This window comes from Sphingobium sp. 22B (assembly GCF_001580035.1).
Classification (GTDB): Bacteria; Pseudomonadota; Alphaproteobacteria; order Sphingomonadales; family Sphingomonadaceae; genus Sphingobium; species Sphingobium fuliginis.
In genome coordinates, this window is the sequence record NZ_LTAB01000006.1 from 55,084 (window position 1) to 112,754 (window position 57,671).

Sequence of the window (57,671 nt, forward strand, 5' to 3'; positions counted from 1 at the left end):
TCGATCCGCTTCCCCGCCGGCAAGAAGGCGGGCGGCACATTGCAGCTCACCGTCATGAGCGGCCATGCGCCGATGATCCAGCATGTGCTGCCCGACATTGTCGAACGGGTGAACCGCTTCTTCGGCTATGCCGCCGTCGCCCGGGTGGCGATGAAACAGGGGATGGTCCAGGCAAGGGAACCGGAACGCCGCCCCCCGCCGGTCAACCTCAAACCCATTCCGGTCGAGCTGGGCGATTCCCTGCGCGACATTGGCGATCCGGAACTGCGCGCGGTGCTGGAATCCCTGGCGCAAGGGCTGGCCAACAGCAGCGGTTTGCCCAAGATCAGCTAGTATCGCAGTTGAGCAGTTCAAACATGACAACCTCAGCCGTGACAGGGGCGGCGCATCACTGGACCACCGCATGACGAAAATCCGTTTGGCTTTCCTCGCCCTGCTCGCCATTTCCGCGAGCGCATCCCTGTCCGCATGGGCCGCCCCCGCCGCCGACTGGCTGGGCCGGATCGCCCTCTCTCCCATGGGCGGCCATGTGCTGGGCAATCCCGCCGCGCCGACGAAGCTGGTCGAATATGTCAGCTACACCTGCTCGCACTGCGCCCATTTCGTGGGAGAGGCCAGCGAGCCGCTTCGCGCCCGTTATGTGAAGGGCGGCACGCTGAGCGTCGAAGTGCGCAACGCGGTGCGCGACCGATATGACCTGACCGCCGCGCTGCTTGCCCGCTGCGGCGGGCCACGGCGCTTCTTCGGCAATCATGAGGCGCTGTTCGCCAATCAGGATGCCTGGATGGAAAAGCTCCAGGCCTATGAAAAGGACGCCGCCAAGCCCGCCGACCAGAAGGCCGCCCTGCGCGACATAGGGCAAAAGACCGGCCTCTACGCCCTGATGGCGAAGCGCGGCTACAAGCCCGCCCAGCTCGACGCCTGCATCAACGATCCCGCATCGATGAAGCAGGTCCTCGCCATGACGGACGAAGCCTGGAACAAGCTGCGGATCGGCGGCACGCCTGCCTTCACGCTGAACGGCACGCTGGTTCATGGATCGGACTGGACGCGGTTGCAGGCTGCATTGCCCTGATCTAAACCCTTCGACGACAACGCCCGACGATACGGAGCCCAGAACAACGTGAAAGCCCTTTCCGGACTTGCCCTGATCGCCCTCAGCCTGACCGTCGCCGCCTGCGGCAAGAAGGAAGGAGGCAGCGCCACCTCCGCCGAACCGGTCGCCGCCGTCGCCGCGCCGGCCGGCACCAAATGGTCGGAGACGATCGCCACGACGCCCGACGGCCATTTCGTCATGGGCAATCCCAATGCGAAGGTGAAGCTGGTCGAATATGGCTCCTACACCTGTTCGCACTGCCGCGACTTCGCCGCCGAATCGGCCGAGGAGATCAGGCAGATCGTCGACTCCGGCAAGATGAGCTTCGAATTCCGCAACTATGTGCGCGATCCGATCGACATTTCGACGGCGCTGCTGGCCCGTTGCGGCGGCAAGGACATCTTCTATCCGCTGTCCGACCAGTTCTTCGCCAACCAGAACGCCATGTTCGAAAAGGCGCAGGCGCTGGGCGACGATAGGTACAAGGCGCTGATGAGCGCGCCCCCGGCCCAGCGCTTCGGCCAGCTCGCCGCTGCCGTCGGCCTGGTCGACTTCGCCAAGCAGCGCGGCATATCGGAAGATCAGGCGAAGCAATGCCTGGCCGACACCGCCGCCGCCGAAAAGCTGGCCAAGGGCGTAGAGGACGCCAATCAGCAATATAAGATCGAGGGCACGCCGACCTTCATCCTGAACGGCGTGACGGTGGAGAACACCGCCGCCTGGCCCGCGCTGCGCACGAAGCTCAAGGAAGCGGGGATCTGATTGGACAAGGGGGGGCTGACATCGTCGGTCCGGCTTCCTGCTGATGGCGGGGCGGCTCCGCGCTGCCCCGATCTTGCACGATGCAGATAAAGCGCCTCAAGCTCTCCGGCTTCAAGAGCTTCGTCGACCCGACGGAGCTGCGCATCGAACCCGGCCTGACCGGCATTGTCGGGCCCAATGGCTGCGGCAAGTCGAACCTGCTGGAGGCGATCCGCTGGGTCATGGGCGAATCCAGCGCCAAGTCGATGCGCGGCGGCGGCATGGAGGATGTGATCTTCGCGGGCACCTCCACCCGCCCGCAGCGCGATTTCGCGGAAGTCTCGCTGCTCACCATCCAGGAACAGGGCGAGCTGTTCAATGCGGTGGAAGTCGGTACGGACGGGGAACTGGAAGTCACCCGCCGGATCGAGCGCGGGGCGGGCAGCGCCTATCGCGCCAATGGCCGCGACGTCCGGGCGAAGGACGTGTCGCTGATCTTCGCGGACGCCGCCACCGGCCCGCATAGCCCCGCTCTGGTCAGCCAGGGGCGCATCGCCGCCGTGATCGCCGCCCGCCCGCAGGAACGCCGCGCCATGCTGGAGGAAGCGGCGGGCATTTCCGGCCTGCACGTCCGGCGCAAGGACGCCGAACAGAAGCTGCGCGCCGCCGAAGCGAATCTGATGCGGCTGGACGAAATCCTGTCCGACATGGACGCCCGCGCCAACAGCCTGCGGCGTCAGGCCAAGGCGGCGGAGCGCTATATCCGCCTGTCGGAGCAGATCCGCATTGCCGAGGCGCGGGTGATCTTCGCCCGCTGGCGCGAGGCCGCCGCCAGCGCGGACGCCGCCCGTGCCGAAGCCAAGCAGGCCGAAAGCGCCGTCGCCGCCGCGCAGGAGGCGCAGCAGGCCGCAGCCGTCCATGCCAATGCCGCCGTCGAAACGCTTGCGCAAAGACGCGCCGCCGCCCAGGCCGCCCGCGACGCCGCGAGCGAAGCAGGCCACAAGCTCGCCGCGCTGCGCACCGAGCGCGACGGCGTGGTCCGCCGCCTCCACGACCTCGCCCAGCAGGCCGCACGGCTGGAAGAGGACAGGGAGCGGGAAGGCACGCTCGCCAACGACGCGGCCGAGGCCATTGCCCGCCTCGCTGGCGAGATCGCCGCGCTCAAGGCGCGCATCGCGCAAACCGAAGCGATGCGTCCGGATTTCGCCGGGCGCATCGCCCGCGCGGAGGATACCGCCCGCGACGCCGAACTCGATCTTGCCAAGGCGATGGCGAAGCAGGCGGGCGAGCAGGCGGAACTGCGCGTGGCAGAGGCTGCGCTGGCCGCTGCGCGCACCCGCCTCGACCGCGCCTCCCGCGAGGCGCAGCGGCTGGAAGCCGAAGCCGCCGCGCTGCCCGACCCAGCGCCGCTGGAAGGGAAAAGGGCCGAAGCGATCGCCGCCCAGCAGCAGGCCGGCACGGACCGCGACGCCGCCGAAGCCGCGATCCGCGCCGCCGAGACCAGCCGTGCCGAAGCGGCCGAGGCCCGTGCCGCCGCTGAAGCCGCCCTGTCCTCCGCCCGCGCCACCCTTGCCGCGCTCGACAGCGAAGCCGCTGCGCTCCAGCGCGCCGTCGACAGCGGCACAGGCAACCGCAGCCGCGCGCTCGACCGGCTGAAGGCGGCGCCCGGCTATGAACGCGCGCTCGCGGCGGCGCTGGGGGACGATCTGGAAGCGCCCATCGCGACCGAAGGCAAGCGGCGCTGGGCCGGCGCCGCCGCCCTCGCCGGCGACCCGCCCTTGCCCGAAGGCTGCGCCGCCCTCTCCGCCCATGTCACCGCCCCGCCCGAACTCGCCCGCCGTCTGGCGCAGGTCGCGGTCGCGGACGGCGACGAAGGCCAGGTCCTTGCGGTCGGCCAGCGTCTCGTCACCAGGGATGGACAGCTTCGCCGCTGGGACGGCTATGTCGCCATCGAGGGTGGCGCCGCCGCCGCCGAACGGCTGATCCGGCTCAACCGCCTCGAAGCCATTGCCGCCGCCCGGCCTGCCGCCGAAGCCGAGGTCGAGACGGCCCGCGCCGCGCAGGACGCCGCCTCGATGCGCGAGCGGGAGGCGGCCCAGACGCTGGCCGCCGGCCGCACCCAGCTTGCGGATGCGGACCAGCGGCTGCGCACCGCCCTGCGGGCCGCCGATGAAGCCGCCACCGCGCTCGAACGGCTGATCGGGCGCCGCGAGGCGATAGAGGAGCGGTTGAGCGAAGCCCGCAGCGACCTCACCGCAGCGCAGGCCGAGCATGACAAGGCGCAGGCCGGCCGCGCCGCCATGCCCGATGGGGAGGAAACCCGCGCCCAGGTCGCCACGCTGCAACAGGCGAGCGAGAAGGCAAGGCTCGCCGTCAGCCAGCTACAGGCCGATCAGGCGCTGGCCGATCGCGCGCTCGCCAGCGACCGCGAACGCATGGCCGCCGCCGATGCGGAGGCCAGGGGGTGGCGCACCCGTGCCGGCGAAGCGGCCAAGCGCATCGCCGCCATGGTCGAGCGGGGCGAGGGCATAGCGAAGGAACGGGCCGAGATCGCGGACCAGCCGGACGGTCTGGCCGCCGCCATCGCCATGTTGAGCGAGCAGGGCGACACATTGACGCAGGCCGCGGACGCCGCCCGCCGCGAGGAAAGCGAAGCCGAAGCCGCGCTCCGCGCCGCCGAACAGCGCGCGGCGCAGGCGGGCGAAGCGCTCGCCAACGCCCGCGAAGCCCGCGCCACCGCCGCCGCGCGTGCCGAGGCGGCGGATGAGAAGCGGGTCGAAACCAACCGCCTCTCCGGTGAACGCTTCGAGTGCCCGCCGCCGGTCCTGCCGGAGAAACTGGGTTTCGCCAGCGCCGACATCCGCATCGCCCAGAGCGAACAGGCCGAGCATGACCGGCTCGTCACCGAACGCGAGCGCATCGGCCCGGTCAACCTCGTCGCCGCGCAGGAACTGGAGGAGCTGGAGGCCACGCAGGCCAACAGCCGCGCCGAAAGCGAGGAACTGACTCAGGCGATCAACCGCCTGCGCGGCTCCATCGGCAGTTTGAACAGGGAGGGGCGGCAGCGCCTGCTCGCCGCGTTCGAGGCGGTGGACGGCCATTTCCGCCGCCTGTTCACCACCCTGTTCAACGGCGGCCAGGCGCATCTGGAACTGATCGACAGCGACGATCCGCTGGAAGCGGGGCTGGAGATCATGGCCCAGCCGCCGGGCAAGAAGCTCGCCGCCCTGACGCTTCTTTCCGGCGGCGAGCAGGCGCTGACCGCCGTCGCCCTGATCTTCGGGCTGTTCCTGACGAACCCCGCGCCGATCTGCGTCCTGGATGAAGTCGACGCGCCGCTGGACGACGCCAATGTCGAGCGTTTCTGCGACCTGCTCGACGCCATGGTGGGGCAGACCGACACGCGATACCTGATCGTCAGCCATAATGCGGTGACGATGGCGCGCATGCACCGGCTGTTCGGCGTAACGATGGTGGAACGGGGCGTCAGTCGGCTGGTTTCGGTCAATCTGGGCGGCGCGGAGGCGCTTCTGGCGGCGGAATAGCTGATCCTATTTTGGTAACCGTCATTCCCGCGGAATCGGAAATGACGGAAAAGAGAGCTACCCCCCCTCCATCCATCCACGCATCCGGCGGAAAAGTCCGCGCTCCGTGATCGGCTCCAGCATCTCGCCCGGTCCTTCCGGATCGAGCACCTCATGATCCGCCAGCCAGGCCTGCACGTCGTTCAGGTCAGGCGTCACATAGGGCCGCAAGGTCCGTCCCGGCCTGTCGCGCAGCTGTTCGATGGCCGCGATAAGCCCACGCTCGGTAATCACCGCCGCCACGCGCTCGACCGGCAGGTCAAGATGCTCCGCGACCAGATCGTCGCGAATGCCCCGGATCGCATCCTCGCGCCCCGCATTGGCGGGCAGCGCGGAATCGATCGTCACGTCGCATTCGGTGTCCAGCCGCATCGAGCGGTTGTTCATGTTGGACGACCCGACGCGCAGTACCCGATCGTCGACGATCAGTATCTTGGCATGGACATAGATCGGCTCCCCCCGCGCGGTGAAGGGATGATAGAGCCGGAACCGGTCATGGACGTCCCGAGCCTTCAGCGCCTCGAACAGCCGGGCGCGGGCCGTGTCCATCGCCTGCTGCTCCAGCCAGCCATCGGCCTGTTCCGGGTTGACGATGACGATTTCCGGCCCGTTATCCTCCGCCAGCCGCGCCGCAATCGCCTCGGCAATGCGGCGGGAGGCGAAATATTGACTCTCCGCGTAGATATACCGCCGCGCCGACGCGATCTGGTTCACATAGAGCCGCTCGATCTCGATCAGCGGCTCCTGATCCTCCATCTCCGGCGCAGAGCGGGATATGGCGATGTCGACATCCTCGAACTGCACCGGCAACGCATCGGGCCAGCAATCCTGCTCGCCCTCGACCGGCGCCAGTTCCCCGCCGCCCGCACCCGTCCACCGCGCCCGCGCATGCTGGCCCAGCGCCGCGGCCACGGGTCCCTGCAAGGCGGTCGTCGCGTCATGCCAGGGGCCATAGGGCGAGCCGTCCGGGTGCCGCCGCCATGGCTCCTCATCACGGTGATGCCGCGTGTCCCAGCGGTCGGCCGTCATGTCGATCCCGCCGCAAAAGGCGAAGCAATCGTCGATCACCACGATCTTCTGATGGTGGGAGGCGGCGGTCGGATGATGGCTGTCCAGCTTTACGGTGATGCGCGAATTGGCCATCCAGCGGACCGTGGTGAACAGGTTGGACGGACGCACCATGGACTTCATCGCCCCGACATCCCAGCGCAGCAGGAATATCTCCAGTTCCGGGGTCCGCTCCACCAGCCAGCTTATGAAATCCCCGATCACCGTGGGCGCGCCGTCGCTCGCCTCATCCTCCCGGATCAGCGTGATCGCGGCATCGAAGTCCCAGCCGATCAGCATGATCCGCTGCTTCGCCTTCATCATCGCGGCGCGGGCATGGCGGAAATAGGCATCCGCATCGATGATCACGCTGGCCTTCAGCGCCCGCGCGATCCGCCAGCAATCCTCTCCCTCGCGCGGACCGTTCATGCGCTCCCCACCACCAGACAGCCCAGGAACATCAACAGCCCCGCAAAGCGATTGGAGCGGAATTTGGCCAAGGGATCGATGCCGTCCTCCTTCAACGTCGCGACCTGCCATCCCAGATGCGCCGCCATCGGCAGCAACGCCGCCAACGCCAGACCCTGCGGCCGGACCTGCCAGATCGCGCCGCCCCACAGCGCCAGCGCGAGCGCATAGCACAGCGCCACGCCCGCCCGCACATGCCTGCCCATGGACAGGGCGCTCGACCCGATGCCGATCAGCGCGTCGTCCTCCCGATCCTGCAAGGCATAGATGGTGTCATAGCCCACCACCCAGACGATGCAGCCACCATAGAGCAACAATCCCGGCAGGGCGAGGGTTCCCGCCACCTCGCTCCACCCGACCAGCGCGGCCCAGGAAAAGACCAGCCCCAGCCAGATTTGCGGCCAGCCTGTGATCCGCTTCATGAAGGGATAGGCCGCCACCAGCGCCAGCGAGCCCAAGGCGACGATCTGCGCATAGGGATGCAGTTGGAGCAGCACCGCCAGCCCGACCAGGCAGAGGGACAGCAGCCATATCCACGCCGTCCCCAGCGACACCGCTCCACTCGCCAGCGGGCGCGACGCGGTACGCGCCACCTGCCGGTCGAGGTCGCGGTCGACGATGTCGTTGAACACGCATCCCGCCCCCCGCATGGCGATGCTGCCCAGCAACAGCCAGAGGATCAGCGGCCAGTGCGCCCACACGCCCCCCGCCAGCGCCACCGCCCAGGCCCCCGGCCAGAACAGCAGCCACCAGCCGATCGGCCTGTCGAACCGCGCCAGCAAGGCAAGCGCGCGGGGAATGTCCGGCAATCGCGCCACCAATCCGCGCGCTTCGCTGTCGGGAACGATGCTACTTGCCACTCTCACTCCGTTCGCCCTGTTTGACCGAGTCACTTGCCTCGTTCAAATGTCGAAGGGCTCACTTGCTCTTTAGAGAAGAAAAGGGCTTCGACAAGCTCAGCCCGAACGGAGTTCGAACCGAATGACCGCAACCCCCGCCTGGCCGCCGCAAAGCGCCCCGCGCCTCCATGTCGAAACCCTGCTTGGCGAGGGCGTTTCCGTGCCCGTTGACGGCAACCCGGCCCATTACCTCATCAGCGTCATGCGGGTGAAGCCGGACGACATCGTCCTGCTGTTCGACGGCCGCTCGGGCGAATGGGCGGCCCGGGCCCGCGACATCCGCCGGCGCGACCTGGTGCTGGAGGTCGTCAGCCAGACCAGGCCGCCGGAGGACGTCCCCGATTTCTGGCTCTGCTGCGCGCCGATCAGGAAGGGCCGCATCGACCTGATCGCGGAAAAGGCCTGCGAACTGGGGGTGGCGCGGCTGCAACCCGTGCTTACCCGCCGCGCCGTGGTGGACCGGCTCAATCTGGATCGCGTGCACGCCCATCTGGTGGAGGCGGCCGAACAATGCGGCCGCACCGCGCTTCCCGACCTTGGGGAGATGGTGAAGCTCGACGCGCTGCTTCGGGATTGGCGCGACGATCGCTGGCTTTTCTTCGCGGACGAGACCGGCGGCGAACCGCTGGCCGATACGCTCAAGGCCCATCCCGGCCCCGCGGCCTTCCTGATCGGCCCCGAGGGCGGCTTCGACCCCGCCGAACGCGAAGCGATCCGCGCGCACCGCCAATCCGTGGCCGTCTCGCTCGGCCCCCGCATCCTGCGCGCCGAAACCGCCGCCATCGCCGCGACGACTGCATGGATGACGATCAACGGGGACTGGCGATAAGGGTATCCCAACATCGTTTTCTTCCGCAACCGGATTGAAGCCGTCATCAACGCAGCTTATTTGAGCGCCGAACGTTGCGGCTTTGACGCGACCGGGGGAAAGATTAAGGCGGGGCATGAGCACCAGAACCGACTCAGGGGGGACCGATCCCATCATCGAGAGCCGCGACCAGTTGATCGCGGCCTTCGCCAAGGGCGCCAAGCCCAAGGATCGCTGGCGCATCGGCACGGAGCATGAGAAATTCGTCTATGCCAAGGCGGATTTCCATGCGCCCAGCTATGATGAGCGCGGCGGCATCCACACGCTGCTGATCGGCCTTACCCGCTATGGCTGGAACCCGGTGTTCGAGGGGGAGAATATCATCGCCCTCTCCGGCACCGACGGCACCATCAGCCTGGAACCGGCGGGGCAGCTCGAACTGTCGGGCGCGCCGCTGGAAAATCTGCACCAGACCTGCGCGGAGACCAGCCGGCACCTGGAACAGGTCAAATATGTCGGCGACATGCTGGGCCTGGGTTTCCTGGGCCTGGGCATGTGGCCGGACAAGACGCGCGAAGAACTGCCCATCATGCCCAAGGGCCGCTACGACATCATGCTGCGCCACATGCCGCGCGTCGGCACGATGGGCCTGGACATGATGCTGCGCACCTGCACCATCCAGACCAACCTCGACTATGGCAGCGAGGCGGACATGGTGAAGAAGTTCCGCGTCTCGCTGGCCCTGCAACCTCTGGCGACCGCCTTGTTCGCCAATTCGCCCTTCACCGAAGGCAAGCCCAACGGCTTCCTCTCCTATCGCAGCCATATCTGGTCGGACACCGACCCCGGCCGCACCGGCATGCTGCCCTTCGTGTTCGAGGACGGCTTCGGCTATGAACGCTATGCCGACTATGCGCTCGATGTGCCGATGTATTTCGTCTATCGCGACGGTCGCTATATCGACGCGGCGGGCCAGAGCTTCCGCGACTTCCTGAACGGCGAACTGCCCGCCCTGCCCGGCGAGAAGCCGACCGAGAAGGATTGGGAGGATCATCTCTCCACCGCCTTCCCGGAGGTGCGGATGAAGAGCTTCCTCGAAATGCGCGGCGCGGACGGCGGGCCGTGGAACCGCATCTGCGCGCTGCCGGCGCTGTGGGTCGGGCTGCTCTATGACGAAGGCGCGCTGGACGCCGCCTGGGATCTGGTCAAGGACTGGAGCATGGAGGAACGGCAGGTTCTGCGCGATTCCGTGCCGAAACTGGCGCTGGACGCGCCCATCGGCGGCAAGCGCAAGCTGCGCGACATCGCTGGCGAAGCGCTCGACATCGCCCGCAGCGGCCTTTCCGCCCGCGCCCGGCTCAATGCGTCGGGCGACAATGAAAGCGGCTTCCTCGCCCCGCTGGACGAGATTGTGGCGTCGGGCCGGACCCATGCCGAACGCCTCCTCGCCCGCTATCATGAGGAATGGAAGGGCGACCTCAGCCAAATCTACGCTGAAGAAAGCTTCTAGGTGGGATCGACGGGATGCTGGAGGGCGACGGCATCCCCCATTCGTCATGCTGAATTCGTTCAGCATGACGGGCCTTCGAATGCAGGAAACGAACAGCTATTCGGCAGGCTGAACCGCGCTCAAAGGCTTCCGCCCCGCTGCCCACGCAAAAAAGCGCGGCACTACACCATTGCGCGCCATCCACTCGCTATAGGCCCGATATTCCGGATCGGCGCTCAAATGCGCTTCCTCGGTCTTCGCACGCCAATAATAGACTGCGTTGGTCACGCCCAGCAGCGCGCAGTTCCGCACCGCATCGGTCAAACTCCCTGACAGGCTCAAAAAAGGCAGGGCTGAAAACCACCAGAACAGATTCTTCGACAGATAGGCCGGATGCCGCGTCCAGCGATAGGGGCCATGCGTCAGAATGCCCCGATGCGTCAGGTTGGAAAAGCGCAGCCCGAATGCCACCGTCGCCCAGGCGTAGATGGCCGTCAGCAATACCAGCCATCCGCCCAGCAGCCATTGCAGGACGCCATGCCCCCGCGTCCAGACATCCCATTCCGCCCCGCCCGCATGATAATCGAGCGGGCCGCCATTGCCCATCAGCACGAAGGGCGGATAGCAGATCAGCGCCGCCACCCACCCGGCCAGCAGCGGATTGGCCGTGCGGATATGCGAATCCAGCGGCTTGCAGGTCAGCATATAGCCGACCGTCGCCATGCAGACGTCGATCATGAACATGACCGCGATCAGGAAGCTTGCCAGAGCCACCGGATGGCTGACCGCATCCTCGATCCGCCATTCGACCACGCTGGCGAAATTGCCGGGCACGATCGACAGCATGAAAGCAAGGAAGAAGCCCTTCACCGCCCAGGCCCGGGCATGATGGGCGACCTCGGCCTTGTCCGCAGCGCCGGCGGCCCCGCCGATCACCCATTGACCGAAGGCATAGCCTGCGTCCCTGGGCTCGACCAATCGCCGGTCCAGCCAGATCACATAGGGCACCGATGCCGCCAGCAGCCAGGGCGCCGCGCCCATCAGCACATTCATGGAAAGGCGATAATCCCCGCTCCAGTACCAGCGGGCGATGCAATAGAAGACCGCTATGGCAAGCCAGGTCGCCCACAGGCCGGCGATCTTGACGATGCTGACATCCAGCACCGCCCGCCACGGCCGCGCAGGTGCGGTCCAGTCGATCCCCGTCGATGCGCGGCGATGCACCTTGTCGACCAGCAGCGACCACGACACCATCGGCAGGCCGCAGGCGACGACCGCGGCAAAACCCGCATTCGGCCCGTTCATCCCATAATGGCGCGCGACCAGCGTCCAAAGCCCCAGCCCGACCAGCCCGGCCACGCCAACACCGTGGCTGACGGCGGACTTCGGACAGGGATCGGCTTTGTCGCTCATGCCGCGGACCTAGCGGAAATTGGTAAACAACCCCCGAAGGTCGGAAGGGGGGAATGTCCGCATCTGGCCACATCCTGAACGCCCGCTTTAAAACCCGTCGGTTCAGATGCCGCCCAGCACATTGATGGTGAACGCCAATATGCCCAGGTTGAACAGGAACGCCGCGAGGCAATGGAACAGCGCCGCCTGCCGCATGCCCCGGCTGGTCACCGACACGTCGGATGTCTGGAACGTCATCCCCAAGGTGAAGGCGAAATAGAGGAAATCCCAATAGCCCGGCTCCTGCATGTCGGGAAAATCAAGCCCGCCGCTGTCGCCGCCCTTGCCATCGCCCAGATAGAAGATATGCGCATAGTGCATCGCATAGACGAGATTGGAAAACAGCCAGGCCAGCGCCAATGTCGCCAGCAGCAGCGCGACCGCCGCCTTGCTCGGCCCGCCATGCTGGCTGACTGCCACGCCGACGGCGACCAGGATCACCACCGACACGATCCCGGTCAGCAGCAGCATCAACTGCCGGTTCGCGTCGTTTTCCGCCGCCTTGCGCCGCATCGCGTCCGCATCGGAATCCAGCAGCGGCCAGACCGACAGGATGAACGCCAGCGCCGCCAGGTCGAACCCTGCCATCACCGCCTCATGCCAGCGCAGCACCAGGCCGAACGGCGCCATGCTGGCCAGCAGGGCCAGGAACATGCCATAACGCCAGGGAAATATCCGGGGCCGGTTCATGGGCGCATCAAAGGCATAATCCGCGCCCTGCACAAGACGCTTTATATCACCGCCGCGATCAGCCCCAGCGCCTGCGCTTCGTTCGCCTCCAGATACCAGTTTTCCGGCGCGCGGTTCAGCAGTTCCTCCATGGAAACCTGCGATCCCAGGATCAGGTTCGCAAAGCCCTCATTCTGGATCGCGATCGACGCCTCTATCTCATGCAGCGTCGCCTTGAGCGAGGCGATGCAGGTCGACAGCGGCCCTTCCAGATGGATGTCCCGGGTGATGATCCGCTCATGGATCATCAGCCGCGTGCCCCGCGCCAGATAGCGGTTTTCCGCCGCGAAGAAGCTCATGAAGGTCACGCCCGCCGAATAGACCGCCGTCTTGCCCAGGAAAACCAGCCGCCGGTCAGGATAGAGATCCGAATGGAAGCGTATATCCTCCCCCATCATCCGGGCGATTTCCGGGTCGCCGCCCAGGGTGGCGATCTCCACCACCACCAGCCCCTGCTGCGGCGCGGACGAAAGGCAATTGCGGAAATGCAGATACATGCCATGGTCGACATAGCCCGACAGCATGATCGCGGGAAATTCGAAATCCTTGGGGCCCAGCAATGGCGCCTGAATCGACATGAAAAACGGCTCCTTCCTTCGCCCTCGCCGGCTGCTCTACGCGCGGGCCGGCAAATGGTGCCTTTGCTCCGTCGGTTTTTAGCTGGCGCCCTGCCGGAGACGCCCCTAAAGAACAGACCATGACCAAAGGGCGGGGCGCATGATCGCGAAACTGAAAGGGCGGCTGGACAGCACGGGCCTGGACCATGCCATCATCGATGTGGGCGGCGTCGGCTATCTGGTCGGCGCCTCCTCCCGCACCCTGTCGGCGCTGGGGCCGGTGGGGGAAGCGGTGACGGTCCACACCGAAATGCTGGTGTCGGACGATGCGATCCGCCTGGTCGGCTTCGCCCGGGCGGAGGAGCGCGACTGGTTCCGCCTGCTGACCGGTGTGCAGGGCGTGGGTTCCCGTGTGGCGCTGGCCATACTTTCAGCGCTGGAACCGGCGGAACTGCACCGCGCCGTCGCGACCGGCGACAAGGCGATGATCGCCCGCGCCAACGGCGTCGGCCCCAAGCTCGCCCAGCGCATCGCCAATGAGCTGAAGGACAAGATCGGCGCCGTGCCCACGCCGGCCGGCGGAATTGGCGGCGGGTTCGCCCCGCTGCCGACCGGCGGACACAGCGCCGATGCGATCTCCGCGCTGCAGAATCTGGGCTTCAAGCCCGCCGAAGCCAGCACCGCCGTCGCGGCGGCGGAAGAGGAACTGGGCGAGGGCGCGTCGCTGGACGCGCTGGTCCGCCTGGCGCTCAGGAAAGCGGCGAAATGATGCGTCTCCCCCTCCCCACCCGTCATGCTGAACTTGCTTCAGCATCCATCAGGCCTCTCGCACCGAAGGGAGGAGACGATGAAAGAACCATGCGTCTATATCCTGGCCCGTCAGCCTTATGGCACGCTGTATATCGGGGTGACGTCGAATCTGCCCGGGCGGCTGCATCAACACCGTACGAACGGCATCCCGCGTTTCAGCGGGAGATATGCCGTCCACAGTCTCGTCCGTTTCGAAATGTGCGAAACGATGGAACAAGCTATCGACCGGGAAAAGCAGCTCAAGCGCTGGCATCGGCAGTGGAAGATCAATCTGATCGAGTCCGAAAATCCGCAGTGGATCGACCTGGCTCCGGGCCTTGGTTTATCGCCTCTCCGTCCGAACCAGCGGCACGATGGATGCTGAACCGAAGGTCAGCGCAAGCCAAACAAGTTCAGCATGACGGTTGGGGTGAGTGTCGCGCATGAGCGAGGATCGCCTGATCTCCTCCACCCGCCGGGTCGAGGATGCCGACGCCGCGCTGCGGCCCAAATCGCTTGCCGAATTCATCGGCCAGCAGGGCGCGCGGGAAAATCTGCGTATCTTCATCGAGGCCGCCCGGGGCCGCGGCGAGGCGCTGGATCATGTGCTGTTCTTCGGCCCGCCCGGCCTTGGCAAGACGACGCTGGCGCAGATCGTCGCCCGCGAGATGGGCGTAGGGTTCCGCGCCACATCCGGCCCTGTGATCGCCAAGTCGGGCGATCTGGCCGCGCTGCTCACCAATCTGGATGAGGGCGACGTCCTCTTCGTGGACGAGATCCACCGGCTCAACCCCGCGGTCGAGGAAGTGCTCTACCCCGCCATGGAGGACCGGGCGCTCGACCTGATGATCGGGGAAGGCCCCTCCGCCCGGTCTGTGCGGATCGACCTGCCGCCCTTCACCCTGGTCGGCGCGACCACGCGGCAGGGCTTGCTGACGACGCCCCTGCGCGACCGATTCGGCATTCCGGTGCGGCTGCAATTCTATACCGTCGATGAGCTGGAACTGGTGGTGCGCCGCGCGGCCCGGCTGCTGGACCTTGCCATCACTTCCGACGGCGCGGTGGAGATCGCCCGGCGTTCCCGGGGCACGCCGCGCATCGCCGGACGGCTGCTGCGGCGGGTGCGCGACTTCGCCAATGTGGCGGGCGCCCCGGCCGTGGATGCGAAGGTGGCCGATGCCGCGCTGACCCGGCTGGATGTCGACCATCTCGGCCTCGACCTGATGGACCGCCGTTACCTGACCATGATCGCTGACATCTATCGAGGCGGGCCGGTGGGAGTGGAAACGCTCGCGGCAGGCCTCTCCGAAGCGCGCGATACGATCGAGGAAGTGATCGAGCCTTATCTGATCCAGCTCGGCCTGATCGCCCGCACTGCGCGGGGACGCTGCCTCAACGGGCCGGGCTGGAAGCATCTGGGAATCAATCCGCCCTCCAATGTCCAGGATGGCTTGTTCGATTAGGATCGGCAGGTTCCTTCGACTGCCTGCAAGGCAGGCGCTCAGGACAGGCTCAGGGCGAACGGGAAGAAAAAAGCGCGCGGGCTGCGTCCGATTTAACGCAGCGCGCTCTAGAAGAAACTGCTCGAATCCACCCCCGCCAGGCTGTTGACCCCGACAAGCTGGACGCTCTGTTCGAATGCGCCGTCGCCATTGGCGTCGTAGAATATCCAGCCGTCCGTCGACCCGGCGACGAAAGCCACATGATTGACCCCGGCGGTCATATTCGCGGCAGCCAGCGCGTCGGAGAAGCTGTTGGTGGCAATGGTCCGTTCGGCATAGTCGACGGCGGGCAGGGAGCCGTTCAGGAAGTCCAGGTCGATGCGGTCGCCCTCGCTCGCCTTGAAGTCGGTGATCCGGTCATAGCTCGCCGTGTTGAGCGTCGTGTCGCCGCGGTTGAACAGGAAGACATCCGCCTCCGTCCCGCCGGTCAGCGTGTCCTTGCCCGCGCCGCCGATCAGCGTGTCGCTGCCCGCGCCGCCCTTCAGCGTATCGCCGGCCGCCCCGCCGTCCAGCAGGTCGTTGCCCGCGCCCCCGTCCAGGCTGTCCTGCCCGTCCTCGCCATAGAGCCGGTCGTCGCCGCCATTGCCGAGCAGGGTGTCGTTGCCCAGGCCGCCCCAGAGGCCGTTATTGCCGCCATTGCCCGTCATGCTGTTGGCGATGTCGTTGCCGATGCCGTCGATCGGGTCCGTGCCGGTCAGAACCAGCTTCTCGATCTCGGCCACCATTTTGTAGCTGACGGAGGCGCTCACCTGATCGGTCCCCTCGCCCGCCAGTTCGACGATCAGGTCGTCATTGGCGCTGTTGCCGTCGTCGGTCCAGCTGTCGACGATATAGCTGTCATTGCCCAGCCCACCGGCCATGTTGTCGGCGCCCGTGCCGCCATCCAGATAGTCGTCGCCCATCCCGCCGATCAGCATGTCGTTGCCGTCGCCGCCGAAGAGGGTGTCGTTATCGTCACCGCCATCCAGCGTGTCGCCGCCGCCCATGCCATAGAGAATGTCCGCGCCCGTCCCGCCCGACAGAATGTTGGCCGCGTCATTGCCGGTGATCGTGTTGGCCAGATCATTGCCCATGCCGTTGATCGCCGCCGCGCCGGTCAGCGCCAGCTTTTCGACATTGGCGGCAAGGCGATAGCTGACGGAGGCATAGACAAGATCGCTGCCGCCCCCCGCCAGTTCGATCACCTGATCGTCATTGCCGGCAAAGCCGTCGTCCGACCAGGTGTCGACATAGAAGATGTCGTTGCCTGCGCCGCCATCCATATAGTCGGCGCCCGCCCCGCCATCGATGACGTCATTGCCGGCAAGGGCGTAGATGGTGTCGTTGAGGGCAGTCGTCTGATAGGCGAGCACGGTGGTCGTCGGGCCGATCATGTTGTTGCCCGATGATCCGGTGATCGTCCTCCCGTTTTCCGCGACATCGGTGATGGCGATGGACAAAAGCTGATCATCGACGTTGCTGCCGTCGGTTGCGCGCACCGTCACCTGATAGACGCCGTCGCCATCGGCATCGAGCCGGTTCTCATAATCGGGCGGGTTGATGAAGGACAGTGCGCCGGTCACCGGATCGATGGTGAAAAGCGCGGCGTCCGCTCCCCCTGAAATGGCGAAACCGGGGACGGAGCCGTCCGCATCGGTGGCCGTCACCACGGTCACGGCGCTGGCATTTTCCGCCATGCTGATCGACGCCGAGGCGCCGCCGCCATTGGAGGTGATGACCGGCGCATTGTCGTTCAGATTGGTAATGCCGATGGCCAGGGTCTGCGAGACGCTGTTGCTGCCGTCGCTCGCGCTGACGATCACATGGTAGAGGCGGTCGCCATTGCTGTCGTCCGGCGCTTCATAGTCCGGAGCCGTCCTGAAACTCAGCGCGCCGGTCTGCGGGTCGATGGTGAACAACGCCGCGTCAGCGCCGCCGCTGATACTGTAGCTGAGCGCAGCGCCATCCGCGTCGCTGGCCTGCACGATGGCGGCAAGCAGGCTGTTTTCCGCGACGGAGAAGGCGACCGAAGCCGCCCCGCCATAAGAGGTCAGCACCGGCGCATTGTCGTTGAGATTGGCGACCGCGACTGCCAGCGCCTGGCTGTCGCTGTTGGTGCCGTCGCTGGCCTGCACCACGACATTGTAGATATTGTCGTGATCGGCGTCGGCGGCGGCTTCATAATCGGGCGCGGTCTTGAAGCGGAGGACGCCAGTTGTCGCATCGATTTCGAAGAGCGCGGCGTCCGCTCCGCCGATGATGGCGAAGCTGATCGACGGGCTGTCGGCATCGGTGGCGGTCACGCCGGTCACCACCGTCGCATTCTCGTCGACGGTGATCGCCGCGCTTGCGCCGCCGCCATTGGAGGTGATGACCGGCGCAAAACCGTCCGGCACATCGTTCACGGTCACGGAGAGCGTCTGCGTGTCAACGCCGCCATTGCCGTCATTGGCGGCAACGATCAGTTGATAGACATTATCGCGGTCGGCATCGGCCGGGCTTTCGAAATTGGGCGCTGTGAGGAAACGCAATTCGCCCGTCATCGCGTCGATCGCGAACAGCGCCGCGTCCGCGCCTCCCACGATGGAGAAGGAGACCGTCTGTCCCATGTCGGGGTCCGTCGCGGTGACGGTGGTCACGGCGGTGCCGTTCTCATCGACCGCCAGCGCCGCGCTGGAGCCGCCGCCGTTCGAGGTGATGACCGGCGGTGCGTTCAGCGCGGTGGAAGGCGTCGTCATGTCCGCGAACTGGAAAAATTCCACGTTGCGGACTGTCTTGCTGCCCTCCGGAGAGCCTGCACGCTGGTCGACCGCGACATAGCTGCCGTCGGTCTGGAGCGTGAAGACATAATCCATCCGGTTGCCCGAAAAGACGAGCGTGTCGACGTCCGCGCTGCCGTCGATCACGTCATTGCCCGCGCCGGCGAGGATCGTGTCGTTGCCTGCGCCGCCATGCATATAATCGTTGCCGCTGCCGCCATCCAACATGTCGTCGCCGGTGCCGCCATACAGCTCGTCGCTGCCTGCGCCGCCATAGAGCTGGTCGTTCCCGGCATCGCCGTTCAGCGTGTCGTTGCTGTTGGTGTCGGCATCGTCGCCATGGAGAATGTCATTGCCCGACCCGCCCGACATATTGTCGCCGCCGGCCTGGCCATAGAGGATGTCGTCATCGTCGCCGCCGGTCATCCTGTCGCTGCCGCGCCCGCCATAGAGGATGTCGTTGCCCGTGCCGCCGTCGATGGTGTCGTCGCCCGAAATGTTGTTGAAGCCCAGATCGTCGCCATAGAGCAGGTCGTCGCCCGCTCCGCCGGAAATGGTGTCGCTGCCACGCCAGCCGAAGATGATGTCGTTGCCGCCGTCGCCCTGAAGATTATCCTTGCCCGCGCCGCCGATGATGACATCATTGCCGAGGCCCGCCTGGACCAGCACGTCCTTGGCATAGTCGATCCCGCCCGCCCCATGCGCCGTCAGGTCGATGATGTCGTCGCCGTCGCCCAGCCAGAACTGCTCGATATTGTCGAAGCTGCCGAAGCCGCCTGCGATCACGCCATTATTGTAGAAGATCGCGTCGGACAGGTTGGACCCGTAGATGACGTCCGTGCCGGTGCCCCCCATCAGCAGGTCCATGGAAATCTGGATGTTGCTCGCCGTCAGTTGATAGGCGGCGCCGCTGCCGGTGAGAATCGCGGAGTTCCAGACGAGTTGCGCCAGCACCGCATCGGGGCGCACCGTATCGAGATTGGCGAGCCGGGTGAAGGCGAAGAACTGGTCCTTCTCACTCCCTGCCGTGATGGTCTGGCTTCCCACCACGTTGAAGAAATTCGCCATGCTCGCCCCCTGTCCAGCGTCCTTGTGAAAGGTCCGGAATCCTTAGCGGCAAATCGGGCGGAAGCGGTGGGGTCTTAGGGATAGCGCCTACACCTTCGGGAGTGCGCCTATGGGTGTAGGAACAACGTCTACTGCTCGCGGAAGGAGCGCCACATCGTATCGGCAAGGGGATCGATCATATATTGCAGCGCCGTCCGCCGCCGCAGCGGCACGACCACCTCCACCGGCATGCCCGGCTTCATCGCGAAATCGCCTTCCCGATATTGCCGGATCAGCGCGATCTTATCGGGGGCGATGGTCACTTCTCCCGCGAAATAGGCGATGCCCGTCTTCTCCTCGACGAAGCTGTCCGCCGATATGCGCGTCACCTTGCCCTCTATGATCGGCAGGCTGCGCCCCGGAAAGCCGGCGAAGCGTATCTCCGCCTTCTGCCCCACCGCCAGATCGTCCACATCGGCGGGGGAGAAGCGCGCCTCGATCACGACGGCGGAATCGCGCGGCACGATGTCCATCAGCGTCTGTCCCGCCGCGATCACCCCGCCCACCGTATGCACGCTGAGGCCCACCACCGTCCCGCTCACCGGCGCGCGCACCTGCGTCCGGGCGAGTTCGTCCCGCGCCGCGCTCCATTTGGGCAGCACGTCGCCCAGCAGCGCTTCGGTATCGCGCAGGTCGGAGGTCACCTTTTCCTGCAAATTCTGCTTCGCCTCCAGCGCCTTCAGCCGCGCTTCGCCCACCATATTGGCCGCACTGTCGCGCGCCGCGCTCAGGCGACCGCGCTGGCCGATCAGGTCCGCCCTGGCCCGCTCCAGCGCGCGGATGCGCGTCTTGCTGACGAAGCCCTTCTCCGCCAAGGTGCGCAGGCTCTCCAGTTCGTCGGTGATGAGCCGCTCCTGCTCGATCACGGAGGCGACCTGCTCGCGATAGCCCACGGCCTGAGACCCGGCCTGGCTCCCCTCATGCATCGCCACGCCCTGTTGCGTGCCGAGCAGCGCCGACCGCGCCGCCATCTGCGCCTGCTGCGCGCGCATCGCCGCCTGCGCATCGGCGCGGTCGTCCCCGGTCAGCGTGCGGAACTCCACCGGCGTCTCCATCCCCGCCCCGGCCTGTTCGGCGCGCAAACGGGTGCGCTGGGCGATCAGCCAGATCGCCTGAGACGCCAGCACCCGTTCCTGCGCGGCCACGGCAGGCGCGGCGAGCCGGATCAGAACTTCGCCCTGCCGGACGCGCTGCCCCTCCTTCACCAGGATCGCCGCGACGATGCCGCCGTCGCGATGCTGCACGCTCTGCCTTTGCCCGGCCACGGTCGTCCGGCCCGGCGCCAGCGCCGCCGCGTCCAGCCGGGCAAAGGCCGCCCAGCCGAGGAACAGCAGGAAAAACGCCGCCGCCACCAGCAGCCCGCCGCGCACCTCCGGCCTGGGGTCGACCGCCACCGGCGGCGGCGGGCCGGGCGGCGGCAACAGCAAGGGCCGCGTGGTCCGCATCAGCATCAGGCCGCTCCCGCCACAGGCGCGGGACGGGGACGGGTCAGCGCGCCCAGCACCTGATCGCGCGGCCCGCTCATCCGCATGCGGCCATTGTCCAGCACGAGTATGCGGTCCGCCGGTCCCAGCAGGCCGGTCCGGTGCGCCGTCACCATGATCGCCGCGCCGCGCGCCTTGGCCCTGGCCAATGCCGCGATCAGTTGCGCCTCCCCATCGGAATCGAGATGCGCATTGGGTTCGTCCAGGATCAGCACCGCCGGGTCGCGGAACAGGGCGCGGGCGAGCGCGATCCGCTGCGTCTGGCCCATGGACAGCCCCATGCCGCCCCAGCCCAGCACGGTGTCATAGCCCTGCGGCAGGCGCAGGATCATCTCATGCACGCCGCACACCTGTGCCGCCGCAATGACGTCGGCGTCTATCCGCGCGTCGGCGTCCGGATCGGCAAAGCGGGCGATATTGTCGCGGATCGACCCGGCGAAAAGGGAAAGTTGCTGCGGCATATAGCCGACATGCACCGCCAGCGCATCGCCGTCCCATTGCGACCGTTCCGCCCCGTCGATGCGGATTTCGCCCCGGTCGCAGGCGATGGCGCCCGCCACCAGCCGCGCCAGCGTGGACTTGCCCGCGCCGCTCGCGCCGATCACCGCCACCATCTCCCCCGGTCCGACCGTGAAGGAGAGGTTGTTGAGGATCAGCCGTTGGGAATGCGGATCCTCGATGGTCACGCGCTCCACATCCACCCGGCCTTTCGGGCGAGGCAGGCTGGTCTGGGGCATGTCGTCCGCCGCGCCGTGGAGCCAGGCCATGACCTCCCCATGGGAGGCCCGCGCCGCGACGAAGCTGCGCCAGCTTCCCACAAGCTGGTCGACCGGCGCCACCGCCCGCCCCAGCAGGAAGGAGGAGGCGAAGATCGCGCCGCCGGAAATCTGCCCGTCTATCGCCAGCAACGCCCCCAGTCCCAGCGCGCCGGATTGCAGCATGTTGCGCAGGAAGCGGCTCACCGCCATGCGGCTGCCGGCGGCGAAGCTGGCCTCCGCCTGCCAGCCGAGCATGTCCTCCCGCTCCGCAAGGTGCCGTCGGACCATCGCGCCCTGCATGCCCAGCGCCCGCACCGCTTCGGCGCCCTGCATCGTCTGTTCCTGGCTGCTGTAGGACAGGTTCGCGGCGGCATTGGCCTGCAAAAGGGGCCGGCGCGTCGCCCGGTCGCTGGCCCAGGCTATGGCGACCAGCGTCAGGCTGCCTGCCAGCGCCGTCAGCCCGATCAGCGGGTGGATCAGCGCGCAGACGAGGATGTAGATCGGCGTCCACGGCGCGTCGAACAGCGCGAACATGGCCGGACCGGTCAGCGTCTGGCGGAGTTGGTCGCATTCGCGGATCGGCTGGCGGCTCCTGCGCACGATCCCCTCCCCCGCCTGCTGGCGCAGCGTGGCGGCGATCAGCGTCCGCGCCAGCCGCCGGTCCAGCCCGATGCTCGCCCGCACCAATATGCGCGAGCGGATATATTCCAGCAGGGAGAGGGTGGCATAGGCCAGCAGCAGCGCCACCGTCAGGAAGGCGAGCGTGGTCCCGCCCCGCGTCGGCACGACCCGGTCATAGATTTGCAGCATGTAGAGCGTCGGCGCGAGGAACAGCAGATTGGCGAGCGCACTGAACAGCGCCGCCCAGAGGAAATGCCGCTTCACCACGCCCATCATGGCCGCAACGCTTCGTAGATGGCGCAGACCTTGGCGCAATGCGCGGCTTCGCTGAAGCGGGCGCGGGCATCGGCACGGGCGCGCAGGGCCATGGCGCGGACGTCGCCCGGATCGGCGCAGGCCCGGGCCAGCGCCCCGGCGTCGTCCGGCTCGACCAGCAGGCCGATGCCGCCCTCCAGCGCCTCGACATTGCCGCCGGACCGGGCGGCGACGATGGGCGTGCCGACCAGCATCGCCTCCACCAATGTCCGCCCGAACGGCTCGCCCACGGCGGGCACGACCAGCCGGTCGCAGGCGGCGATCCAGAAGGGGCCGGGCGTGCGATAGCCCATTAGCTTCACCCGATCCTCCACGCCCTTTTCCACGATCCGCCTGCGCAGGGCGATGTCCATGGCGGGCACGCGCGCCTCCCCGAACATCAGGCCCATAACCGGCCCTCCCATCCCGTCCGTCAGCCGGGCGATCATGTCGACGAACAGCAGGGGCCGCTTCCTCGGCACGAAAGCGCCGAAATAGCCCAGCAGCAACGTATCGGGCGATACGCCCAGTTCGCGGATCAGCGCCTCCCGCGCTCTGGTGCGGTCCACCTCCAGCGTCGTGTCGAAGGGACTGTGGATCACCGAGGCCCGGCTTCGCGCCGACCAGATGCCGGCGGGCGGCAAAGCGAAGGACGAAACCGCCAGCACCCGATGCGCCAGCGCGGGCGCGAGCAGGCGCAGGCCCAGCGCGCCGGGATCGCCGCGATGGTGCCAGATCAGCTTCGCCCCGGCCAGCCGCGCCGGCAACGCCCAGTTGGCGCTGCTCCGCCCGTCATTGACATGGACGATGTCGACCCGGTTGCGCCGCAGGAACCGGGTACGCGTCAAAACGCCGCCCAGCGTCCGTCCGAATTTCCGCAGGGTGAAGGCCTCGCCCGGCACGAAGAGCCCGTGGGCGGCGGGGTCGTCCATCTGCTCATGCCCGGCGAAGAAATTGGCGATCATGCCGCCGGGCACCTCCGTCACCACCAGCGGACGGTAGAGCGCCGGGTCGAGATGCCCGATCAGCCCCCGCACCGAAATATGGCTGCCGCCGATGCTGTCCCCGGAAAAGGGGAAGCAGACGCGCAGGCGCTCGTCCGGCGCGGCATCCGCAAGCGTCAGGCGGGGCAAGGGCGCATTCATGGCGTCACCCCGTCCATCAGGTCGCGCGCCCGCTGGTCCAGAAACTGGTCGAGATTGGCCAGCCCGTCTCCGTCGGCATCGGCCCATGGATCGGCCTTGCGCGGATCGGCGCCATGCTCCGCCTCCCACCGGTCGTCCATGCCGTCTCCGTCCGCGTCGGCATAGGGCGTCCCCGGTTCCGGATCGTCGATCAGGCCGGGCTGCTTCACGATATGCCCCTTGCGCTCGCGCACCTGCTTGACGATCCGCCGGTCGAACGGGTCGCGGGGAAAGGCGCCGGCGTCGCTCAGCACCGCCTTGTAGGCCGCGTCGGCCGGTTCGGCGGCGATGGTCGGCGGGCAGGGCGGCCTGTCCACCTCCGCCGCCTTCAGCAGGGGAGAGAGATGGACGAAATCCCCGTCGAAACGGTTGTCGGCCAGATAGACCTTCGCCGTCCCCTTCGACCCAATGACGTTGCGCGCCACGCCGATCGTGTCGGGCCGGGTGTTCCGCCCCGCGACGAAGCTGTTGCCGATCAGCGAGACGGGCACGCCGCCGAAGCTTTCCCATATCTCCGCAAATTCCGACTGGCCGTTATAGAGGATGTTGTTGATCACCTCCGCGCAGGAGCCGGGGGGGAAATTGAGGTCCGGATTGCGGTCGCCATTATGGGCGCAGATATTGCCGATGAAGCTTAAATGCTGCGGCCCCCTGGGATCGCTCGCCAGCAGCGCGCATTTGTCGTGCCGCGGTATCCCCTCCGCGAAGATCGAGTTGCTGATCGTGATCCAGTCATTGTCGCCATAGCCGTTGATCAGCTCGTCCCGCGCCCAGCTTGCGCTCACATGGTCGATGATGACCTGATGGCTGTTCTCTATGGTGAAACTGTCTTCCGACCCGCGATGGGCGCCGGTGCGGTCGTTGCGGACGCGGATATGGCGGATGACGATGTCGTGCGTGTTCTTGATCAGGATCGGCGTGCGCCCTTCCGCGCCGCCCGCATGGGCGATAACGATGCCGCCGCCCGGCGCCGTCTGCCCCGCTATGGAGAGATAGGGGTTGGTTATCACCGGCGGGCGCGTGGTGAAGCGGATCGTGCCGCTCACCCGGAATATGCAGACGCGCGGGCCCGTGGCTTCGATGCAGGCGCGCAGGGAGCCCGGACCGCCGTCGGCCAGCGTATCGACGGCGATGACCTGCCCGCCGCGCCCGCCCCTGGCCGCCGCGCCATAGCCGACCGCGCCGGGAAAGGCGGGTTCGCCCCTCACCGGCTGCGCCCGCGATTCGCTGCCCGCGCCCGAACAGCCCGCCATCACAATGGGCAGCAGCATGCCGATCAGCCGCCGCCTCATGATTCGTCCCCGCTGCGCAGCGCATAGCCGTAACGTCGCAGCAAGGGCGCGCACAACAGGGTGAAAAGCCGCTGCTTCCACCCCGGCATTTCGCGCTTCCACTTGTCGTCGCCCTTGATGCTGAGCGATTTCTGCATGCGATGGCGGCTGCCCGCGACCTGGTGCTGCGGCGCGAAGGGGATGAGGCCGGTAGCGGGCAGATGTGGCATTTCCCCCACCAGCGCGATGATGCGCCCGATAATGCCGCGTGGATCGTCGACAAAATCCTCATATCGCACCCGGATGCAGCGCCCCGGCCCGACCCGGCGGCACAGCATCTCCGCGGCGATGTTCACCATCGACCAGCGCAGGGCGGTGTAAAGCAGGGGCTTGGGCCGCAACTCGCGCTGAACCCCCTTCTCGACGCTGCGGCCATGCCCCTTCATCAGCGACCAGGCGACGCCGCGCCCGTCGCGCACCACATGCACGACATACAGGTCGATGCCCGGCATGGCCGCCAGCGCAAAGGCCCTGCCGGGCAGCTTCGAGGAATCGACCAGTACCGGCCGCCCCGACACCAGCGCCATGCCGCGCAGCAATTTCACGGTCCGGCGAACATGGTCCCGCCATCCCGGCAGCCGCAGCAGCCGTGCCGGGGCCAGCAGCGCCTCCGTCCGCTCCTGTGCGCGGCGGTAACGGGCCAGAAACCCATCCGGCTCGCCCTGCGTCCAGCCCGTGACGATGGCGCGCCATTGCGGACAGTCCCGCACCCGCGCTCCACAGGCGCAATATTCACCCCGGTCCCAGACATGCCGCGCCAGCGTCGTCACCTCACCCGCGCCCATGATCGCCGGATGCTCGCCCAGCGCGATGTCGAGCAGGGTCGTCCCGCTCCGCCCGTAGCCGGCCACATAGATCAGCTTGACCGGTCCCTGCCGCGCGGCACGCGGCGAAGGATCGACGGTCTGCTCCACCGTCGCCGGCGGTTCGCTGTCGCGCAGGGGCAGGATCGCATCCGTCACCAGGCTTGTCCTCGTCGCACGAGACGCCTGCCGGTCCGGCGGCGCTCGGGCTGCCGTTATCCCGTCAGTCCCAAGGCCATTTCAACGGATCACAAGGCTGATCCTCCGGCAAATTCGGATAAGGCGGGCTGGCTGGAATCGCCCGATGCCCTGCCCCGAAGGGCGTTTGCGCGGAGCGATCGCCAGGCCCAGCCTATGCCACCGTGACGACTCTCGCCAGCCCCGCCTCCCATGGTCCAGCATCCGCCGCCGCGACGGACATTTTCGCAGCGCATGAAGAAATCTGGGACAGGATCGCGCGCTGGTGCCTGATGACGGCGATCTTCCTCAGCGGTTGGGGCCTGCTGCGCGTGGGCCAGATCAATCTCACCTTTTCCGACCTCTTCTTCCTCATCAGCTTCTCCATCTCCGCGTTGCGCGGACGGCTGAGCGTCACGCCCTTCCGCTCGCTCACGCCCTTCTGGCTTGCGGGGCTGGTGATGATGCTGGGCGGGCTGTTCATCGGATCGATCATCAACGGCGATCCGCTGCGCTGGGTGAACATCGCCCTGCAATATACCGTCGCCTTCCTCTGCATCCCGATCCTGCTGATGCAGCAGGAGGAAGGCACGATCCGCAAGGCGCCGCTGATCTTCATGCTGGGCATCGCCTGTTCCGAAGCGGTCGGCATCGCCGCCAGCGCCTTTCTGACCTATCACGACACGCTGCACTGGCTGGGCGACGGCTTCATCACCGGCAATGGGCGCCTGGGGTCCATGGCGGGCCAGCCCAATCCCAACGGCGCGGTGGTCGCCTTCTCGCTGCCGATGCTGCTCTATTCGATGCGCCATCGGCTGATCGGCGGCCTTGCCGGAGTCGCCTGCCTGATCCTGCTGCTCTGGGGCCTGATGCTGAGCGCGTCCTTCACCGGATTTTCTGCCTCGCTGCTGGCGATCTTCACCACATTGCTGCTGATGGGCGTGCGCTACATCTTCCGCCTGGGGCTGGCGGTGGCGGTGGCGGCCGGGCTGTTCTTCGCCAGCGGCGCCCCGCTGCCCAAGGCTTTCCAGGAGCGCGTCGGCAATGCCGTGGAAAGCGGCGACATCAACCAGGCGGGGACATTCCTCAACAGGTCGCAGCTCATGGAGGAAGCCTGGGGCTTTGCCGAGGACTATACCGTCATCGGCATGGGCGTGGACCGCTATCGCGAACTCAGCGCCTATGACAATCCGGTGCATAACCTGTTCCTGCTGATCTGGAACGAGGGCGGGGCGATCGCCTTTTGCGGGCTGATCCTCCTGCTGGGGCTGATCGCCCTGCTGGCGGCGAACGGACTGCGCACCAGCCGCGACAAGGGCGCAATGGCGGTGGCGGTGGTGCTGGTGTTCCTGATCTACACCCTGTCCTACCCGCACATGTATTCGCGCATGTGGGTGATGCCGGTGATGGTGGCGCTGGCGACGATCTATGTCCCCCGCAAGGCAAGGCCGGAAGCGGCGCGGCTGATCTATGCGCGGCCTGTCGGGCCGCAGCCCCTGCCGGAATTATAGGCAAGGCGGGATTCAATCGGTTTTGCCCGTTGAAACGCGACATGCTCCCGCGAAGGCACTCACCCAAAGGTGAAAATCCCTGTCTCCTTCTGTCCTGCCCCCGCTTAAGCCGACCCGATCAGCAGCGTCACATTGTCCGTCCGCGGATCGCCGCCGGTCTGGCCGGGTTTTTCCACATGCAGCACGCGGTGCAGCACGTGCCGCATGCCATAGGCCTGCGTCGCCATGCTGCCGGGGAAGACGGCCAGCGTCGCGCGGTCGATCGGCAGGTCTATCCATCGCCCGCCGGCAAAGACCTGCGTCAGCATCTGCGTCCGTTCGCCGCACAGGGCGGAAAAATAGCGATAGTCGAAATGCGCGCCCTCGATCAGCTTCTGGCCCGGCGCGATGTCCCTGCTACGGTCGCGGCGCAGCAACAGGCGGTTGATGCCCTGCAACAACCGCCCAAGGACCGGCACATCGGCCAACAGGCCATAGAGGTCGGACAGGCCGCGCGGGCTGAGCACCCCCGCCGCCTGCCACCGCCTTTCATCCAGCGCGCAGCCCGCACGGCCCCAGCGCCCCATGGAATTGCGCGCCAGCGCGCCCAGCCGCTCGAAATCGCCCGCGCTTTCCTGATATTTCAGCCTTTGCACCACGACATGGAAATCCCCAGGCGGCGTCCCCTCCGGCGCGAGCGCCGCCATCAACCGCCAGCCGATGGCCCAGCACCGGTCCAGCAGCGCCTGACCGGGCGCATAATGCTCCCCACCCTGCACGAAATAGGCAGGACGCACGGTGGCATGATCCTCCCCCGCCCCACGTGACAGGGCCATTTTCCGGGCGATATAGCCATGGCGTCCGGGCTGGAAGTAGAAGAGGTCGCCCAGGCTGGCGGTGATGTCACCGCTGCCATGATAGTTGCGGGCGATGTCGACCAGCGGCGCTTCCCAAGGCATCTGCTCCGCCCTGTCCTCCAGTAGGCCGCGCCACAGCTCGGCCACGATTTCCGGACAACGCACCAGCACCGCGGCATGGCCAGCCCCGAACAGCCGGGCGAGCGATCCCGGTTCCAGTTCCTGATATGCCAGCTCCGCGATCATGGCCGGTCCCCTCGTGCGGAGCGTTCTTATCCTCGATCAACTTTCGCACAATGGCGCGGAATGGGGCGATCCGGAATAGTCAGACACGCATCAGAAATGTGTAGGCTCAGGACCCATTGCTGACGGGTTCGAGACGCCATCGATGGGTTTTCGGTCAGGACAGGACATGGGCTCCCGCCTTGATCCGAAGGGTTTAGCACCTATGCGCATCGCCGGTCCCCGATGCGCTTTTGCGCTCTTCCGCCGCAACCCGCACTATCGCTGCATTGGGACGGCCCTGACGGCGGGCGCGTCCGCGCGCCGATGCGACCGGGAGACTATCATGGCGTCTGCACAACTCACTCTGATCGATGCCACCGCGCCGGGCGGCGGCGCGGAAAAGCCGCGCGACCTGTCCTTCGAGTTGCAGCAGATGTCCGCGCGGCAGATCTGGTTCCTGCTCCACCGCCACATGAAGCTGGTGGCCAGCATCGTCATCGCCTGCGTCGTGGTGGTGCTGATCGTCCAGTTGCAACTGCCCAATCGCTATGAAGCGACGGCGACCGTGCAGGTGGAGCTCAACGATTCCACCGGTTCCAACCAGGCCGACGCGACCCGCAACCAGCAGCGCGTCGCCAATGAGGCGCGCATGTACCGGTCGCAGGCGCTGGCGGAGCAGGTGGTGCGCGACCTCAACCTCAATCGCAACCAGGCCTTCACCCATGGCGTGCAGATGACGGTGCAGCAGGCGGCCGTGCAGCTTACCAAGACCACCCGCGTGGTCAGTTCGACCGATTCCGACTTCATCGACATCACGGTCCAGTCGCGCAAGGCGGAACTGGCCGCGCGCATCGCCAACCGCTTCGTCGACAGCCTGCAGAAGATGCGCTCCCAGCGCCGCCAGACATGGCGCAACGGTCTCAGCACCGCGCTCGACAAGGAAACCAGGCGCCTCGCCCATGAAGTGGAGCTGGCCGAGCGCGCCGTTGCCGATTTCCGCCGCCAGCACCTGATGCCGATGGGCGCTGGCAGTGCGGAGGACTATCAGCAGATGAACCGCATCGCCGTGGAGGCGGCGTCCACCGCCGCGATGAGCAGCGCGATGCAGGCGCAGGCCGCCGGCGTCAGCCGCGCCGCCAGCATGCGGACGGTGGCGGGCGCGACCTCCCCCGCGCTCGACAATCTGCAGAAGCAATATGACGACCTGATCCGCCAGCGCTCCGAAATCTCCGTCCAGATGGGCGCCAACCATCCGCAGATGCAGGCGCTGTCGGCCCAGATCGCACAGGTGAGCAGGGCGCTGGTGCAGGAGCGCGCCTCCGTCGTCGCGACCCAGCAGACCCGGAACGACACCGATGCCGGGCGCGAACGGGCGATGGCGCTGGCGGAGGCGAACGCTGCCTCTGCCCGGGCCGGCCAGTTGCAGGCGAAGCTCAACGCCATGACCGGCGCCGCCTTCCGCAACAACGCCAATCTGGTCGATCTCTCCATCCTCGACCGCCGGGCGGAGGTGGCGCGGCAGGCCTATCTCACCACGGCGCAGCGCGCCCAGACGGTGCAGTCGGAATTGCAGACCACCGGCGTCAACTCGACCATGGTCTCGGCGGCGGCGGTGCCGCTCCAGCCCGTCGCGCCCGCGCCCAAGAAGATGGCGCTGGCCGCGTTCGTCGGCTCGTCCGTCCTCGCCTTCCTGATCGTGCTGGGGATCGAGATGTTCGACAACCGGCTGCGCAGCGGGGACCAGCTTCGCCGCCTCTTCGGCCTTCGCACGCTGGCGATGCTGCCGAAGCTGGAGGAATCGATCGGCACCACGATAGAGGACAATCCGGTGACCACCCAGCCGCAGTCCCTGTTCACGGAGGTGGCCCGCAACCTGGCCAGCGAGATCGGCGAACTGCCCCATCAGGGAACCAGCCAGCGGGTGCTGGTGACATCGCCGCTGCCGGGCGACGGCAAGTCCAGCGTCGCGCTGACGCTGGCGGCGGCCGCCGCGTCCATGGGCCGCCGCGCCATCGTGGTCGACCTCGACCTGCGCCGACCCGGCCCCAGCATCCTGCGTTCGATCCAGGACGGTTCCGACACGCCGGACCTGATCGAGGTGCTGACCCATGCGGGGGAAAGCCGCCGGCTGATCCCGCAGGCCGAACGCCATGTGGACCATGACGCCGCCGAAGGCGCGGCGCCCGTCGCGCTGATGCCGGTGGTGCTCAGCACCCGCGAACAGATCCGCAATCCGGCCGCCGTGGTGCAGGGCTGGCAGGTCGGCCGCCTGCTGGACGATCTGCGCGAGCGCTTCGACCTGGTGGTCATCAACGCGCCGGCCATCCTGGCGGTGCGCGATGCGCGGACTCTCTCCTCGCTGGCGGATTCGACGCTGATGGTCGTGCGCTGGGGGCATACGACGGTCGAACAGTTGCGCGCCTCGCTCCAGATGGTGAACAATCAGGTGGTCGGGGCCGTGTTCAACCAGGTCGATTATGAGGACCATGCCCGTCGCGGCTATGGCGACGCGGTCCAGTTCTACATGGGATCGGCCGCCTATTATTCCGACAGCTTCCCCATCCGCCAGAGCTGGACGGACCGCGTCCGGCACGTCTTCACGCGCAAGGCGGCATGAGCCGCCTGCCGCCTTTGCAGGAGGCGCCTTCGCCTTCTGTTCGTTTCGAAAGCGTAATAGTGGAAGAGGATGCCCTTCGTCTCAATCTACTGATCCTCGACGGAAGCCCGCTTCGCCGGGCCTGCATTGCCGTGGCGCTGGAGACGGCGGGCGTTCGGATATTGCAGCAATCCAGCCTGGACCAGCCGGAAGCCGGCGAGCCGCCCGACATCATCCTGTTCCAGACCGGGGAATCCGAACTGGAAGGCGCCGCCCTGCCGCTGCAGATCGCACAGGCGAAGCAGCTATGGCCCGCCGCGGCGATCCTGGTGATCGCGGACCATGGCAATGAAGCGCTGATGCAGGCGGCTATCGCGGCGGGGGCGCAGGCCTTGCTGCGCTCCAGCACCGGCATCGTCAGCATGCGGCGCGTGCTTTTCCTGCTGAAGGAGGGGCTGGCGGTCTATCCGGCCGCGCTTGCCGCCACCTTGCACAGGCGCCAGCCGGACACGGTCGACGGCCTGACCGAGCGGATCGCCCAGGCGGTGGACAGGTTCAAGCTGCTGACGAAGCGGCAGCGCGACGTGCTGCGCCTGCTCGCGCAGGGCGCATCCAACAAGGACATCGCCCAGCGGCTGAACATCAGCGAAAGCACGGTGAAGGTCCATGTGCGGGCGATCATGGCGGTGAACGGCGCATCCAACCGCACCCAGATCGTCGCGCATCTGTTGAAGGGCGGCGGCGAGGATTAGCGGAACGGGTGGGAAGCGGACACCCGCTTTACCCCTCTCCCTTGAGGGAGAGGGCTGCGCAGACTTGGCAGCTTGCTGCCTTAGTCGTAGCTGGGTGAGGGGGTGCGATCCAACGGATCGCGCGGGCCGCAGACCCGCTTCCTCCCTCCAAATCAACCCAGGCTCCTTCGTCGCCAAGGCTTCCTATTCTTCTCCTTCAAGGGAGAAGGAAGGTCTTGAAATAGCCACCTCCCGCCCGGCTCATCCCATGCTCGCCGCGACCGGCCGGGGCTTCGCCCGCCGCAGCCAGCTCACGTCCAGCAACACGGCCGTCACCACACCCAGCACGACATGGGCGATATTCCCGCCGATCGGTCCATAGCGGGGTACGGCATAGGCCGCGACCGCCACGAACAGCGCCGTTCCGAAGCCCGAGATCGCAAGGACCGTCCAGCTTCGGTTCATCGCCAGCATCGCTGACCGGGAAGGCGCGGCATGCAGCATCAGCATCACCGCGACCAACTGCGTCAGCAGCAGGATATAGGTTTCCGAATAGGCCACGCCCGGCCCGACCCGGATGAGCAACGGTCCCAGCAGCCAGGCCCCAGCCAACATGACGAAGCCGACCGCCGCCAACGCCATCTGCACCTGCAGCGTGGCCGCCCGGAAATTGCGGATATTGCCGTTCGCCCACATCCGCGCGACATCGGGATAGACGACCGCCTGCACCTGGGCGCCGACCTGGGTCGCGACCTTGGCGATGCGCTTGGCGAGATAATAGACCGCCGCGGCCGAACTGCCCGCCACCGCGCCCACGAACAGCGAGTCCGCTTCCGTGGTGATGACGCGCAGGGTGAGCGACAGGTTGGTCGAACAGGCGAAGCCGAAGAAGCCGGGAAAATCCTTCACCAGCCCCTTCAGCCGGGCGTGCAGCGGATTGGGTATTCCCATCTGTCTCAGGGCGCGGAAGCCCACCCAGAAGACCAGCACCGAACCCAGGGCCTGCGACACCGTCCACGCGACCATGAAGCCGATCACGCCGGCATGCGTCACCATGCAGAGGAAGGCGAGCAGGATGCGCAGCACATTGCCCGCGACCTGCGCATAGGCGAGCATCTTGAACTGGCCCGACAGGCGCAGCGCCGCGGTCGGCACGCCCGCGATGTTGAACAGGGTCGCGACCGAATAGATCGCCACCAGTTCCACATGCAGGGGTTTGAGGCCGAACAGCGGCCCGAACAGCCACGCCAGGCCAATCGCGCTGACGGCCGCCACCGCCGCTGCGCCCATATCCAGCATCAGGCCATAGCAGTAAAGCCGCTGCATCCGGCGCGGCGAGCCCCTGGATTCTTCCTCCACGGCAAAGCGGATCAGCGGCTGCCAGGATTCGAAGCGCAATATCCGTTCGACCACGCGATTATAGGACAGCACCAGCACCATGACGCCGTAGGTGGCCGGTCCCAGCGACCGGGCCGCCATCGCCACGCTGACCAGCATGATCAGCGCGTTCAGGAAATTGCCCGACAGCAAATGCCCCACCGCGACCAGCCGGCCCCGGGTTCCCTTGACCAGGAAGCCCGAAAACCGGCCGCGCAGCATCGGCAAGGCGCGTGCGGTCAGCACGCCCTTCACATCATAGGCCATGACGATCCCCCTGGAACGCGCGGCGTCGCATCGGACGCCGTCGCACGCTCCAGATTCTTCGTTGCATCATCGCGCCGGCGCGCGATGCCTCAGGAATGCGCGGATCAGGCGCGGCTTGCGACGCCCGCCATCTCCAGCACCGGCAGTTGCGCCGGATGGGGAATGGCGACGGGCAGTTCGGGTTCGACTTCCGTCACGCGCCCGCGCATGCCGTGATTGGCCGCCCAGATCGCCGCCTGGGTCCGGTTCTTGACGCGCAGCTTGCGCAGCACGGCCTTCACATGGACCTTCACCGTCGCCTCGCTGATGTCCATCCGCTTGGAGATGACCTTGTTCGGGCATCCCATGATGAGCCAGCGCAGGATTTCCAGTTCCCTGTCGGACAGGCAGGCCGCATCCACCGGGCGTTCGACTTCCAGGGCATCGGTCAGGCTGGGCCGGGATTGCAGTTCGTCCGCCAGTTGCGGTGGAAGGACGCGCTCACCCATGGCCACCAGCCGCAGCGTCGCCACCAGCCGGTCGCAGGAGATTTCCTTGACGATATAGGCCAGAGCCCCCAGCCGGAACGCCTTCAGCATGATCTGGAAATCGAATCGGTCGGATAGAAGGACAAGGTAGGAACAGGGAAAACGTTTCTGCAGAACCGACAGCGTCTCGACATCCATCGCGTCGGTTCCGTCGTCGATCAGCAACAGGGATGGTTCGGTATCTTCTTCCGGCACCTCGACTTGCTGAAGCACCGTAGCCACGTTGGGATATTGGGTTACACGGAAATCCCGTTCCATCAGGATGCGGCTAAGCCCCTCCCGAACGATCGCATTACCGCACAACAGACGCACATTAACTGGGTAAGACATTGGGTGGTCCCCTCATGATCTCTTCTACGTCCGTAAGCAGGCCCCAAACGGAATGTAGAAGACCAGTAATCAAATGCCTGTAGTGCGACCCTTTCTTTTCGTTTCAACAACTTATCAGTAACATATTTGTGCCGTGAGAGTCCCCGAATGTACAATGGAAATTTCGGGTGCGCGCGACAAGGCGTTAACACATTGTTAAGTTGCTGAATTTTTCTTACCACTTGTGCAATATGCTGCGCCAGCGGCAGTCAAACTTACCACTTTGGTGGTATCGCAAACGGTCTAGGGCCCCGTTGCCACATCGTTTCGCAAATGAAGCGATTCGCCCACGAAGTAACACATGTTAATTAATTTGTCGAACCAGAACAAAAGCTTCAGCGGCGGAACGATAGACGGTTGCGCCACGTAGCGTCGCGAGGGCGCGAATGGCCTCTATGGACCGCTCGTCGGGGCTGGCTTTCACCTGCGTCCGGAACGCCTGGAAGGCGGCGATCTTTCGTTCGATCGTCTCGCTGATGTCCACGAAAATGTTCGGAATGAAGGCGGGCGTGACGCCGGGGGCGAGCCAGTTGGTTTCCGATAGCGTCTCATAGGCCATAACGCAGCTCGGCCCGCCGGGCCCACGCGGCCGGGCATGGACCAGCGCTGCGTTGAAGACGATCTGATGATCGAGGTGGATGTCCCCGATGAAGGGGATCAGCAGCAGGTCGGGCTCGATCCGCGACAGCGCCTCCGACAGCGCCGCATTGAGTTCGCTTCGCCTGATCTGATCCAGCCCGGCCGCCGGGAAATCCAGGAACCGGGTGTCTGCCACGCCGATCATCCCGTGGGCGCGCAGGGTTTCGGAGCGTATCTGCCGCACCAGCTCTTCGTCGAACAGCGGCGGCTGGCCGCGGGTGACGACGACGACATGCACCTCCGCCCCAGCGGATGCCGCCCGCGCCATGGTGCCGCCGCATCCCAATATCTCATCGTCGGGATGGGGCGCGACGACCGCGATCCGGCGGGCGTTGAACGGCAGCGACATCGGCTAATCCCCCAAAATGGCGTGAAGCTTGGGCGGCTTGTCCGGGCCGCTCCATTGCGTGACGATAAGGGCGGTGGCCTGACCGCAGAGCACGGTGAAGCCGTCCGCCGTCCGCGCCACGACCTGTCCGGGCAGGGCCGCGTGACGCCCGCCCATGTCCGACGGCGCCGCCGCCCAGATCCGGAGGTCCGCGCCGCCCAGCCGGGTGAAGGCGCCGGGATAGGGGCGGCCCGTGGCGCGGATCAGGCGCAATATGTCGCCGGCCGGCCGCCGCCAGTCGATCAGCCCGTCCGCCGGGGTCCGGCGCGCGGCCCAGGTGGCGCAGCTTTCGTCCTGGACCATGCGTGGCATCTCCCCAGCCGCGATCCGTTCCAGCGCACGGTCGAGCATGACGGCCAGCGCCCGCATATGCTTGGCGTAGAGGGTCGCCGCCGTTTCGTCCGGCGCGACATGGAAATATTGCTGGTCGACTATGTCGCCCGTGTCCGTCCCCGCATCGATCCAGAACAGCGTTCCCGCCGTGATCGGTTCCTGCTGCAATATCGTCCAGGGAATGGCCGCGCGGCCGCGCAACCGGGGCAGGGCGGCAGGATGATAGCCGATCACCCGGTCGCGAAAGAGCGCGCGAAAGGCGGTCCCGCAAATCTGCGACCAGCCCATGACGAAGGCGATGTCCGCGCCCGCGTCCCGGATGGCGGACAGCGATTCCTCCCGGTTGATATTGTCGACATGGATGACCGGGCAGCCCCGTTCCCGCGCCGCCGGCCGCAGGTCGACATGATCCGAATGGCGCCCGGCCAGAGCGGGATCGAGCGTGACGATGGCGGCCATGTCCCATGCCGGGTGGCGGGCGATCGCTTCGAAGGCGATCCGGGTGGTTTCAACTGCCCCGATGAGGAGGGCGCGCTTCGTCGGCATGCCAGTCGATCCTTTTTTCACCCCCGACCACCACCAGCAGCGTGCGGGCGATGATCTGCGCGTCGAGGCGGGCGCTGCGGTGCCGCACATAGCGGAGGTCGAAGCGCAGCTTTTCCTCGATGGTCAGCAACGTGTTGCCGCTGACCTGCGCCAGACCCGTCAGGCCGGGCCGCACCCTGCCGCGCTCCACGCCGTCGCGGCCCATGGCGGCGATGCTGTGGGGCAGCAGCGGCCGGGGGCCTATGAAATCCATGTCCCCCCGCGCGATGTTGATCAGTTCGGGCAGCTCGTCCAGCCGGAAGCGGCGCAGGAACTGCCCAACAGCCGTGACCCGCCGGGCGTCGGGCAGCAAGGCCCCGTCGCTGTCGCGCAGGTCGCGCATGCTGCGGAACTTGATCATGGCGAAGGGCCGGCCGCCCAGGCCGCTTCGGACCTGACGGAACAGCACCGGCCGCCCCAGGCAGAGCAGCACCAGCAGGGACAGCATCAGCAGCAGGGGGGCAAGCAGCGCGAAAAGGCCGACCGCCAGCAATCCCGCCGGGCGCAGACAGGCGGTCATGCGCGCTCCGGCACCAGCAGCGCGGGCGGAGGCGCTGGCATGGGCATCGCACTGGCCGCACCGCGCAATTGCATGATGTCCAGCAGCATGGCGTTCACCTTGTCCACATCATAGATGTCGACCGCCGTCCGCCGGGCGGCGGCGGCCATGGCCGCGACACGCCGTGGATGGGCGATCATCGTTTCCATGGCGGCCGCCAGCGCGGCCCCGTCGCGGGGCGGCACGAGCAGGCCGTTGACGCCATGCCGGATCGGCTCGCGGCAGCCGGGCATGTCTGTGGTGATGACGGGCCGCCCGGTCGCCAGCGCCTCCAATATCGTGCGCGGCAGGCCCTCCCGGTAGAAGGACGGCAGCACGAACGCATGGGCGGACGCGATGAAGGGCCGCACGTCACGCGTCTCCGGCAGGAATTCGATCAGCCCCGCCGCGCGCCATTGGTCGAGATCGGCGGCGGTGTAGCCGGTCGGATTTTCCGTCTCCGGCCGGGTCAGCAGCAGGAAACGCACGTCGGGGCGCCGGGCCCGGACGATCCGTGCGGCATCGACATATTCGCCCACGCCCTTGTCGCGCATCAGGCGACCCATCATCAGGAAGGTGAAGGGCCCTTCCGGCAGCGCCTGCTCGGCAAAATGGCGCACGTCGATGCCCGAACCGGGAACCTGCATCACCCGCTGCGACGGCGAAACGATCCCGCTTTCGCGCATCAGCCGATGATCGTCGCCGTTGAAGACGAAGATGCAGCGCGCCCGGGCGACGCCGATCTGGTAGAGCCGGGACACGACGGCGCGCAGCCAGCGGCGCTCATCCGCCTCCTCGCTGAACACATAGCCAAGGCCGCTCATGATCGCGAAATAGCGCGCCCGGCTCCACAGCCGTGCCGCCAGACCGCCATAGATGATCGGCTTCTGCGTATAGGCGACCACCACATCGGGCCGCTCGGCCCGCATCAGCCGCCGGTAATGCAGCAAGGTGCGCGCATCGTGCAGCGGGTTTGTGCCCGCCCGCGCCATCGGCGTCCGGCGGAAGCGCACGCCCATCTGCGCCAGCCTTTCCAGCACCTCCGGCTCCTCGTCCGGGGCGCAGGCGACGACCTCATGCCCCTCCCCGACCATCCGGGCGATCAGCGCCCCGCGGAAATTGATCAGCGACCAGGACAGGCTGGAGAGGATCACGACTTTCACGGCGCTTATGCCCTCCGGTTTTCCATATGTTGCTGCGCAGGATTACGCCGCCGCTTCAGGTGGGCGGACAGATCCAGTTCTTGAAGACAGCTATCACAGCCCGCCCCGCAGCCCGGCGGTGCATCGGTAGATTACCCCTTTGAGGCAATCCGCCTCCCCTCCGCGCCTGCCAGCCCCTGTCGTTCGGCGCCATCGAGCCTGTGGCATAGCCCCAATGGGCGGAAGGGCGCGCCGGTCGGGTTGCGCATGGGATAAAGGATAGTGTCCGCTCGACCGATTACCGCGATGCACCCGTTCCGATAGCCTTGGCGCCACCGTCGGTTGCGGACGGCATGCAGGGTGGCGCCTCCAGGCAGCCCTCCGCCCCCGCAACCGGCGGACCATGGACTCGGAGACATCGGAATGCCGAACATCGCATCAGCCAGGCCGGACGGGCAGGACAGCGTTGCGCAAACGCCGCCCGCCGCCATGCTCCTGCGACTGGACGCAGCCGCGCGCGCCTTCGCCGCGCGGGGCGCCACGCGCTTCTGGGCGATCAGGCTGGCCGTCATCCTGGCGCTGGACGCGCTGATCATGCTGGGCAGCTTCGTGCTTTCCCGGCTGATCCTGTCCGACCTGCCCATGCCCCGGACGCTCCTGGAACCCTGGTTCATGGCCCTGTTCGTCGGCGTGAACCTCAGCGTCCTGTTCGTCGTCGGCACCTATCGGCAAAGCTGGCGCTTCCTGTCCATCGGCGACGCGCTGTCGCTGGCGGCCAGCCTGCTCGCCAGCAGTTGGCTCATATGGATGATCACCGCGGGATTGCTGGTGCCGCAGAAGATGATGCGCGGGCCCATGACCGTCTTCCTGACCGTCGACGTGCCGCTGACCGTCGCGGCGCTGCTGGCCGTGCGCGTGCTGCGGCGGCAGTTCTTCAAGCATGTCCGCTCCGCGCGGCTCCGCCGGACAGTGCAGGCGCGCCGGCGCATCCTCCTGCTCGGCGAACTGGACTGGGCGCGGGTCATGGCGGACCTTGTCCCCACCGACGCCCATTCTGGCCTGGAGATCGTCGGCGTCATCTCCTTCGACGGGCATGAGCGGCGGCTGCATGTCGGCGGACTGCCGATATTGGGCTCGCCCGAGATGCTCCCCCGGATCGTCGCGGACCTCGACCGCGCAGGCCGGCGACCGGTCAGCCTGGTGGTGCAGGAAAGCAGCGAGCGGCTCGACCGGCAGCAGATATTGCGCATCGCGGCGCTGGCGGAGCAGGAAAATCTGGTGGTCTCCCGCTTCCGCAATCCCTGGACCAGCGCCCAGCCGCTGAGCGGCGACCGAATGGCGATAGAGAAGATGCCGCTCGCGGAATTGCTGGGGCGGCCGGAAATCACGGTGCAGCACAGCTATCTGGAACGGGTGGTCACCGGCGCGCGGATCATGGTGACGGGCGCGGGCGGCACCATCGGCGGCGAGCTGGTGCGCCAGCTTGCCTATTACGCCCCGGCGGAGATCGTGCTGCTCGATCACAGCGAATATAATCTCTACGCCATAGAGATGGAGGCGCGGGAGAAATTCCCCCATGTCCGCTTCCACGCCGAACTCTGCTCGATCCGTCAGCGCCCCGCGCTCTGGCAGGTGTTCGAGCGGCGGCGGCCGGAGATCGTCTTCCATGCCGCCGCGCTGAAGCATGTGCCGATGGTGGAGGCCAATCCCTGCGCCGGGGTGCACACCAATGTGCTGGGCACCCGCAACGTCGCGGACGCGGTCTGCGAATTCGAAGCCCGCGCGATGATTCAGATTTCGACCGACAAGGCGGTAAACCCCGTTGGCCTGATGGGCGCGACCAAGCGGCTGGGCGAGCTATACTGCCAGGCGCTCGACCTGATCGGCAGTTGCGATCCGGACAGTCCGCGTTTCCTGACGGTGCGTTTCGGCAATGTGCTGGGGTCCAGCGGCTCGCTGATCCCGCTGTTCCAGCAACAGCTTGCCAGCGGCAAGCCGCTGACCGTCACCCATCCCGACATCGAACGCTTCTTCATGACGGTGCAGGAGGCGGTGCTGCTGATCCTGCAAAGCAGCGCCCGCGCGCTGGAAACGGATTCGGAACGCGGCACCATCTTCGTCCTCGACATGGGCGAGCCGGTGAAGATCGTGGAGATCGCCCGCCGCGTCATCCGCATGGCCGGGCTGCGGCCGGAAATCGACGTGCCGATCAAGTTCATCGGGCTTCGTCCCGGCGAAAAGCTGTTCGAGGAGCTGTTCGACAGCAGCGAGGACAAGATCGAAAGCGCCATTCCCGGCATTTTCGAGGCCATGCCCTCCCCCATCCCGCTGGAGATGCTGGTGGAGGGCTTCGCCCAGCTTGCCCGGTTGATCGCGGCGGGCGACGCGGATGAGCTGGTGCGGCTGACGCATGAGATGGTCGCGGCCTCCGCCAGTTCGCGCTGGGCGGAGATATTGCGGCGGCTGGCGGCGGAAAGTTCCGACACGCTGCTGATGATGCCGCCGCGCCCCACGGACATTCCAGCCGTCCTGTCCTCGCCGCTGCCGCGCGATGTCGCCTGACTTTTTGGGGGAACAATGATGCAAGCCGCGCCTGCCCAAACCCAGATTCCGCCCCAGCTTCCGCTCCGCCTCAGTCCGCTCGATCATGCCGCGCTGCGTTGGCCGCAGCATGAGCCCGACGAGATCGCGGCGGTGACGCGGATTCTGGAGACCGGGCGGGTCAATGCCATGGTCCATGGCGAGCAAAACCGCGCCTTCGAGGCCGAGTTCGCGGCATTTTGCGGCATGCCCCACGGCATCGCGGTCAGCAACGGCACGGTCGCGCTGGAACTGGCGCTGCGGGCATTGGGCGTCGGCGCTGGAGACGAGGTGATCCTGCCCTCGCGCAGCTTCTTCGCCAGCGCGGCCTGCATCGTCGCGGTCGGCGCGACGCCGGTCTTTGCCGACATCGATCCGGTCAGCAACAATATCGACCCGGAATCCGCCCGCCGCATGCTGTCGCCGCGCAGCCGGGCGATAATGTGCGTGCATCTGGCGGGCTGGCCCTGCGACATGACGGCGCTGCGCGCGCTGGCCGATGAACACGGCCTGTGGCTGGTCGAGGATTGCGCGCAGGCGCATGGCGCGACCCTTCACGACCGGGCCGTGGGCAGCTTTGGGGATGCCGCCGCTTTTTCCTTCTGCACCGACAAGATCATGTCCACCGGCGGGGAAGGCGGCATGCTCCTGCTGCGGCAGGAAAGGCACTGGAAACGGGCCTGGGCCTATAAGGACCATGGCAAGAATCCGGACAAATTCTTCGCGCCGGCCACGACGAACGGCTTTCGCTACCTGCACGACAGCTTCGGCAGCAACTGGCGGATGACGGAGATGCAAGCCGCCATCGGGCGGGCGCAGCTTGCCAAACTGCCCGGTTGGCTGGCCGCCCGCCGTCGCAACGCCGCGACCCTGATGCGGCTGCTGCGCGCCAATCGGGCGGTGGAGGTGCCCGAAATTCCTGCCGAGGTCGGTCACGCCTTCTACCGGCTCTATGTGACCATCGCCGCCGACCGGCTGGGGGAGACGGGAACCACGCCGATCATAGGCCGTATGGCGCAGATGGGCATGCCCGTGGGCAGCGGTTCCTGCGCCGACATGACGGGCGAAGCCGCCTTTACGGACCGGCAGGTGCGCCGCGACGGCGCCCTGCCGGTGGCGCAGGATCTTGGCCGCCGCAGCATCGCCTTTCCGGTCGACCATCTGCTGGACGAAGGCGACATGCATCGCCTCGCCAACTGCCTGGAGATCGCCATGGCGGAACTGCCATCCGGACGAAGAGGGGAAAGAGGATGACCAACGACCGCCTGCCGCATTTCGTCATCATCGGCGCCGTCAAGGGCGCGACGACCTGGATCCACAACCAGCTTCAGGACAACCCGGCCATCTACCTGCCCGCGCCGGAGCCGCATTTCTTCAGCCAGGACCATGCGCGCGGCCTGGACCATTACCGCCGTTTCTTCGATGGCGCCCGGCCCGACCAGATGCTGGGGGAAAAGTCCGCCGATTATCTCGCCCATCCGGACGCGCCCGCCCGTCTTGCCGCCGTCCTGCCCAGGGCGCGGCTGGTGGTGCAGCTCCGCAATCCGGTCGACCGCGCCTATTCGGATTACAAGATGCTGTTCCGGCGCGGCACGGTGACGAAGGGGCCGGAACATTATCTGGACGGGCGGCCAAGCGACCAGCCGCGCTTTCTGGAGGACGGGCTTTACGCCAGGCATCTGCGCCGCTGGCTCACGCATTTCGATGCCGAGCAGATCAAGGTGCTGCTGTTCGAGGATGTGAAGGCCGCGCCCGAAGCGAGCGTCGCCATCGTCAGCGACCATATCGGAGCGCCCTGCCATTATTCGACGCAGGTGGGTGCCGACCCGCGCAACGACAGCAGCGAAAGATTCCTGCCCCTGCCCGTGCGCACCGCATTGGCGCCATTGAAGGAAGCGGTGCGGCCCCTGCGCGGCAATGCGATGTTCGAAAAAGTGCGCGGCATGTTCGCGCGGCAGATCGCCTATCCGCCCCTGCCGGCGTCGCTCCGCCAGCGGATGGTCGATTATTATGCGCGGGACATCGCCGATCTGGAGGAGCTGATCGGACGGGACCTCAGCCATTGGAGGCAGGATAGGAAACTGGCTGCCTGACGGTAGCTGCTCCTGCCTTCAGGCGCACGATATGGCAGGCACGCCTCCTTCGTATCACCCCCAAAGCGCTCCGGCTCTCGCCCCTTTTTGCCCGTCCGCCAGCCGTTATTGCCCGCCCCTGAATCAGCCAAAGGGCTTAAACTTCCGCCCTATCCATCCAGAGGGGACACAGATGCGCAACCGGCTTCATCATCGCCTTTTCCTTGGCCTTTTCGCCCTGACGACGGCTTGTTCGAGCGGGCTGTCGGGCCTGGCCAGCCTTCCGCCCGCGCCGACCGTGGCCTATCGCCTGGGCGCGGGGGACGAGGTGCGGGTGGCGATTCCGGGCCTCAGCGGGACCGATTCCGGCGACAGCAGCTACACGATCAACGATCGGGGACAGATTTCCCTGCCGGTGCTGGGCGATGTCGACGCGGGCGGCAAGACGGTGCCGGAATTGCAGGCCAGCATTGCCCAGCAATTGACCCAGCGCCAGTTGCTCAATGCGCCCACCGTCAGCGTGCAGCCGGTGAAGCTGCGCCCCTTCTATGTGCTGGGCGAGGTGAAGAGTCCCGGCGAATATCAGTATCGCGCGGGCATGTCGGTGCTGGCGGCGGTATCGGTTGCGGGCGGATACACCTTTCGCGCCGAACAGGGCAGCGTCGCCATCACCCGCATGGTCGACGGGCGGCAGGTGGTCGGCCGAGCGGGCGAGCGGGACATGATCCAGCCGGGCGACACGCTGCGCATCTATGAGAAGTGGTTTTGATGCGCCGCCCGGTATTTGGTCCGGCCTCGGGGGGCGCGGCCGCCCTCTTGCTGATGGCCGCCCTGCCTGACGCCCAGGCGCAGGACATGGACGCTTCCGACCCGTTGCAGGGCGAACCCGCCGCGCTGTTCGAACCGACGCCGCTGGCGCTGGGCAGCGCGACCGTCAGGATCGGCGGCAGCGCCCGGCTGGAATATGACAGCAATATCTATGCCCAGGCCTTTGGCGAGAAGGACGATTTCCGCCTTCAGGTCCGCCCCTATGTCGACCTGCTGCGCAAGGGCGGCGCACTGGAGCTGACCGCGCGGGCCGAGGGGGATTTCCGCAAATATTTCCAGTATGACAAGGAAGATGCGGTGGGCGGGCGCCTGTCGGCCGGGCTGAACTGGAACCCGTCGGCCGCCGACCGGCTGAACGTCGCCGCCGGTTGGCAGCATATCATAGAGGATCGAGGCGAGCCGGAGGGCAACACCCTGCCCGGCATCGGCCCGCGCGAACTCAATCTGGTGGAGGGCGACCTGTCCTATCTGCATCAGGGTTCGCGTATCGGATTTCTGTTCAAGGCGACCGGCGCGCGGATGCGCTACACCCGCGCCATAGACGAGGAGCGCGACCTGGATGCCGTCGGCGGCCTTGCGCGGGTGATGCTGCGCGTGTCGCCGCTGACGAGCCTCTTCGTGGAGGGCGTCGCGGCGCATCGCGATTTCCGCCTGGCCCCCGTGCCAGGCCAGTTCAACCGCGATGCGTCGACCTATGGCGGCCGGGTCGGCATCGCCATCGATCCGGGCGGCACGCTGCGCGGCGATGCCGCGGTGGGCGTCTATCGCCTCGACGCGAAGGACAGGCGGATCGAATCGCAAACCCGCATGTCGGTGCAGATCGGGCTGACCTATGCCCCTCGCCCGCGCACCACCATCACGCTGGACGGCTTCGTCGGCAATGTCGCCACCTACAGGACCGGGGTGCAATCGCGTGAGGACATGCGCTTCCGGCTCGGCATAAACCAGGAAATCCGCCACAATCTGAGGGGGCGGCTGGGGATTCTCTACCGCCGCAGCAAATATTTCGGCGTCGACGACACCGACAATCTCTATGGCGTCACCGGCGAACTGGAATATGCCGTCAACCGCCGGGTCGCGATCGCGGCGACAGCGCGCTTTTCCAAACGCGACAGCAGCGTCGCGCTGGACGAATTCGACCGCACCCGCGCCGGGCTTGAACTGCGCATCCATTATTGACGCGCAGCCGTGCCGGGGTGGGACAGGACTGATCCAAAGCGCCACCCCCTAACCCCTTCGCGCAATGGACTCGGGATCGCCCGCCAAAGACACTGGCCCCGCATAACAGCGTGATTATACAGGACCCCGCCGCCATGCTGGTAAGAGCATCCAGGCCACCCATGCTCGCCTTCGTCCTTCCGGGGCTGGGCGCCGGCGGGTCGGAACATATCGTCAGCCTGCTGTGCAACCATTTCGCGGCGCAGGGCTGGAGCATCACCCTGATCGTGTTCGAGGAGCCGTCCGCCCCCTCCTATTACGCCTATCATCCGGAGGTGCGGATCGTCAGGCTGGGCATGAAGTCCCGCCGCCGCGCCGCCGCGACCGGTGCATTGGCGATGCTGCGGCGGCAGAGGCTGCTGAGGCGGGCGTTGAAGGCGGTGCGGCCGGAACTGGTCGTGAGCTTCCTGACGCGCACCAACATCCTTTCCGTCCTGGCCGCGCGGTCGCTGCATATCCCCGTGATCGTGTCGGAACGCAACAATCCCGCGCTCCAGACCGTAGGGCCGGTCTGGAGCCGGCTGCGGCAGATGACCTATCCCCATGCCGTGGGCCTCATCACCATGACGCAAGGGGCGATGGACTGGTTCAGGGGCGCCATGGACGTGAAGGGATGGGTGATCCCCAATCCGGTGCCGCCTGCCGGCGCCGCGCCGGATCGCCGGTCGGACGGCCGCACTATCGGAGCCGTGGGGCGGCTGGTGCCGCAAAAGGGCTTCGACCTGCTGCTGGACGCCTTTGCCCATGTGGCGCAACGCATTCCCGACTGGAAGCTGGTGATCTGGGGCGAGGGGCCGGAGCGCGCGGCGCTGGAGCGGCAGCGCGACCGGCTGGGCCTGGCCGGTCGGGTCAGCCTGCCAGGCGTGACAGAAAGGCCGGGCGACTGGATTCCCCAGACCGACCTGTTCGTCCTTTCCTCCCGCTTCGAAGGCTGGGGCATCGTCGTGGGCGAGGCCATGGGCGCGGGCCTGCCGGTCGTCTCCTTCGATTGCCAATGGGGTCCGGCCGAAATGATCGGGCATGGCCGAAGCGGCCTGCTGGTGCCCAATGGCGACGGCGCGGCGCTGGGCGACGCCATCGTGGCATTGTGCGCCGACCCGGCGCGGCGCGCGGCGCTGGGACAGGCGGCGCGGGAGCGGATGGCCGATTTCGGCCATGATCGGGTGCTTGCCCGCTGGCAGTCGGTCATCACCAGCATTCTCGACCATCATCGCGTGAGGGCAGGATCATGAACATGATGTCGCTGAAGGGCTTTGCGCGGGCGATGCGTCGGCGGCTGCGGGACGAACCGCCATTGCGGCTGGCGGCGGCGCGGGCCGACGCCTTTCTCGTGTCCTACCCCAAGAGCGGGCGGACATGGCTGCGCTACCTGCTCTCCTGCTATTTCGCGGAAAGCGCGAAGCTGGGCTTCGAGCCCGATCTGACCAGCACCTTCCGCATCCTGCCCAATTTCGACCGCGATCCGGTGCGCGGCATCGACGCCTTCATCGGGCGGGCGGGCGAGGCCGAACTGCCGCTGATCCTGGTCAGCCACCTGCCCTATCGCGAGCGGCTGTTCCTCGACCGGCCGGTCCTGTTCCTGGTCCGCGATCCGCGCGACGTGATCGTGTCCGCCTATTTCCACGCAACCCGGCACAAGCATAGCTTTTCCGGCGACATGGCGGCTTTCCTCGATGAGCCCAAATATGGGATGGCGACGCTCACCGGCTATCTGAACGGCTGGGCGGCGGGGCTGGCGGGGCGACCGCATCACCTGATCAGCTATGAGCATATGCTGGCCGAACCGATGCCGACCGCCGCCGCCATCCTCGCCTTTCTGGGCGTCGAGCCGCAGCCCGACATGCTCGCCCGCGCCGTGGCCGCCGCGCAGTTCGACCGGATGCGCGACAAGGAGCGGGAAAGCGGCATTCCGGGCCATGATTATGACCGCAAGGACGACCAGAGCCTGCGCATGCGCAGCGGCAAGGCGGGCGCCTTCGGCGAGTGGCTGAGGCCCGACCAGGCGGATCTGGTGCTGGAACGCTGCCGCGCCGACCTGTCGCCCCGCGCCCTGGCGCTGCTGGCGGCCACCGGCGTCGACCTGGCGCGCTGATATGCGCATCTGTTCGATCATCACCAGCTTTACGTCCGGCGGGGCAGAGATGCTGGTCTGCAATCTGGCGGAGGCCTTTGCGGGGGCCGGGCATCAGCCAGCGGTCCTTTCGCTGAGCGACGCCGCGCAGGTCGGCAATGCGCCGGATACCGAGGCGGCGATGATGGCGCGGGTGCGGGCTGGCGGCGCCACCGCCCTTTCGCTGGGACTCGCCAATCGCAACAATCTGCCCGGTGGGGCGCTGGCGCTGCGCCGCGCCTTGCGGACGATCCGGCCCGATGTGATCCACGCCCATAGCGCCCGCGCGCTCCTCCCCCTCGCCCTGGCCATGCCCGGCGTGCCGGTGGTGCTGACCCATCATAACAGCCGCCTCTCCTTTCCTCCGTCGGCCTTCGCCCTCTTCAACTACATCGTCGACGGCTATGTCGCGATCAGCGACCAGTGCGAGGCGCTGCTGCGCGGCCATGCCCGCAAGCCGATCCGCATGATCCTGAACGCCGCCGGCGCCCGCTTCCGGACCGGGCAGCCACGCGCAGCCGCCGGTCGCGATCCGATGATCCTCGCCGTAGGCACGGTGTCGGCGCAGAAGGATTATCCCACCCTGCTCCGCGCCGCCCGGCCGCTGGTGGATGCGCTGGCGGCGCGGGGCCGTTCCGCCCGCATCCGCATCGCCGGGGCGGGGCCGGAGTTCGGCCGGCTTGCGGTGCAGGCGGCTGGAGAACCGGTGGAACTGCTCGGCGCCCGAAGCGACGTCGACGCGCTGATGCGGCAGGCGGACCTGTTCGTGAACTGCTCGCTGTGGGAAGGCTTTCCCATCGCGATGATAGAGGCCGCGATGAGCGGCCTGCCCATCGTCGCGACCGCGGTGGCGGGCAACCGGGAAATGGTCTCGCCCGGCGTCAACGGCCAGCTCGTCCCGCCCTCCGATCCCGCCGCGCTGGCGCAGGCCATGGCGGATGTGCTGGGCGACGACGCCCGCTACGCCGCGCTGTCGCAGGGCGCTCTGCGGGTCGCCCGGCGCTTCTCCATCGAAAACTGCGCGGCAGCGCATCTCGACCTGTACCGGGAACTGATCGAAGCCCGCCGTCTCCGCTTCGCCCCGCCCCCTTTGGCCCGGCCGGTGTCGCCATGCGAATAGCCGCGCTGACCGACATCCATGCGGCCAGCGACCCGCTGCAACTGGCCCTTACCGCCGCGCGACGGGAGGGGTTCGACCGGATGCTGATCCTGGGCGACCTGCTGACCTATGGTGTGCAGCCGCTGGAGACGCTGGAACTGGTGCAGGGCGCGGCGGCGCGGGACGGCGCGATCCTGATCAGCGGCAATCACGACATGCTGTACAGGGGATCGCCCGCCGCAGAGAGCTATCGCGCTGCCCTGCCCGACTGGCTGCGCGAAAGCGTCGACTGGACCGCCGCCCATATCCCGCCGGGCGGCATGGCGGCCTTCGACTGGAGGGAAAGCTGGTCGCTGGGGCCGCTGTTCGCCGCCCATGCCAATCCCTTCGACTATGGGGACTGGCGCTATATCCGCTCGACGCAGGAGGCGGAGGAAGCCGCCGCCGCGCTCGCGGCGCGAGGGTTCCTCTACGGCCTGTTCGGCCATGTTCACCGGCATCGCCGCTATGATTGCGCCGCCGCCACCATCTTCACCCTCGCCTCGCTCGGCCAGCCGCGCGACGATGGGGACCGGACGCCCAAATGGGCGATGATCGAAGTCAGGGGAGATTTTGTGACCGTCGAAAGCCGCGACATCGATTTCGATCCGGAGGACCAGGTGCACGCCATCCGCGCCACCACCCTGTCCCCCGCCACGCAGGAGCGGCTCTGCCGGTTCTTCGCATGAAGGTCCTCGTCACCGGAGCCGGCGCGGTGCTGGGACAGGGCATCATCAAGTCGCTGCGGCAATCGGCGCTGGGCTGCCATGTGATCGCGGCCGATCCCAATCCGCTTTCCGCTGGCCTCTACTGGGCCGACGCCGCCTATCGCCTGCCCTTTGCCGACGACCCGGCCTTTGGCGACCGCATCCACCAGTTGCTGGAGCGGGAGCGGCCGGACGTGGTGCTGGTCGGCACCGATGTGGAACTGTCCTGGTTCGCGGCGGAGCGGCTCCGGCTGGAGGCGCTGTTCGGCACGCATGTGCTGGTCAGCGATCCCCGCGTCGTCGCCATAGCGGACGACAAGCTGGAAACGGCGCGCTTCTTCGAAAGCGTCGGCCTGCCCCACCCCGCGTCCGCCGCGGCGGAGGATGGGGAAGCGGTGGAGGCGCTGATCGACAAGGCCGGCTTTCCGCTGGTGGTTAAGCCCCGGATCGGTGCGCGCTCGGTCGGCGTGTCGGTTGTGCATGACCGCACCGCACTGGCGTCGGCGCTGGAGGGACGCGGCGGACTCGTCGTGCAGCAATGCGTGGGCAGCGCCGATTGCGAATATACCGCCAGCACGCTCGTCTTCGACGACGAGGTGCAGGCATCCATCGTGATGCGCCGCGACCTGCGCGACGGAAACACCTATCGCGCCTATATTGCCGATTATCCGGAACTGAACGCGCAGGTGCGGACGCTGGGGCGGGCGCTGCAACCCCATGGCCCCGCCAATTTCCAGTTCCGCACCGACGCCGACGGCACGCCCCGCGTGTTCGAGATCAACGCCCGATTTTCCGGCACCACGCCGCTGCGCGCCATGGCGGGCTTCAACGAGGTGGAGATGTGCGTGCGGAAACTGCTCCACGCCACCCCCATCGTGCAGCCGCCGGTGCGGCCGGGGGTGATCCTGCGCTATTGGGACGAGATGTTCGTGCCGCAGGAGCGCATCGACAGGGTGCGATGAGCGACCGTGCCCCCCTGCTGGCGCTAACCGGCGGATCGGGCTTTGTCGGCCGTGCTTTCCTGCCCGCCGCGCGCCGCGCCGGCTGGCGCGTCCGTCATCTCGGCCGCCGACCGCCGCCGGAAGCCGATCCGGCGGATGAATGGGCGTTTCTCGACCTGATGGCGGTCGAGGGGGTGGATTTCTCCGGCTGCACGGCGCTGGTCCATCTTGCCGCACATATCCCGTCCGATCATGGCGACCCGGCGGAAGCGGAGCGTTGCTGGCGGATCAACGCGCTCGGCACGCTGAAACTGGCCGACGGGGCGATCCGGGCAGGTGTGCGGCGGATCATGCAGGCGAGCAGCGCCAATGCCTATGCGCCGGCTGCCCAGCCTCCGGACGAACATGCGCCCCTCTTTCCCGGCAGCAGGGGCTATTATCTCGGTTCGAAGGTCGGGCAGGAAATCTATGCGGCGGAACGCTGCCGGGGGGAGGATGTGCTGCTCCAGACGCTGCGGCTGGCATCGGTCTATGGGCCGGGCCAGCGAAGCGGCGCGCTGGCCGCGATGGCCGGGGCAGCCGTCAGCGGTGGGCCGATCCGCGTGCATGGCGGCGGCGGGTTCGGAGCCGACCTTGTCCATGTCGACGATGTGGTGCGGGCCATGTTGCTGCTGCTCGGCAATGAGGAGGCAGGGCCTTTCAATGTCGGCAGCGGGGTCCGCACGACCATGGCGGAACTGGCGCAACTGCTGTCCGGACAAACCGGTGCGCCGGTGGTTCATGAGGCTGGAGGAAGAGAGCAGGATTGGGGGTTTCCCGCCCTTGACATCGATCGGTTGCGGGCACTGGGCTACCGGCCGATGCGCTTGGCCGATGGTCTGCTCATGAAGGTGTAGGGTTGGAGAATGCCGCCCGCGACGGCCAGTTGCTCACCCAAGAGGACCGTTCGGGCTCAGCCAAGCCCGGCCGGAACCGGTCGTTTCCAGAGCGCGCTGCGCTAAATCGTATGCAGGCCGGGCGCCCTAAGCTTTTGTTGTCGCATCGTTTTCAGCGCAAAACCGGTTCCCACTTTTGCGCACGATGCTCTAGCTTCCGTTCGGACCGCCGCCGGTGTTGCTGCCGCCGCCCGCACCGCCCATGCCGCCGGCGCCCACCGCGCCGATATTGCCGAAAATCTCGTCGAACAGGCTGCGATGGCGGCCCAATGTCGGCGTCTTGTCGCCGGACGGCGAGATTTTCGCGACCTGCTCCAGTCCCATGCGATCCACCGCCACGACATTGCCCGCCGCGTCGAAACGCACATGCAGCACGGTCTGCGACACCGGCTTGGGATTGGAAAAGGCGAGCGAGCGCATGTCGCGCGACACATAATACCAGTCCTGGTCGCCGAACTGCGCGACGAAGCTCGGCCGGCCCAGCGTCCCCTCCACCGATGCGCGGTTGTCGATGCCGGGCTGGACCGAATCCACCAGCAGCTTGTCGACCTGATAGCCCTGATGGGTGCGGATGCGCGAACAGCCCGACGCGCCCAGCAGCAGCGCGCAAAGGCCTGCGCCAAGCAAAATCCGCCCGCTGCGGGATTGGCGGCTGAACTGGCGCATGAACTTCTCCTGCGGGGGCTTGCCCCGGACCTTGCCGAAAAACAAAGCCGCCATTGCATCGGGCGGCCGGGCGATCAATATGGAAATGCGCGAGCCTCGGCAAGGGGCCGCCGATCGGTCCAGCCAGGAAACAGTCAAACTCATGCCCAGCATCTTCCAGCGTCTGTTCGCGCCGAGCGATCCCAGGGACGCGATGCGCACCCTGTACAACGCCATCGTCGCGGAGGGACGCCAGCCCCATTGGTATGTCGAGGGGCAGGTTCCCGACACGATGGACGGCCGCTTCGACATGATCGTCGCCATCCTCGCCCAGGCGCTGATGCGGCTGGAGGCGCTGGGCGCCGCGCAGGAGAGCGTCTGGCTGACCGAACTGTTCGTGGACGACATGGACGGCCAGTTGCGGCAGGAGGGGATTGGCGACGTCGTCGTCGGCAAGCATATCGGCCGCATGGTGAGCGCGCTGGGCGGGCGTCTGGCGGCCTATCGCGCGGCGCTGTCGGGCGAGGCCGACCTGAGCGAAGCGATTGCGCGCAACCTCTATCGCGGCGATGCGCCGGCGGCAGACGCGCTGGCGCATGTCGAATCGCATCTGCGCGCGCGCTGGGTGAGGCTGGGCTGCCTCAGCCGCGACGCGCTGATGGCGGGAGACCTTGGATGAGCGCTGCCCCCGAATTTTCCCGGCCCGTCCGAATCGACCAGCTGGCCCGTCATGCCCAGCCGGTGACCATCACCGCCGACGCCGCGGAGCGGGAGGCACTGGCGAAGCGCTTCAACCTGCTCGCGCTCGATAGGCTGGAGGCGGATTACGCGCTGAACGAGGACAATGGCGCGATCTATGCCAGCGGGCGGGTGCGCGCGGACCTAGCCCAGCCCTGTGTCGCGACAGGGGTCGCGGTGCCCGAAAAGCTGGACACCGATTTCCTGCTCCGCTTCGTCAGGGAGGGGGAAGAGACGCCCGAAGGCGACGAACTGGAGCTGGACGCCGAGGATTGCGACACCATCGGTTTCGACGGCCTCACCATCGACATGGGCGAGGCGGTGGCCGAAACGGTGGCGCTCGCGATGACGCCCTATCCGCGCTCTCCGGAAGCCGACGGAGTCCTGCGTGAAGCGGGCGTGCTGAGCGAGGAGCAGGCCAGCCCCTTCGCCGCGCTGCTGTCGCTCAAGGACAGGAAATGAGGCTGGCGCGAGCAGCGCTGGCGGCCGCCCTGCTGTCCGGCGCCATGCCGGCTTTTGCAGCGGAAACCGCCACGCTGATCGGGGAACGGCGAGCCCGCGCCGAATGGGCCAAGGCGGAGAACCGCCAGTCCTGCGCGCCGCTTGCGCTCGCCGCGCCCGGCGATCCGGAGGGTACGCCGCGCGCGGCCAGCTTCGGCGGCGGCTGGGGCGTTGCCTTCGACCTTCCCGGGCTGCGCAGCGCCTATGGCTTTGCCGGAACCGGCCTGCTGCCGGACGACCGGGCCGATGCGCGGATACAGCGGCGCAGGCTGACCGAACAATGGCCCTATATGCGCGAACTGGCGCGCCTGCCCGCCCCATCCTTTGCCGGCTATGGGCAGGAAGGCGCGCAGCGCTATCCCGCCGCCAATCCGGGCGGCAAAGGCCTGCATTCCCTTGCCTATCTGCGCGTCGGCGGCCAGCGCTGCACCTATAATGTGTGGAGCCGGATCAGCCGCGCGCATCTGGAATGGCTGCTCGACAATCTGCGCCTGTTGCGGCGCTGAAGCGCGCCCTCCCCTTTTCCTTCCGTTCCGCCCTGTGGCATAAGCGCGAGCCATGGAGACCCCGCCGCGCAAGATCATCCATATCGACATGGATGCCTTTTACGCGTCGGTCGAGCAGCGCGACGATCCCTCGTTGCGGGGCAGGGCGCTGGCCGTTGGCGGCGGCGGTCCGCGCGGGGTGGTCGCCACGGCCAGCTATGAAGCGCGGAAATATGGCGTCCGCTCCGCCATGCCGGGCGCGCGGGCGCGGCGGCTCTGCCCCGACCTGCTGTTCGTCCGTCCCCGTTTCGAGGTCTATCGCAGCGTGTCGGCCCAGGTGCGGGAGATATTCTCGCGCTTCACCGACATCATCCAGCCGCTGTCGCTGGACGAAGCCTATCTCGACGTCACGTCGAACAAGCCGGGCATCGCCTCCGCCACGCGCATAGCGGAGGAAATCCGCCGCCTGATCCGGGAGGAAACCGGGCTCACCGCGTCGGCGGGGGTGTCGTACAACAAGCTGATCGCCAAGCTGGCGTCGGACCAGAACAAGCCTGACGGCATCTGCGTCGTACGACCGGAAGACGGCGCGGCCTTCATCGCGAAGATGCCGGTGCGGCGCATCCATGGCGTGGGGCCGGTCACGGCGAAGCGGATGCAGGCCTTGGGCATTGAGACGGGCGCCGATCTGCGTGCCCGCGACCTTGCCTTTCTCCAGCATCATTTCGGCAGCGCGGCGCTATTCTACTATCGCGCATCGCGGGGCGAGGACGACCGCCCGGTGCATGAGCGGCAGGAACGCAAATCCGTAAGCGTCGAGGATACCTTCTTCGACGATCTGGTGACGGAGGAAGCGCTGATCACGGAACTGGACCGGATCGCGGAAAATCTCTGGGGCCGCATCGAAAAGAGCGGCGCCTATGGCCGGACGGTGGTGCTCAAGGTCAAGTTCGCGGACTTCAGGATCATCACCCGGTCGAAAAGCTTCGGCGGACCGGTGCGCTCCCCCGACCTGTTGGCGCAGACGGGCCGGGCGCTGCTGCGGGCCCAGTTGCCGCTGCGCATGGGGGCCAGGCTGCTCGGGCTGGGCGTGCACAATCTGGATCATGAGGAGCCGGAAGAGGCCGGCGAGCAGCTCAACCTCTCCCTTTAAAAGGCGGCAGGAGCGCATCCCCCAAATTCTCCTTATCGAAAGATGGAGAATGGGACCGCCGCCCAAGGCGGTGATGGAGGAGAAAGGGGAGAAGGTCGCGGCTGGCTTCGTAAAACCAGCACTTGTCCCCAGGGCCGTCAGAAGGGCAGCCAGTTCCGCTTCTCGGTGAACTTCATATAACCGGCATTGACCCCCAGGCGATAGCCGACGCCCAACCGGATCGGGATCAGCACCACGCTGCCCCAACGCAGGTAGCTGGCGGTGAAGCCGCCCACCAGATAGGCGGTGCCCTCCGCCGCCGGGAAGCGATGGTAAAGGTCCTGCGTGTCATAGAGATTATAGACGAGCACGAAGGTGTTCGCCGCGTTGCCGCCCACGTCGAAGCCAATGGACGGGCCGGTCCAATATACCTCCCGCTTGCCCTCTACCTTGTGATTGAGGGTGCCGGACCCATAGCGCAGGCCGACGACGAACGCGCCCGACGCTTCGCGCCCGGCAATATAGGCATTGGGGCGGCCCTGGTCCTTCAGGATCTTCTCGATGATCCCGGCCAGACCTTCCGCCCCCTTGCCGAACACCCCTTCGGCCGCGCCGATCAGATCGTCTTCCTGGTAGGAATCGCTGGGGGAAATCGCCGCCGGCGGAGAATTGGCCGTCACCGGCGCGCCAGTTGCGGTCGCGCCCGAACTGACTGGCGGCGGATTATAGGGTGCGCCGCTGTCGGCGGGCGCGCTGTTCCCCGGCTGCGCATTGGGGTCCACACCGGGATCGGTCGGCGTGCTGCCGCCCTGCTGCGGCACGGGGGCCAGATCGGAATCAATGGCGCTATTGGGGTCGACGGTGCGCACCTGCGCCTGTGCGACCGGCGCCAGCATGATGCCGCCCAGCGCGGCCGCCAAAGCGCCCGCCCGTGCAGCGCGGCCCGAAAACCGCCGCAAAATCCCGATCATGCCCGCTACTCCCCAAAGAACCCGCTCTTCAACCATATTTCAGATTATCGGGGAACAAGCTGAAACGACAATGAACGAACGGCGACCCGAGTCGATTCCGCGCCAGTCCGAATCCGCTTTTCGGAATTCGGGTGATTTTTCTCCGCTGCGGACCGTTGCCATGCATGAAACCCGCCGCTATAGGCCGACATCTAGCCACTGCTCACCTCATCCGGTGGGCAAATTCGTGCGGAGACGTGGGTGAGTGGCTGAAACCAGCGGTTTGCTAAACCGTCGTAGCCTTAAGGGGCTACCGAGGGTTCGAATCCCTCCGTCTCCGCCACCTTTTCCTCACATTGATGGTATCAAGACAAGGTGCGTCACCGGGCAGCCTGGTCATTCCCGGCGACATTCGTCCCAGCGGAGTGCAAATCGGTGTTTCCAAAAGATAAAATCCTGATTGCATGATTTAGCCTTTGAACTCAGTCCAGATTTCGGTTTAGCCGAACGTCTATTGATGAAGAACTGAACTCAGCACTTTATTGCCTATATCTACTTCAGCAATGCTCTCCCGCGCGGCATCCATTGATTTCGGTTCGTCGCAGGATGCGCTCCAATTGCCTCTTCAACTAGCTGACTGATCCAGCCTGTTCATGTACCAGAAAGGTCATTCTCAACAGGCAGAAGCTGCGCGGCGTCATGCCGCACATCTTAGGAAGGACAATGGAGGGGGTTCTGACAGCCGAATACGCCATCACGCAGACGGCAGTCGGACGAAAAGCTGCGGCATTGCAGGCCCGACTATCAAAGCTTGGAGGAGTAGCGTGATGAGTGTGATTTCCAGAAGCCCCAAATGTCTCTTGTTGCTTGCCCTGCTGTCCGGGGCATCGGCCAGCCTGGCTGCGCAGACGCAGGACCCACCGTCGGCCGATGTCTCTGCGACCGCTTATCTGCCCGCCGAAAAGTCGGAAGGCCCGGAGATAAAGGGCATCATTTCCGCGCGCAGCGGCGACAAGATGCAGGTCACGGCGGCGGACGGCACCAAATCCGTCATCGCCATCGACGATGCCACCCGGATTACCGCCAGCAAGGGCTTTTTCGGCCTTAACCGCAGCACGCTTGCCGCAACCTCGCTGCTGAACGGCCTGCCGGTCACCGTCAAGACGTTGCAGTCAGGCGGCGGGCTCGTGGCCAGCCATATCAATCTCCAGAACAAGGATCTGAAGACCGCGTCCATGATCCACAATGGCACGGCCCAGCGCTTCGACGAACAGACTGCCGCGACCGAGGCGCTGCGCGGCCGCATGGGTGAGATCGACCAATATAATGTGAAAAGCACGACCAACGTGAATTTCGACACCGGCAAGGCGGTCCTCTCGTCTCAGGCGAAGAACGATCTCTGCGCCACGGCGGCGACTGCCGAGGGAATGAGCAACGCCCTGCTGCTCGTGGTCGGTTACACCGATTCCACGGGAGACGAGGATTTCAACCAGGAGCTTAGCGAGAAGCGGGCCGGCCGCGTCGTCAATTATCTTCAGCAGGCGTGCGGGTGGAAGCCCTATCGCATGCTGACGCCCACCGGCATGTCCGAAGCGGACCCTGTGGCGAGCAACGACACCATCGAAGGCAAGGCGCAGAACCGCCGGGTCGCGGTGAATATCCTGGTCAGCAAGGGCCTTGACGGACTGTGAGATGCGCGGGGTGGGTTCCGCCCACCCCGGATTTTCGAATGTGGCCATGTCTCTCGCGAAGCGCGAAGATCTAGATCCGGACGATCAGCGTTCCGGCGTTGCGCCCGTTGAAAATGTCGACAAAGGCGTCGGGTATGCGCTCGAACCCGTCCCGCATATCATAGCGATTGCGCAGCCGCCCTTCAGCTTCCCACTGTCGTATCGATGCGATCGCGGACGCATAATCGTCGGCATAGTCCCCGACGACAAAGCCCTGCATCCGGATCCGTCCATAGACCAGCTTCATCATATCCCGGGGGCCGGCGGCGGGGCCATTCGAATCATAGGCGGCCAACTGTCCGCAAAGCACGATGCGGCCATGGGGCGCCATCCGGTCGACGGCCGCCTGCAATATGTCCCCGCCCACATTGTCGAAAAAGATGTTGATGCCGTCGGGACTAGCCTCCTTCAAAGCCGCAGGAAGGTCGGCCGAGCGATAGTCGATCGCGACTTCCGCACCGCCTTCTTCCTTCAGCCAACGACATTTGTCGGGACCGCCCGCCACCGCAATGACCCGGCAGCCAGCGATGCGGGCCATCTGGCACACCATCGCACCGACCGATCCCGCCGCACCGGATATGAGCACGGTCATGCCGGGTTTCGGCTCCCCCACCGCGAAGAGGCCGAAATAGGCGGTCAGGCTGTTGGGCGAGTACAGCGTCATGGCGTCGACCGGATCGATGCCGGTCTCTATGGTGGTGACGGGCACGGCCGCCTTATCCGGCTGCAGAACAGCATAGTCCTGCCAGGGCGCCACAGCCGTAGCCCATTGCCCGGGTTCAAACCGTGCATGACGAGACGCCAATATTTCGACCGCCGCCATGCCCCGGACAGGGTCGCCGATGCCGATCGCGCCGCGATAGCTGCGTTCAGGCGGGTTCAGCCAGTTGCGGATCGTCGGCGCGCAGGAGATGATCCGGGTGCGGACGAGAATGTCGCCCTCCTGCAGCGCGGGCGCATCGAACGGCTCCTCCCGATAGGCGAAGTCGCTGGTGCGCACCGCGCCTTCGGGCCTGTGCGCAAGCACCCAGGAGCGGTTGAGGGTCACGACCCGTCGCCGAACCGCCGCCCCGTCTCTGCCAGCCGCACGAGCAGCGGCGCGGGGCGGAAGGTTTCGCCATGCACCGCCTCCAGCCGGCGCATGTCCGCCACGATCCCGTCCAACCCGACCTGATCGGCCCAGAATAGCGGTCCGCCGCGATAGACTGGCCAGTTATAGCCCAGCACGGCGGCTATATC

The 57,671-nt window shown here is 66.7% G+C and carries 50 protein-coding genes and 1 tRNA gene (2 of these 51 only partly in view); 29 read left to right on the forward strand and 22 right to left on the reverse strand.

Annotated features, from left to right (window positions below; genetic code table 11):
- From A0J57_RS07565 to smc, 4 genes are all read left to right on the forward strand, one after another.
- Positions 1-333, forward strand: the 3' portion of a protein-coding gene (locus tag A0J57_RS07565; RefSeq protein ID WP_048577243.1) for a DUF721 domain-containing protein. 210 nt of this gene lie to the left of the window's left edge; 333 of the gene's 543 nt are visible here — the last part of the coding sequence; its start codon lies off the left edge, out of view; the stop codon is at positions 331-333.
- A 70-nt stretch (positions 334-403) separates the two neighbouring features.
- Entirely contained in the window at positions 404-1,075 is a 672-nt protein-coding gene (locus A0J57_RS07570) for a thioredoxin domain-containing protein (RefSeq protein WP_048577242.1), read from the forward strand.
- Positions 1,076-1,123: 48 nt separating this feature from the next.
- Entirely contained in the window at positions 1,124-1,858 is a 735-nt protein-coding gene (locus A0J57_RS07575; protein WP_025549412.1) for a thioredoxin domain-containing protein, read from the forward strand.
- A gap of 80 nt (positions 1,859-1,938) precedes the next feature.
- Positions 1,939-5,382, forward strand: a complete 3,444-nt coding sequence (gene smc / locus A0J57_RS07580) for a chromosome segregation protein SMC (RefSeq protein WP_061934887.1) — start codon at positions 1,939-1,941, stop codon at positions 5,380-5,382.
- 57 nt (positions 5,383-5,439) lie between these two features.
- Here smc and A0J57_RS07585 read toward each other — a convergent pair whose 3' ends face one another.
- Entirely contained in the window at positions 5,440-6,897 is a 1,458-nt protein-coding gene (locus tag A0J57_RS07585) for a phospholipase D-like domain-containing protein (protein ID WP_061934889.1), read from the reverse strand.
- Positions 6,894-7,796: a 4-hydroxybenzoate octaprenyltransferase gene (gene ubiA / locus A0J57_RS07590; protein WP_061934891.1), complete on the reverse strand. Its 903-nt coding sequence runs from the start codon at positions 7,794-7,796 to the stop codon at positions 6,894-6,896. Before ubiA ends, A0J57_RS07585 begins: the two co-directional genes overlap by 4 nt.
- Positions 7,797-7,917: 121 nt before the next feature.
- Between ubiA and A0J57_RS07595 the strand changes: the two genes are divergently transcribed.
- Complete coding sequence (locus A0J57_RS07595) at positions 7,918-8,664, forward strand: 16S rRNA (uracil(1498)-N(3))-methyltransferase (RefSeq protein ID WP_061934892.1); 747 nt, start codon at positions 7,918-7,920, stop codon at positions 8,662-8,664.
- A gap of 115 nt (positions 8,665-8,779) precedes the next feature.
- Positions 8,780-10,153 (forward strand): glutamate--cysteine ligase, encoded by a 1,374-nt coding sequence (locus tag A0J57_RS07600; RefSeq protein ID WP_061934894.1) that lies wholly within the window; start codon positions 8,780-8,782, stop codon positions 10,151-10,153.
- 96 nt (positions 10,154-10,249) lie between these two features.
- On the opposite strand, the gene A0J57_RS07605 is transcribed toward A0J57_RS07600, so the two are convergent.
- From A0J57_RS07605 to A0J57_RS07615, 3 genes are all read right to left on the reverse strand, one after another.
- Positions 10,250-11,545, reverse strand: a complete 1,296-nt coding sequence (locus A0J57_RS07605; protein ID WP_061934896.1) for an isoprenylcysteine carboxylmethyltransferase family protein — start codon at positions 11,543-11,545, stop codon at positions 10,250-10,252.
- A gap of 102 nt (positions 11,546-11,647) precedes the next feature.
- Positions 11,648-12,274: a DUF1345 domain-containing protein gene (locus A0J57_RS07610; RefSeq protein WP_061935027.1), complete on the reverse strand. Its 627-nt coding sequence runs from the start codon at positions 12,272-12,274 to the stop codon at positions 11,648-11,650.
- 41 nt (positions 12,275-12,315) lie between these two features.
- Positions 12,316-12,891 carry a peptidase S14 gene (locus A0J57_RS07615; protein WP_025550553.1) on the reverse strand — a complete coding sequence of 192 codons (576 nt, stop codon included), beginning with the start codon at positions 12,889-12,891 and terminating at the stop codon, positions 12,316-12,318.
- Between the two features lie 139 nt (positions 12,892-13,030).
- Between A0J57_RS07615 and ruvA the strand changes: the two genes are divergently transcribed.
- The 3 genes from ruvA (at position 13,031) to ruvB (ending at position 15,122) form a co-directional block, all read left to right on the forward strand.
- Positions 13,031-13,639, forward strand: a complete 609-nt coding sequence (gene ruvA, locus A0J57_RS07620; protein ID WP_044660449.1) for a Holliday junction branch migration protein RuvA — start codon at positions 13,031-13,033, stop codon at positions 13,637-13,639.
- 78 nt (positions 13,640-13,717) lie between these two features.
- On the forward strand, positions 13,718-14,044 hold the full coding sequence (locus tag A0J57_RS07625; protein WP_048577236.1) for a GIY-YIG nuclease family protein: 327 nt from the start codon (positions 13,718-13,720) through the stop codon (positions 14,042-14,044).
- 58 nt (positions 14,045-14,102) lie between these two features.
- A complete protein-coding gene (ruvB, locus tag A0J57_RS07630) occupies positions 14,103-15,122 on the forward strand; it encodes a Holliday junction branch migration DNA helicase RuvB (protein WP_025550555.1) in 1,020 nt (339 codons plus the stop codon).
- Between the two features lie 107 nt (positions 15,123-15,229).
- On the opposite strand, the gene A0J57_RS07635 is transcribed toward ruvB, so the two are convergent.
- The 6 genes from A0J57_RS07635 to A0J57_RS07660 all read right to left on the reverse strand — a co-directional run bounded on the left by A0J57_RS07635 (position 15,230) and on the right by A0J57_RS07660 (position 25,640).
- Positions 15,230-18,967, reverse strand: coding sequence for a calcium-binding protein (locus A0J57_RS07635; RefSeq protein ID WP_061934898.1), 3,738 nt, complete (start codon positions 18,965-18,967; stop codon positions 15,230-15,232).
- A gap of 128 nt (positions 18,968-19,095) precedes the next feature.
- Positions 19,096-20,457: an HlyD family type I secretion periplasmic adaptor subunit gene (locus A0J57_RS07640; RefSeq protein ID WP_061934900.1), complete on the reverse strand. Its 1,362-nt coding sequence runs from the start codon at positions 20,455-20,457 to the stop codon at positions 19,096-19,098.
- A complete protein-coding gene (locus A0J57_RS07645; RefSeq protein ID WP_061934902.1) occupies positions 20,457-22,145 on the reverse strand; it encodes a type I secretion system permease/ATPase in 1,689 nt (562 codons plus the stop codon). Before A0J57_RS07645 ends, A0J57_RS07640 begins: the two co-directional genes overlap by 1 nt.
- The gene (locus A0J57_RS07650; RefSeq protein WP_061934904.1) at positions 22,142-23,308 is read right to left on the reverse strand and encodes a glycosyltransferase; all 1,167 of its coding nucleotides are present in this window, start codon (positions 23,306-23,308) and stop codon (positions 22,142-22,144) included. Before A0J57_RS07650 ends, A0J57_RS07645 begins: the two co-directional genes overlap by 4 nt.
- Positions 23,305-24,639 (reverse strand): polysaccharide lyase family 1 protein, encoded by a 1,335-nt coding sequence (locus A0J57_RS07655; protein WP_061934906.1) that lies wholly within the window; start codon positions 24,637-24,639, stop codon positions 23,305-23,307. The genes A0J57_RS07650 and A0J57_RS07655 overlap by 4 nt, the downstream gene beginning before the upstream one ends.
- Positions 24,636-25,640 carry a sulfotransferase gene (locus tag A0J57_RS07660; protein ID WP_061934908.1) on the reverse strand — a complete coding sequence of 335 codons (1,005 nt, stop codon included), beginning with the start codon at positions 25,638-25,640 and terminating at the stop codon, positions 24,636-24,638. The genes A0J57_RS07655 and A0J57_RS07660 overlap by 4 nt, the downstream gene beginning before the upstream one ends.
- Positions 25,641-25,843: 203 nt before the next feature.
- On the opposite strand from A0J57_RS07660, the gene A0J57_RS07665 reads away from it, so the two are divergent.
- Entirely contained in the window at positions 25,844-27,169 is a 1,326-nt protein-coding gene (locus tag A0J57_RS07665; protein WP_025550567.1) for an O-antigen ligase, read from the forward strand.
- Positions 27,170-27,273: 104 nt separating this feature from the next.
- On the opposite strand, the gene A0J57_RS07670 is transcribed toward A0J57_RS07665, so the two are convergent.
- Entirely contained in the window at positions 27,274-28,251 is a 978-nt protein-coding gene (locus A0J57_RS07670; RefSeq protein WP_061934910.1) for a 2OG-Fe(II) oxygenase family protein, read from the reverse strand.
- 322 nt (positions 28,252-28,573) lie between these two features.
- On the opposite strand from A0J57_RS07670, the gene A0J57_RS07675 reads away from it, so the two are divergent.
- A complete protein-coding gene (locus A0J57_RS07675; RefSeq protein WP_061935028.1) occupies positions 28,574-30,847 on the forward strand; it encodes a Wzz/FepE/Etk N-terminal domain-containing protein in 2,274 nt (757 codons plus the stop codon).
- Between the two features lie 59 nt (positions 30,848-30,906).
- The gene (locus A0J57_RS07680; protein ID WP_061935030.1) at positions 30,907-31,578 is read left to right on the forward strand and encodes a response regulator transcription factor; all 672 of its coding nucleotides are present in this window, start codon (positions 30,907-30,909) and stop codon (positions 31,576-31,578) included.
- Positions 31,579-31,818: 240 nt separating this feature from the next.
- On the opposite strand, the gene A0J57_RS07685 is transcribed toward A0J57_RS07680, so the two are convergent.
- The 6 genes from A0J57_RS07685 to A0J57_RS07710 form a co-directional block, all read right to left on the reverse strand.
- Positions 31,819-33,201, reverse strand: coding sequence for a lipopolysaccharide biosynthesis protein (locus A0J57_RS07685; RefSeq protein ID WP_048577226.1), 1,383 nt, complete (start codon positions 33,199-33,201; stop codon positions 31,819-31,821).
- A 104-nt stretch (positions 33,202-33,305) separates the two neighbouring features.
- Positions 33,306-34,058 (reverse strand): response regulator transcription factor, encoded by a 753-nt coding sequence (locus A0J57_RS07690; RefSeq protein WP_025550792.1) that lies wholly within the window; start codon positions 34,056-34,058, stop codon positions 33,306-33,308.
- Between the two features lie 343 nt (positions 34,059-34,401).
- The gene (locus A0J57_RS07695) at positions 34,402-35,085 is read right to left on the reverse strand and encodes a PIG-L deacetylase family protein (protein WP_061934912.1); all 684 of its coding nucleotides are present in this window, start codon (positions 35,083-35,085) and stop codon (positions 34,402-34,404) included.
- A 3-nt stretch (positions 35,086-35,088) separates the two neighbouring features.
- A complete protein-coding gene (locus A0J57_RS07700) occupies positions 35,089-36,003 on the reverse strand; it encodes a formyltransferase family protein (RefSeq protein WP_048577224.1) in 915 nt (304 codons plus the stop codon).
- The gene (locus tag A0J57_RS07705) at positions 35,966-36,562 is read right to left on the reverse strand and encodes a sugar transferase (RefSeq protein ID WP_061934914.1); all 597 of its coding nucleotides are present in this window, start codon (positions 36,560-36,562) and stop codon (positions 35,966-35,968) included. Before A0J57_RS07705 ends, A0J57_RS07700 begins: the two co-directional genes overlap by 38 nt.
- Positions 36,559-37,743, reverse strand: a complete 1,185-nt coding sequence (locus tag A0J57_RS07710) for a glycosyltransferase family 4 protein (protein ID WP_061934916.1) — start codon at positions 37,741-37,743, stop codon at positions 36,559-36,561. Before A0J57_RS07710 ends, A0J57_RS07705 begins: the two co-directional genes overlap by 4 nt.
- 402 nt (positions 37,744-38,145) lie before the next feature.
- Between A0J57_RS07710 and A0J57_RS07715 the strand changes: the two genes are divergently transcribed.
- From A0J57_RS07715 to A0J57_RS07765, 11 genes are all read left to right on the forward strand, one after another.
- Complete coding sequence (locus A0J57_RS07715) at positions 38,146-40,284, forward strand: polysaccharide biosynthesis protein (protein ID WP_061934918.1); 2,139 nt, start codon at positions 38,146-38,148, stop codon at positions 40,282-40,284.
- A gap of 15 nt (positions 40,285-40,299) precedes the next feature.
- A complete protein-coding gene (locus tag A0J57_RS07720; RefSeq protein WP_061934920.1) occupies positions 40,300-41,556 on the forward strand; it encodes a DegT/DnrJ/EryC1/StrS aminotransferase family protein in 1,257 nt (418 codons plus the stop codon).
- The gene (locus tag A0J57_RS07725) at positions 41,553-42,395 is read left to right on the forward strand and encodes a sulfotransferase (protein ID WP_061934922.1); all 843 of its coding nucleotides are present in this window, start codon (positions 41,553-41,555) and stop codon (positions 42,393-42,395) included. The genes A0J57_RS07720 and A0J57_RS07725 overlap by 4 nt, the downstream gene beginning before the upstream one ends.
- A 172-nt stretch (positions 42,396-42,567) precedes the next feature.
- Positions 42,568-43,143, forward strand: a complete 576-nt coding sequence (locus A0J57_RS07730; protein WP_061934925.1) for a polysaccharide biosynthesis/export family protein — start codon at positions 42,568-42,570, stop codon at positions 43,141-43,143.
- Between the two features lie 86 nt (positions 43,144-43,229).
- Positions 43,230-44,381, forward strand: coding sequence for an outer membrane beta-barrel protein (locus A0J57_RS07735; RefSeq protein ID WP_235600810.1), 1,152 nt, complete (start codon positions 43,230-43,232; stop codon positions 44,379-44,381).
- Positions 44,382-44,542: 161 nt separating this feature from the next.
- A complete protein-coding gene (locus A0J57_RS07740) occupies positions 44,543-45,652 on the forward strand; it encodes a glycosyltransferase family 4 protein (RefSeq protein ID WP_025550776.1) in 1,110 nt (369 codons plus the stop codon).
- A 2-nt stretch (positions 45,653-45,654) separates the two neighbouring features.
- Complete coding sequence (locus A0J57_RS07745; protein ID WP_235600811.1) at positions 45,655-46,512, forward strand: sulfotransferase domain-containing protein; 858 nt, start codon at positions 45,655-45,657, stop codon at positions 46,510-46,512.
- A gap of 1 nt (position 46,513) precedes the next feature.
- On the forward strand, positions 46,514-47,650 hold the full coding sequence (locus A0J57_RS07750) for a glycosyltransferase family 4 protein (protein WP_061934932.1): 1,137 nt from the start codon (positions 46,514-46,516) through the stop codon (positions 47,648-47,650).
- Positions 47,641-48,357 (forward strand): metallophosphoesterase, encoded by a 717-nt coding sequence (locus A0J57_RS07755; protein WP_025550772.1) that lies wholly within the window; start codon positions 47,641-47,643, stop codon positions 48,355-48,357. The genes A0J57_RS07750 and A0J57_RS07755 overlap by 10 nt, the downstream gene beginning before the upstream one ends.
- On the forward strand, positions 48,354-49,337 hold the full coding sequence (locus tag A0J57_RS07760) for an ATP-grasp domain-containing protein (RefSeq protein WP_061934934.1): 984 nt from the start codon (positions 48,354-48,356) through the stop codon (positions 49,335-49,337). The genes A0J57_RS07755 and A0J57_RS07760 overlap by 4 nt, the downstream gene beginning before the upstream one ends.
- Entirely contained in the window at positions 49,334-50,212 is an 879-nt protein-coding gene (locus A0J57_RS07765; RefSeq protein WP_061934937.1) for an NAD(P)-dependent oxidoreductase, read from the forward strand. The genes A0J57_RS07760 and A0J57_RS07765 overlap by 4 nt, the downstream gene beginning before the upstream one ends.
- A 189-nt stretch (positions 50,213-50,401) precedes the next feature.
- Here the strand turns inward: A0J57_RS07765 and A0J57_RS07770 are convergent, their stop codons facing one another.
- Positions 50,402-50,971, reverse strand: coding sequence for an outer membrane protein assembly factor BamE (locus A0J57_RS07770; RefSeq protein ID WP_037481813.1), 570 nt, complete (start codon positions 50,969-50,971; stop codon positions 50,402-50,404).
- Between the two features lie 88 nt (positions 50,972-51,059).
- Between A0J57_RS07770 and A0J57_RS07775 the strand changes: the two genes are divergently transcribed.
- From A0J57_RS07775 to dinB, 4 genes are read left to right on the forward strand one after another with little or no spacing between them, the layout of a single operon-like run.
- Complete coding sequence (locus A0J57_RS07775; protein WP_061935032.1) at positions 51,060-51,575, forward strand: ubiquinol-cytochrome C chaperone family protein; 516 nt, start codon at positions 51,060-51,062, stop codon at positions 51,573-51,575.
- Positions 51,572-52,096 carry a DUF177 domain-containing protein gene (locus A0J57_RS07780; protein ID WP_061934938.1) on the forward strand — a complete coding sequence of 175 codons (525 nt, stop codon included), beginning with the start codon at positions 51,572-51,574 and terminating at the stop codon, positions 52,094-52,096. The genes A0J57_RS07775 and A0J57_RS07780 overlap by 4 nt, the downstream gene beginning before the upstream one ends.
- Complete coding sequence (locus A0J57_RS07785; RefSeq protein ID WP_061934940.1) at positions 52,093-52,641, forward strand: hypothetical protein; 549 nt, start codon at positions 52,093-52,095, stop codon at positions 52,639-52,641. Before A0J57_RS07780 ends, A0J57_RS07785 begins: the two co-directional genes overlap by 4 nt.
- Positions 52,642-52,693: 52 nt before the next feature.
- Positions 52,694-53,773: a DNA polymerase IV gene (gene dinB / locus A0J57_RS07790; protein WP_061934942.1), complete on the forward strand. Its 1,080-nt coding sequence runs from the start codon at positions 52,694-52,696 to the stop codon at positions 53,771-53,773.
- A 137-nt stretch (positions 53,774-53,910) separates the two neighbouring features.
- Here dinB and A0J57_RS07795 read toward each other — a convergent pair whose 3' ends face one another.
- On the reverse strand, positions 53,911-54,723 hold the full coding sequence (locus tag A0J57_RS07795) for a DUF1134 domain-containing protein (RefSeq protein WP_061934944.1): 813 nt from the start codon (positions 54,721-54,723) through the stop codon (positions 53,911-53,913).
- 230 nt (positions 54,724-54,953) lie between these two features.
- On the opposite strand from A0J57_RS07795, the gene A0J57_RS07800 reads away from it, so the two are divergent.
- Together A0J57_RS07800 and A0J57_RS07805 are read left to right on the forward strand one after the other, a co-directional pair.
- Positions 54,954-55,045, forward strand: a tRNA-Ser gene (locus A0J57_RS07800).
- Positions 55,046-55,529: 484 nt separating this feature from the next.
- Positions 55,530-56,393: an OmpA family protein gene (locus A0J57_RS07805; protein WP_061934946.1), complete on the forward strand. Its 864-nt coding sequence runs from the start codon at positions 55,530-55,532 to the stop codon at positions 56,391-56,393.
- Between the two features lie 70 nt (positions 56,394-56,463).
- On the opposite strand, the gene A0J57_RS07810 is transcribed toward A0J57_RS07805, so the two are convergent.
- Both A0J57_RS07810 and A0J57_RS07815 read right to left on the reverse strand, forming a co-directional pair.
- Positions 56,464-57,480, reverse strand: a complete 1,017-nt coding sequence (locus A0J57_RS07810) for an NADP-dependent oxidoreductase (protein ID WP_061934948.1) — start codon at positions 57,478-57,480, stop codon at positions 56,464-56,466.
- Positions 57,477-57,671: the 3' end of a 3-hydroxyacyl-CoA dehydrogenase NAD-binding domain-containing protein gene (locus A0J57_RS07815; protein ID WP_061934950.1), read on the reverse strand. Its footprint extends 1,875 nt past the window's final position; only the last 195 of its 2,070 coding nucleotides appear in the window; its start codon lies off the right edge, out of view; the stop codon is at positions 57,477-57,479. The genes A0J57_RS07810 and A0J57_RS07815 overlap by 4 nt, the downstream gene beginning before the upstream one ends.

Bases quoted from the DNA above. Each gene is read 5' to 3' on its own strand.
- A0J57_RS07675 (WP_061935028.1), top strand. From the start codon at position 28,574: ATGGCGTCTGCACAACTCACTCTGATCGATGCCACCGCGCCGGGCGGC.
- A0J57_RS07795 (WP_061934944.1), bottom strand. From the start codon at position 54,723: ATGATCGGGATTTTGCGGCGGTTTTCGGGCCGCGCTGCACGGGCGGGC.
- A0J57_RS07725 (WP_061934922.1), top strand. From the start codon at position 41,553: ATGACCAACGACCGCCTGCCGCATTTCGTCATCATCGGCGCCGTCAAG.
- A0J57_RS07775 (WP_061935032.1), top strand. From the start codon at position 51,060: ATGCCCAGCATCTTCCAGCGTCTGTTCGCGCCGAGCGATCCCAGGGAC.
- A0J57_RS07765 (WP_061934937.1), top strand. From the start codon at position 49,334: ATGAGCGACCGTGCCCCCCTGCTGGCGCTAACCGGCGGATCGGGCTTT.
- A0J57_RS07605 (WP_061934896.1), bottom strand. From the start codon at position 11,545: ATGAGCGACAAAGCCGATCCCTGTCCGAAGTCCGCCGTCAGCCACGGT.
- A0J57_RS07690 (WP_025550792.1), bottom strand. From the start codon at position 34,058: ATGTCTTACCCAGTTAATGTGCGTCTGTTGTGCGGTAATGCGATCGTT.
- A0J57_RS07715 (WP_061934918.1), top strand. From the start codon at position 38,146: ATGCCGAACATCGCATCAGCCAGGCCGGACGGGCAGGACAGCGTTGCG.
- A0J57_RS07645 (WP_061934902.1), bottom strand. From the start codon at position 22,145: ATGATGGGCGTGGTGAAGCGGCATTTCCTCTGGGCGGCGCTGTTCAGT.
- smc (WP_061934887.1), top strand. From the start codon at position 1,939: ATGCAGATAAAGCGCCTCAAGCTCTCCGGCTTCAAGAGCTTCGTCGAC.
- A0J57_RS07750 (WP_061934932.1), top strand. From the start codon at position 46,514: ATGCGCATCTGTTCGATCATCACCAGCTTTACGTCCGGCGGGGCAGAG.
- A0J57_RS07640 (WP_061934900.1), bottom strand. From the start codon at position 20,457: ATGCTGATGCGGACCACGCGGCCCTTGCTGTTGCCGCCGCCCGGCCCG.
- A0J57_RS07785 (WP_061934940.1), top strand. From the start codon at position 52,093: ATGAGGCTGGCGCGAGCAGCGCTGGCGGCCGCCCTGCTGTCCGGCGCC.
- A0J57_RS07730 (WP_061934925.1), top strand. From the start codon at position 42,568: ATGCGCAACCGGCTTCATCATCGCCTTTTCCTTGGCCTTTTCGCCCTG.
- A0J57_RS07740 (WP_025550776.1), top strand. From the start codon at position 44,543: ATGCTCGCCTTCGTCCTTCCGGGGCTGGGCGCCGGCGGGTCGGAACAT.
- dinB (WP_061934942.1), top strand. From the start codon at position 52,694: ATGGAGACCCCGCCGCGCAAGATCATCCATATCGACATGGATGCCTTT.
- A0J57_RS07635 (WP_061934898.1), bottom strand. From the start codon at position 18,967: ATGGCGAATTTCTTCAACGTGGTGGGAAGCCAGACCATCACGGCAGGG.
- A0J57_RS07650 (WP_061934904.1), bottom strand. From the start codon at position 23,308: ATGAATGCGCCCTTGCCCCGCCTGACGCTTGCGGATGCCGCGCCGGAC.
- A0J57_RS07670 (WP_061934910.1), bottom strand. From the start codon at position 28,251: ATGATCGCGGAGCTGGCATATCAGGAACTGGAACCGGGATCGCTCGCC.
- A0J57_RS07760 (WP_061934934.1), top strand. From the start codon at position 48,354: ATGAAGGTCCTCGTCACCGGAGCCGGCGCGGTGCTGGGACAGGGCATC.
- A0J57_RS07755 (WP_025550772.1), top strand. From the start codon at position 47,641: ATGCGAATAGCCGCGCTGACCGACATCCATGCGGCCAGCGACCCGCTG.
- ruvA (WP_044660449.1), top strand. From the start codon at position 13,031: ATGATCGCGAAACTGAAAGGGCGGCTGGACAGCACGGGCCTGGACCAT.
- A0J57_RS07705 (WP_061934914.1), bottom strand. From the start codon at position 36,562: ATGACCGCCTGTCTGCGCCCGGCGGGATTGCTGGCGGTCGGCCTTTTC.
- A0J57_RS07625 (WP_048577236.1), top strand. From the start codon at position 13,718: ATGAAAGAACCATGCGTCTATATCCTGGCCCGTCAGCCTTATGGCACG.
- A0J57_RS07595 (WP_061934892.1), top strand. From the start codon at position 7,918: ATGACCGCAACCCCCGCCTGGCCGCCGCAAAGCGCCCCGCGCCTCCAT.
- A0J57_RS07695 (WP_061934912.1), bottom strand. From the start codon at position 35,085: ATGTCGCTGCCGTTCAACGCCCGCCGGATCGCGGTCGTCGCGCCCCAT.
- A0J57_RS07770 (WP_037481813.1), bottom strand. From the start codon at position 50,971: ATGGCGGCTTTGTTTTTCGGCAAGGTCCGGGGCAAGCCCCCGCAGGAG.
- A0J57_RS07610 (WP_061935027.1), bottom strand. From the start codon at position 12,274: ATGAACCGGCCCCGGATATTTCCCTGGCGTTATGGCATGTTCCTGGCC.
- A0J57_RS07615 (WP_025550553.1), bottom strand. From the start codon at position 12,891: ATGTCGATTCAGGCGCCATTGCTGGGCCCCAAGGATTTCGAATTTCCC.
- A0J57_RS07735 (WP_235600810.1), top strand. From the start codon at position 43,230: ATGGACGCTTCCGACCCGTTGCAGGGCGAACCCGCCGCGCTGTTCGAA.
- A0J57_RS07655 (WP_061934906.1), bottom strand. From the start codon at position 24,639: ATGAGGCGGCGGCTGATCGGCATGCTGCTGCCCATTGTGATGGCGGGC.
- A0J57_RS07570 (WP_048577242.1), top strand. From the start codon at position 404: ATGACGAAAATCCGTTTGGCTTTCCTCGCCCTGCTCGCCATTTCCGCG.
- A0J57_RS07780 (WP_061934938.1), top strand. From the start codon at position 51,572: ATGAGCGCTGCCCCCGAATTTTCCCGGCCCGTCCGAATCGACCAGCTG.
- A0J57_RS07700 (WP_048577224.1), bottom strand. From the start codon at position 36,003: ATGCCGACGAAGCGCGCCCTCCTCATCGGGGCAGTTGAAACCACCCGG.
- A0J57_RS07805 (WP_061934946.1), top strand. From the start codon at position 55,530: ATGAGTGTGATTTCCAGAAGCCCCAAATGTCTCTTGTTGCTTGCCCTG.
- A0J57_RS07685 (WP_048577226.1), bottom strand. From the start codon at position 33,201: ATGGCCTATGATGTGAAGGGCGTGCTGACCGCACGCGCCTTGCCGATG.
- ruvB (WP_025550555.1), top strand. From the start codon at position 14,103: ATGAGCGAGGATCGCCTGATCTCCTCCACCCGCCGGGTCGAGGATGCC.
- A0J57_RS07585 (WP_061934889.1), bottom strand. From the start codon at position 6,897: ATGAACGGTCCGCGCGAGGGAGAGGATTGCTGGCGGATCGCGCGGGCG.
- A0J57_RS07745 (WP_235600811.1), top strand. From the start codon at position 45,655: ATGATGTCGCTGAAGGGCTTTGCGCGGGCGATGCGTCGGCGGCTGCGG.
- A0J57_RS07720 (WP_061934920.1), top strand. From the start codon at position 40,300: ATGATGCAAGCCGCGCCTGCCCAAACCCAGATTCCGCCCCAGCTTCCG.
- A0J57_RS07600 (WP_061934894.1), top strand. From the start codon at position 8,780: ATGAGCACCAGAACCGACTCAGGGGGGACCGATCCCATCATCGAGAGC.